The sequence below is a fragment of the Kitasatospora sp. NPDC058162 genome, from assembly GCF_042884005.1.
GTDB lineage: Bacteria > Actinomycetota > Actinomycetes > Streptomycetales > Streptomycetaceae > Kitasatospora.
On the sequence record NZ_JBHVUS010000006.1, the window covers coordinates 1 to 54,219 of the forward strand.

The following is a 54,219-nucleotide window of genomic DNA, read 5'->3' on the forward strand; positions in this document are numbered from 1 at the left end:
CCCGCCGCACCGTTCCTACGGTGCGGCGGGCCCTCGGCGTTGCGCGTTCAGCCCCGCAGGGCCGCCGGGACGACGGCGAACAGCGCCGCCGCCAGGGTGACGGAGAGGCAGAGCGCCGCCCAGCGGGTGCAGATCCGGCGGCACTCGGCGCGGTAGCGGGCGGCCAGCCGGCGGCAGCGGTCGACGGCGCGGTCGACGACCTCCTCGGCGTAGCGCAGGCGGTCGGCGGCGTAGGCCTGTTCGAGGCCCTCCCGCTCCGCGTCGGGCAGCCAGGGGAACTGCGCGGCGAAGGCGCGGGCGTCCCGCTCGGCCGCCGCGACCTCCGCCTCCCAGGCCAGGAAGCCCTCGATGCGGGCGATCTCCACCCGGGGGTTCACCCGGCCGCCGCCGGCCGGCCTGCCCTGGCGCGGGGTCCGCGCCCTCGGCGGACGCTGTCTGCCACCCATGACCGCTCCTCAAGTCCTGTCGAGCCGTCCCGCCGGGATTCCTGCGGGGACGGGCTGCCACGTGAAGCCGCTCCGCGACCAGGCAACTACTATCAGCGACGAACCGCAGGTGGCAGGCGGCTCGCCACGACCCCGGAGGCCCGGAAAAACTTGCGCGCCACGCACTATTGCGTGGCACGCAGTTTCTGCGCGACAGTGGTGCCATGACGGACGGACAGCCCGGGCTGCGGGAGAAGAAGAAGGCCGCGACGCGGGACGCACTCAGCTGGGCGGCCCTGAGCCTGGCGGTGGAACGGGGCCTGGAGAACGTCCGGGTCGAGGACATCGCGGCCGCGGCCGGGGTCTCCCCGCGCACCTACAACAACTACTTCTCCAGCAAGGCCGAGGCGATCGTCCACCGGCACCGCGACCGGATCCTGCGGGCCGCCGAGGCCCTGCGGGCCCGCCCGGCGGAGGAGCCGCTGTGGGAGGCGCTGACCCAGGCCCTGGTCGAGCCCTTCGACGGCGCGGAGGAGGAGCCCGCCCCGGGGTGGATCGCCGCCGTGCGGCAGCTGCTGCGCGAGCCCTCGCTCCAGGCCGAACTGGTCCGCGGCGGCGCGCGGACCCGGGCCGAGCTCACCGCCGCGATCGCCGCCCGCACCGGCACCGACGCCGACCGGGACCTCTACCCGAAGCTGGTGGCCGCGGCCGCCCTCTCCGCCATGCAGGTCGCCAACGAGCACTACCTGGTCGCCGATCCGGTGGTGGCCTTCAAGCCGCTGTTCGCCGAGACCCTGCGACAGCTGGCAGCCGGGCTGCCCGATCCGTCCCACCGGTGAACCCACCCGGTGAACCCACCACTTCCGAGGGGGAATTGAGATGACCAACGAGGTCGTCATCGTCGGCGCCGGCCCGGTCGGGCTGTTCCTGGCCGCCGAACTGGCACTGAACGGAGTCCGGCCGGTGGTCCTGGACCGGCTGCCCGGGCGCTCCGGCGAGCAGAAGGCCAACGGGCTGGTCGGGCAGGTGATCCGGCTGCTCGACCACCGCGGCCTCCACCAGCCGCTCCGCGGCACCCCGGGTGCACCGAAGCCCGTACCCCGGTTCGTCTTCGGCGCCTTCCCGCTGGAGCTGCACCGGCTCGCCGCCAACCCGCTGCACGCCATGCCCGTGCCGCAGCACCGGATCGAGGAGGTGCTGGAGGCGCGCGCCCTCGAACTGGGCGTCACGGTCCTGCGCCGCTGCGAGGTCACCGGCTTCACCCAGGACCCGGACGGGGTGACCGTCGACCTCCAGGGCCCGGACGGTGCACGGCAGTTGCGCACCCGCTACCTGGTCGGCGCGGACGGCGGCCGCAGCACCGTCCGCAAGCTCGCCGGGATCGGCTTCCCCGGCGTCACCTCGCCCGACCCGGTCTCGCGGATCGCCCACGTACTGCCGCCCGAGGGCCTGCGCAGCACCGACGACGGCGAGATCCTGCTGCCCGGCTGCCCGACCCCGTTCCGCCCGTACACCCACACCCGCACCGAACACGGCGTGTTCGTCATCGCCCCCTTCAACCCGGAGGCCGTCATGATCGCCACCATGGAGTGGGGCGGCCCGCCGGTGGACGAGGCGGACCCGCTCACCCTGGACGAGCTGCGCGCCAGCATCCGCCGGGTCACCGGCGCCGACCTGCCGCTCACCCCCGCCCGTACGGCGGGACCGTTCACCCCGCGCCGCACCGTCGGCCACAACACCCGGCTCGCCGAGCGCTACCGGGAGGGCCGCGTCCTGCTGGTCGGCGACGCCGCCCACGTGCACGCCGCGACCGGCGGCCCCGGCCTCAACCTCGGCCTCCAGGACGCCGCCAACCTCGGCTGGAAGCTCGCCGCCGACCTCCGGGGCTGGGCCCCGCCCGGCCTGCTGGACAGCTACCAGAGCGAGCGCCGGCCGGTCGGCGAGCGGGTCTTCATGCACTCCCAGGCCCAGACCGCCCTGATGGCCCCCGGCCCCGCCACCACCGCGCTGCGCGCCCTGGTCGGCGAACTGATCGCCCACGACGACAACCTCGCCCGGATCGCCGCCCTGATGGCGGGCAGCGACGTCCGCTACGCCACCGGCTGCTCGCACCCGCTCGCCGGGGGCTTCGCCCCGGAGCTCGCCCTCGACACCCCGGACGGGAGCACCCGACTGGCCGAACTCGCCCACAGCGGACGGCCGTTGCTGCTCGACCTGACCGGCGGCACACTCGGCCTCGCGGACCGGGCGGCCGGCTGGAAGGACCGGGTCGACGTCCTCGCCGCCGACTGCGCACCGGCCCAGCCGCCCGCCGGAGCACTGCTGCTGCGCCCGGACGGCTACGTCGCCTGGGCCTGCGCCCCCGGCGAGGCCGACCGGGAGGGGCTGGACCGGGCGCTGCGCGACTGGTTCGGCGAGCCGCGGATCTGAGTACCCGCACCCGGGCGGACTGAGTACTCCACCGTTCCTTTGGACTGATCAGGAGTGAATCCCGATGAGCCGCACGCCCCGAACGGTCTTGGGCGCACTGGTCCCCGGCGTACTCAACCCCGATGGGCGACACGCATCCTGTGCGTGGTCCGTCCCGGGAGGCCGGTTCCCTCACGACCTGGCCAAGTGGGCACAGCCAGAGGCGACGGGGAGGTCCCGAACCATCACTCCGGTGGAGAGGGAGCCCCGAACGCTGGCGCCGTTCCCGGCGTCCCAGATCGCGAGCTCGACGCTACCGCAGTGACCGGACCGAACCCAATCCAGAGGGCGTGAGCGTGCAACGTGTGCGCCCTCATGTGCACTCCCGCTCACTCGCGGCCGAACAGCTCACAACCCCGGAGCTGTTCGCCCTCATGAGCATCGGCCCCGGCGCGTGACCCCGGGAATCGCCCCCGCCCGACGCCCCGTCAACTAGGGTCGTCGCGGCCGCTCCTCGACGGGCGGCGGGATCCGGACGAACGGGGACGCTGTGCGCATCGGAATCATCGGCACCGGCATGGTCGGCCAGACCCTGGCGAACAAGCTGGTGTCACTCGGCCACCAGGTGACGCTGGGCTCCCGGACCAAGGACAACGAGAAGGGGCTGGCCTGGGCCGGGCAGGCCGGCCCCGCCGGCAGCTGCGGGACCTTCGCCGAGGCGGCCGCCTTCGGCGAGGTGGTGCTCAACGCCACCGGCGGGACGGTCTCGCTGGCGGCGCTGCGCGCGGCCGGGGCCGAGCACCTCGCCGGGAAGCTGCTGATCGACGTGTCCAACCCGCTGGTGTTCGGCCCCGAGGGCGTCACCCTCGCCCCGGTGAACACCGACAGCGTCGGCGAGCAGATCCAGCGCGAGTTCCCCGAGGCCCGGGTGGTGAAGGCGCTCAACACGCTGAACTGCGAGCTGATGGTCGCCCCGGGGAAGCTGGCGGGCGAGCACAACCTGTTCATCGCCGGGAACGACGCCGACGCCAAGGCCGAGACGGTCGCCCTGCTGGGCGAGTTCGGCTGGCCGGCCGACTGGATCGTCGACCTCGGGGACATCACCGGCGCCCGGGCGACCGAGATGATGATGCCGTTCTGGCTCCGGATGATGGGCCACTTCGGCAGCGCCGAGTTCAACTACTCCTTCCGGCGGCCCGCGTAGCGCCCCGGGCCCGTCCCTCCCGGTGGAGGGGCGGGCCCGGCGTGCGCCGACCGGCCGTGGGGGACAATGGTCGGCATGTCCCGACGTCGTTCCGCGCCCCGCCCCGCCGCTCCCCGGCTGCTGCCGTCCTCCCCGTGCCCGTGCGGCCTGCCCGCCGCCTACGGCGACTGCTGCGGCCGGCTGCACCGCGGCCAGGCGAAGGCCACCACCGCCGAGTCGCTGATGCGCTCCCGGTTCAGCGCCTTCGCCGCCCAGGACGAGGCCTACCTGCTGCGCACCTGGCACCCGGACACCCGGCCCGACGAGGTCGACTTCGACCCGGCGCTGCGCTGGACCCGGCTGGAGGTGCTCTCCACCAGCGAGGGCGGCGCCTTCCACGCCGAGGGCACCGTCGCCTTCCGCGCGCACTGGACCGAGGGCGGCGAGGAGGGCGTGCTCAGCGAGCACAGCCGCTTCGTCCGGCACGAGGGCGCCTGGGTGTACCTCGACGCCCTCGCGCTCGGCTGAGCGGGACCACGACGGGCCTAGAGGTAGTCGTCCAGGCGGCCCAGTGAGAAGCCGGCCGCGGTGACGTCGTTGACCACCTTGCGCAGCAGGTCCGGCATGGTGGCCTTCCAGTCGGAGGTGCCGCGGAAGTGGGTGAGGATGATGTCGCCCGGGTGGAGCTTGCGGTCGTCGTAGCGCCACTCCATGTGGTCCGGGAAGGCCTCCTCGTTCCACAGCGGCACCGCCTGCACCCCGCAGGAGGCGGCGGCGCGCAGGGTGTCGTCGTTGTACTCGCCGTACGGGGGCCGGAAGAGCCGGGGGCGCACGCCGATCTGCTGCTCCAGCTGGTCCTGCTGGTCGCAGATCTCCCGGCGCTGGGTCTCGTAGTCGAGGACCTTGAGGTTGCGGTGGTTGATCGTGTGGTTGTTGATCTCCACGCCCTGCTTGTGCAGGTCCCGGAAGTAGCCGTAGTTGTCGCGGACGAGGTAGTCGGAGAGGAAGGCGCTGAGCGGGACCCCCAGCTCGGCCGCCATCCGGGCGAACTCCGGGTCCTTGTCGTAGCCGTCGTCGACGGTGAGGAAGACCACCTTCTCCTCGGTCGGCACCCGGAACACCACGGGCGGACGGCCGTCCTTCAGCTTGACGCCCTGCACCGGGGTGAGGACCGCCCTGGTCGCCGGGCGGGCCGGCGGCTTCAGCGGCGGGTGGTCGAGGCCCCAGCGCTGCGCCGTCTCCAGGACGGCGCGGGCGGCGTCGGCCTGGCGGGCCACCGCCTCGCTGCTGCTCTCCTCCTGCTCCCGGGCCAGGCCGGGGAGCTGCGGCGGAGCGGGCTGGGCGGCCCCGGGCGTCGCCGAGGCTCCGTCGGCCCCGGAAGCTCCGGATGCTGCGGGTGCTGCGACGGCCCCGGCGGCGGGTGCTCCGGCGGCGGGTGCCCCGGCGGCCGGGGCGGACTTCGGCTGGGCGGCGGGACCGGCGCAGCCGGTGACCACGGCGGTGAGGCAGACGGCGGCCAGCAGGCCGGTGCGCGCACTGCGCAGCTTCTGACCTCTCCTCAGATCCCCACTAATGCGACAAACTGATGGTCCGTTCATAGCTGCTACTGCTCCCCCGCCGCGCGCCCCCGCCAACCTCCCGTCACCCACCCGGGGCAACGGCACGCCGCCCGCCTTGCCGATCCTTTGCCGAATCCCCGCAACCGGCACGAAAACCCTTTGCGGCCGCGGCAGCCGGAAACGGATCATGCGCGTATGACCGACCGCTGGACCATCACCACCGCCGACGTGACCACCCCCGAGGCCACGCAGCTGCTGCGCGAGTACTACTACGACGTGGCCAACCGCTACTACCGCCTCCACCTGGACCGGGAGGGCACCCCGGAGGAGCTGGAGACCGGCCTCGCCGACTCCCCCAGCGACGACCTGGCCGCCCCCACCGGCCTCTTCCTGCTCGGCCGTTACGACGGCGCGCCCCAGTCCTGCGCCGGACTGCGCCGCCACGACGCCACCACCGTCGAACTCACCCGGGTCTTCGTCCGCCCCGGCCTGCGCGGCACGGGCGGCGGCGCCCGGCTGCTCGCCGCCGTCGACCACGCCGCCCGCACCCTGGGCGCCGAGCGGATCGTCCTCGACACCCGCCTCGACCTGGTCGAGGCCCGCGCCCTCTACCTGCGCAACGGCTACCGGGAGATACCGGCCTACGGCGACACCGGCCCCTACTCCGAGGTCTGGTACGGCAAGGACCTCACCGAGAGCCGCCCGTAGGGGAGCCGGGTCCTCAGGCGGGTTGGACGGCGATCGTGCAGAGACGCTTGGTGGCCCTGGTCAGGGCCACGTACAAGTCCCTGTCCCCGCCGGGGCGGGCCGCGATGATCTCCTCGGGGTCGATCACGACGACCCCGTCGAATTCCAGGCCGCGTGCTTCGGAGGCCGGCACGATGCGTGCGTGGCGGGCGATGCCCCGGGCCGTCAGCTCGCCGACCCTGGTGTCCGCGCAGACCACTCCCAGCAGCTCGCCCGGGTGTGCGGCGCTCTGGGCGCGGAGTTCCCGGGCGACGGCGTCGACCAGCCCGTCCGCGGGTGCGGTCACGGTGCGGGGGCTCTCACCGCTGCGCAGCGACCGGGTGGGCTTCTGGTCCGGGGCGATCCGCGCGAGCAGGCCGCGGACGCTCTCCAGGATCTCCTGCGTGGTGCGGTAGCTGACGGTCAGGTCGTGTAGCTTGAACCGCGGTCCGACGTGCGGGCTCAGGGCCTCCTTCCAGTCGCGTGCCGTCGCGACCGGGCCCGCCTGGGCGAAGTCGCCCACCAGCGTCATCCCCCGCGCCGGGCAGCGGCGCACGATCATCCGCCACTGCATCGCGGTCAGTTCCTGCGCCTCGTCGACGACCACGTGCCCGTACGTCCGCTCGGGCGGGCCGTCGACCAGGCTCGCCGCCTCGTCCAGCAACGGCACGTCGGCCTCGGTCCACGGGGCGTCCGGACCGCGCAGCAGCAGGGACCGCTCCTGCGCGCTCAGGCGGGGCAGGTGCTCGGCGAGGGCGTCGGCGTCCGTCAGGAGCGCCGTCACGAGGTCACCGGGTGCCAGCCGCGGCCACAGCGCCTCGACCGCCCGGTCGACGCCGGCGTCGTCGAGGAGGTCGGCCCGGACGGCGTCCAGGTCCAGCTCGTGGGCCGGACCCGGGTCGGCCGCGCCTTCGGCACGGCGCTGGGCGGCTCCGGTGAACCGGTCGAGGTCCAGGCCCGTCATCGCGGCGGCATCGGCGTCGATCTGCTCCAGGAGGTCGCCCATGTCCCGTTGCATCGCGTCGGTGACGGCGTCGACCAGGAGCTCCTTGAACACCTGGCGCGCGGGGTGGTGCCCCGCCACGGCCGCCACGGCGGCGGCGCGTGCCGTGGCGACCTCCGCGCCGGACAGCCGGACCGCTTCCCGCCCCACTCGCACGGTGAAGTCACCGGCGGGGGCCTGGTGGGCGCGCAGCAGGCCGGCCAGGGCCTCGGCGAGCTCGGAGGTGCCCTTGAGCCGCGCCGTGTCGAACGGGTCCACCGCGTCCGTGGACACTCCGGCCAGTTCCCGGCAGGTCGCCAGGACGACGTCGTTCTCCCCGAGCGAGGGCAGGACCTGGGAGATGTAGTCGAGGAACCGGGCGTTCGGGCCCACCACCAGGACGCCCTCCTCCGCGGCGCGCGGGAACGCGTACAGGACGTAGGCCGCCCGGTGCAGGGCGACCACCGTCTTGCCGGTGCCCGGCCCGCCCTGCACCACGGTCACGCCGCGGTGGGCGGAGCGGACGATCTCGTCCTGCTCGGCCTGGAGCGTCGCGACGGCCGCGTGCATCCTGCCCGTACGCCGTGCCGACAGGGCCTCCGTCAACGGGCCGTCCCCCACCACGTCCTCGTCGGTCGGGGCGCTCCCGTCCAGCAGTTCGTCGCTGACCGAGACGACCGTGCGCTCCTCGAGGCACAGGTGCCGGCGCCGCCGCAGGCCCATCGGGTGGACCGGTGTCGCCTCGTAGAAGGGCCGCGCCGCGTTCGCCCGCCAGTCCACCAACAGCGGCAGGTCGTCGTCCTGCGAATGCAGTCCGATCCGACCGATGCGCAGGGCCGTGCCGTCCGTCCAGTCGACGCGGCCGAAGACCAGCCCCTTTTCGGCGCCCGCCAGCCGACCGATTTCCCTGGCCAGCCGATCGGCGGCGATTTCCCGCTCGTACGCCTCACCAGCGCTTTCCGCCGGGGAATTCAACACGCTCGCCCGCTGTGCCCTCGCCTCGGAAAGCCGCTCGGTGAGCACCTCGTACAACGAGGACACATATTCCCGCTCCGAGTCAACCGCGGGCACAACAGGATCATTCGTCTTCGACAACAGCAGGCTCCTTCGAATCGAGCCATACCATACGGTCAAAATTCTCGGAAGGTAAGTCTTGACTTACCTGTTGAATCCATGTCCCGGCGACTGAATCCCTGACGGCCGACCGTGCGGCGCATCAAGAATTCCGCTTTTCCGCATATCGCCGATCGCTTGCCGCACTCAGGAAATGAAAAGGGGAAGATCCGGTGACACCGGTCTACGCTTTCGGGCTCACTCCGGCGCCCTCGCCCAGGGCCACGGCCAGTTCGGCGGCCGAGGGCGGGTTGGCCCCGGGGCGGGAGACGGTCAGCGCGGCGGCGGTGACGGCCGCGGTGAGACAGCCGGCGAGGTCGGTGCCGGCGGCGCGGGCGTGCAGGAAGGCGGCCATGAAGGAGTCGCCGGCGCCGACGGTGTCCGCGACCGTGACCGGGACGGCCGCGGCCCGCTCCCGGCGGCCGTCCGCGGTGAGCGCGAAGGCGCCCTCCGCGCCGAGGGTGACGGCGACCACGGCGGGGCCGAGGGTGAGCCAGCGCTCGGCCACCGCCTCGACCGGCTCGCCCGGGTAGAGCCAGGCGAGGTCCTCGTCGCTGGCCTTGACCAGGTCGCTCAGCGCCACGCAGCGCTCCACCCGGCGGACGGCCTCCACCCGTTCGCCCATCAGCGCGGGGCGCACGTTCGGGTCGTAGCTGACCTGCGCGCGGTCGCGCCAGCGCTCCACCAGGGCGAGCACCGCGGCGGCGCCCGGCTCGGTGACCGCGCCGATCGAGCCGAGGTGGATCGCGGCGGGGGCGGCGGTGAGTTCGGTGGGCGGCAGGGTCCAGCCGATGTCGAAGGTGTACTCGGGCCGCCCCTGCCCGTCCAGCCGCACCACCGCCGAGGGCGTGCGCGCCACCTCGGCGGCCCGGACCTCCACTCCGGCCGACTCCAGGTGGCTCCGGATCAGCTTCCCGTTGGCGTCCGGCCCCAGCTCGGTGAGCAGCACCGCCGGGCGGCCCAGCCGGGCCAGGCCGTACGCGAGGTTGGCGGGGCTGCCGCCGGGGTGGACGCGGTCGGGGGCGCCGTCGGTGCGGACGATGTCGGCGACGCACTCGCCGATCACCAGGAGGGGCGAGGCGGGGGTGGTCACGGCGGCTCCTGGCTCCGGTTCGCGGGCGACGGGTTCGCGGGCGACGTCCGGGGGCAGCCTACGCGGTGCGGCCGCGGAGCCGTCCGGGCACAGGAGTACGGCCGCCGGACCTGGCCAGGTTCTCCGACGGCCGTGGCCCCGTCCGTCAGGGGACGAAGCACTACGAACGCTAGCCCCGGGCCGGGGGCGCCGCCAGCAGCGTGCGCCGTCCGGGGGACGTCCGCGTGTCGCCATGGTTCCGATCGGTTCCGGCCGGATCCGGTCGGCTCCGGGCGGATCCCGATGGGCGGACCTGACGGTCCACTAGCATCCGTGCCCGGTGCCTCGCGCCCGCACCGCCGACCCACCGGCCCCGACCTCCGAAGTGTGGTGATCGCCCTGTCCAGGCCCCGTGTCGGTCTCGCCCTGGCGCTCGTGCTGAGTGCGGCGCTGCTGTCCACGAGCGTCCCGCCGGCCACGGCCGTGGACGGGTTGGGCGATCCGGTCTTCCCGACGCTCGGCAACACCGGGTACCGGGCGCTCGCCTACGACCTGTCCTTCGAGTACCGGGCCGACACCCGGACCGTGGACGCCACCGCGGTGATCACCGCCCGGCCCTCCCGCACCCTGGCCGCCCTCTCCCTGGACGCGCTCGGCCTGGACGTGCACGCCGTACGGGTCGACGGGCGGGCGGCCCGGTTCGCCACCCACGACGAGAAGCTGACCGTCACCCCCGCGGAGCCACTGCGCCGCGGCAGCACGGCGCGACTGACCGTCGAGTACACCGCCGACCCGCGCGCCGCCCTGCCGCACACCGGCTGGGTGCCGACCCGCAACGGCTTCGCGGTGGCCGGCCAGCCCGCCAGCGCCCACACCGTCTTCCCGTGCAACGACCACCCGAGCGACAAGGCCCGCTTCACCATCGCGGTGACCGCGCCGGACCCGCTGCTGGGCGTCGCCAACGGGCAGTTGACGCAGACCGTGCCGCTCGGCGACGGCCGCACCACCCGGCGGTACACCTCCCGCGAGCCGATGGCCACCGAACTCGTCCAGGTGTCCGTCGGCGACTACACCGTCCGCGAGCGCACCGGACCGCGCGGGCTGCCGCTGCGCGACGTCGTGCCGACCGCCCGGGTCGCCGAGCTGGCCCCGGCGTTGGACCTCACGGCCGACCAACTCGTCTGGGCCGAGCGGCACTTGGGGCCGTTCCCGTTCGAGACCTACGGCATCCTGCCGGCCGACACCGACGACCCGGCGGCCTTCGGCTTCACCGGACTGGAGACCCAGACCCTCACCCTCTACAAGCCCGGCTTCCTGCGCCAGGCCGAGCCAGCGATCGGCTCGCACATGATGCACGAGCTGGTGCACTCCTGGTTCGGCGACAGCGTCTCCCCCGCCACCTGGGCCGACCTGTGGCTCAACGAGGGCCACGCCGACTACTACGGCCTCGGCTACCGCTACGAGCGCGGCTGGCCCGACGCCTGGGGCGACACCACCCTGACCGACCGGATGCGCCGGGTCTACGGCCTCGGCGACCAGTGGCGGCACGACTCCGGCCCGGTCGCCTCGCCCACCGCCGCCACGCTCTTCGACGACCAGCGGTACACCGGCGGCGCCCTGGTGCTGTTCGCCCTGCGCGAGAAGGTCGGGGAGGCGACCTTCGACCGGATCGAGCGGACCTTCCTGCGCGAGCACCGCTACGGCACCGCCACCACCCGGGACTACGTGCGCACCGCCTCGGAGGTCTCCGGGCAGGACCTCGGCGGCTTCCTGGACGACTGGCTGTACGGGCGGCGCACCCCGCCGATGCCGGGGCACCCGGACTGGACGGTGGCGCCGGTGTCCACCGCTCCGGCCGCCGGCGCACGACCGGTCGGACCCGGGTCGCCGGAGCACTCGGGGACGGTCTGACGCCCTTCGCGGACTCTGCTCCGCTTTCGAACGCTCTGCCGCGATTCGCCCGCCCGGTCGCGCCTCCGCGCACGTCCGGGCGCCCCCGTGCGCCCCTGTCCGTCCGGGGCCGACCGAGCCATGGTTGTCCCCACGGCCCGCCTGCCGCCCGGCCTAGCCCCGGCCGGCACGCGGGCCGTCCAACGTCCGCCGCCGGGCCCCGGGCAGCCGCGGGCGCGGCCCTGGGCGCGGCCCGGAGTTCGGCCCTGGGCGCGGGCCTGGGCGCGGCCCTGGGCGCGGGCCTGGGCGCGGCCCTGGGCGCGGCCCGCGAAAAATACCCGCGACCGGCAGGCAACCCCCCGCGTCGCCCATCGCGTTCAGCAGCCGTGAGAATGACACCTTCGAGAACGCGGCCCGCCGGGCCGCCACGGCTGACGGGAACGGTACGGACACCATGGCAGGGGCAGGGGCGGCAGCAGGATGAGGGACGCGACACCGGACTTCACGGAGTTCGTCGCCGCCTGCGGCCCCAAGATGCTGCGCACGGCCTGGCTGCTCACCGGGGACCCGCACCAGGCCGAGGACCTGCTGCAGACCGCACTCGCCAAGATCTGGCCCCGCTGGGAGCTGATCGCCCGCGAGCGGCCCGAGGCGTACCTGCGGAAGGTCATGGTCAACTGCCACGTCTCCTGGTGGCGGCGGCGCTGGACCGGGGAACTGCCGCACGGCGAGCTGCCGGAACCGGTGGCCTCCCGGGCCGACCCCTTCGACGACGTGGTGCTCGGCCAGGTGGTCGCCGAGGCGGTCCGGGCACTGCCCCCGCGTCAGCGGGCCGTGGTGGTGCTGCGCTTCTTCGAGGACCTCAGCGTGGAGGAGACGGCCGAGGTGCTGCGCTGCAGCACCGGCACGGTCAAGAGCCAGTCGCACCGGGCGCTGGCCACCCTGCGCGGCCGGCTCCCGGCCCGGGAACTGCTGCTGGACGGGGGAAGCCGTGAACTGGTCTGAACCGCGGGACGGCGCCGGGGGGACCGAGGACGAGCTGCGCGTCCTGCTGCACGAGGCCGTCCCGGCCCTGGCCGCACCGGACGACCGGATGGAGCGGGTGTTCGCCCGGGCCGCCCGGACCAGGCGGCGACGGCGGAACGCCGGGCTCGGAGTCGGGCTGACCGGCGGACTGGTCGCCGCCGCGCTGGCCGCCGCCCCGGCGATCGCGCCGGCGCCGGCCCCGGAGCAGCGGGCCGCGGCCCAGCCGACGGTCACGGCGGCCCCGTCCACCCCGCCCTCCGCCACGGGGACGGGCGGCCCGATCCGCTTCCCCGACGTCGACGGCCTCACCGCCACCCTGCCGCAGGGCTGGTTCGCGTTGCCCGTCTCCGGTGCCCCGCACCAGGCCATCGGCTACCTGGCCAACCGGCCGTTCGACCCGAAGGCGGCCTGCGCCGGATCGGCCACCCCTTGCGGCGCACCGGCCGCGCAGGCGGCCCCGGACCGGGTCCTGCTCACCCTGCGGCTGGTGAACGCGCCGGACGCGGGCGGCCGGCCGAACGGGGCGACCATCGGCATGGCGGACACCCCCGTCGGCAAGGACTGCGCGGACCGCAACGGCGACCGGGAACTCGTCGGCCAGCGGAGCCTCGACCTCAACGGCCCCGTCCTGGTCGAGCTGACGGCCTGTGCCCGGGAGGTCTCGGAGCCGACGCTGCGGCAGGTGCAGCAGGTGCTCGAATCGATCCGGGCGGACGGCCACTGATCCCCCGCCCGCTCCGCTGAGCGTCCTTCGACGCTCTCGACATCCCTCGGCTCGCTCGACTTCTCCCGGCCCTTCGGCCGCTCATCGAAACGGAACGCCATGTCCCTACCCCGTCGCGCCCTCGTGGGGTTGGCGCTGCTCCTGGTGGGCTGCGCACCCGACGGCTCCTCGCCCTCCGCCGCCGTCAGCCCCGCGCTCGGTGCCACCTCCGCACCCGCCGTCTCCGCGCCGGACGTCCCGGCTCCGGACGTCCCCGCCGGGCAACCGGTCGCCGTCGCCGCCGCGCGGCCCGCCCCACCGGAGTTGCCGCGCCAACTCCCCGGCGTCGGAGCGCAGTTGCGCAGCGCGATACCGGCCGGGGCACGGCAGGCGCTGGTGGTCACCGGCGACGGTCCCGACGCCTCGACCGGGCACGCCGTGCTCTACCGCGACGACGGCGACGGCTGGCTCGCCGGGCCGACCTGGCCGACCCGCAACGCCAGGAAGGGCTGGACCACCGACCACCGCCAGGGCGATCTGCGCTCCCCCGTCGGGGTGTTCACGCTCAGCGACGCGGGCGGCCGGCTGCCCGACCCGGGAAGCCGGCTGCCGTACGACCGGTCCGATGACTTCGTGATCTCGGGCACCGGGTTCGACGGCGAGCCGCTGGCCGGGGCCTTCGACTACGTGGTCGCGATCGACTACAACCGCGTCCCCGGCTCGACCCCGCTCGACCGGCGCCGCCCGCGCGGCAGCGGCTACGGCGGCGGCATCTGGCTGCACGTCGACCACGGCGGGCCGACCCACGGTTGCGTCAGCATGACCGCCGACCGGATGCGCGAGCTCCTGACGGCGCTCGATCCGGCGCTCCACCCGGTGGTGGTGATGGGGGACGCCGCGGCGCTGGCCCGCTGACCGTGAACCCGGCCGCCGGCCGGGTCAGTTCGGTGGATCGGCTGCCCGGTCTCCGTCGAACCGGTAACTGGTCTGACCGAAACCGCCCTTGGCGAAAGCGAGGACCTTGGCGGGCCGCACCGAGAAGACCAAGGAGTCGCCCCCGGACTCGTGGGCGAAGCCCTCGTCCGTCACCCGGAACCGCCACTCGCCCTTCCACTTGGTCGTCCAGGCGGCGGCGAGACGTTCCAGCGCGGGGTGTTCGGTGACGCGCACGGCCACGCCCTCGACCACCACATCGAGCCCCCGGTCCCACTGGTTGCAGCCCATGGCCAGCACCACATGGTGGTTGCCGGCCAGGTTCACGGCCTTCTGCTCCTCGGGGCCGGTGGTGAAGTGGAGCTGCCCGTCGAGCCACACGGCCACCAGGGGCGTGAGGTGGGGGCGCCCGTCGGACCGCACCGTCGTGATCCAGAACAGCTGCGCCGACTCCAGCACCTGACGGGCGGCCGCCCAGGGAGTCGCACTGACCCCCGGGTCGCTGAACCGTTCGTCGAGCCGGACTTCCGGATCGTTCATCGTCGTTCGTCACTCCCGTCGTGGAGAGGTCGCGGAACACTGTCGCGGAACACCACGGCCAGTATCCGACCGGTCGCCGCTCGCGGCATCCCCGCCGGGGCCCGCCCGTAACCCTTGCGGCGCAGCGTCGTTGGACCGGCCATGAAGAAGCGCAGCATGCTCGCCGTCGCCTCGATCGCCGTCGGCGTGGTGGCCTCCCTGACCGCCCCGAGTGCGCACGCCAGTGCGGTCGGCGGTCAGGAGGGGCTGCCCGGTCCGCTGACCAGCGTGCCGGACGCGGTGCCCGGGCAGGTCGGGGACGCGGGCGGGGTGGTCGGGCAGGCCACCGGGTACGTGACCGGCTCGGCCGACGGCCTGGTGCCGGTCACGCCAGCGTAGGTCCTCCCTCCCCTGACCGGGGCCCGGGGAGGGGTGGGTGCGGCCGTCGTACGGCTCCCCTCCCCGGGCCCCGGTCGGTTCAGGCGCGGAGGAGGTACCAGCCGCCCAGGCCGCTGCAGCCGTTGTTGACGTAGGAACCGAGGCGGAAGCCGGCCGGAACGGGCTGGTACGGGCAGACCACCTGTCCGGCGCGGGCCACCACCTGGAACCAGGAGCCGATGCCGCCGCAACCGGGCACCTGGTGGCCGGTGTTGACGTAGCCCGGCGGGATCGGCGAACCCGCGCAGGTCCAGATGCCGTCCCTGGCGAGCTGCATGAACCAGGCGTCGATGTTGGTGCAGCCGTTGCCGTTCGCGACGTGGGCGGTCAGCACGTAGCCGGGCGGGATGGGCGAGGTGCCGCAGGTCCACAGGCCGTCCACGGGCAGCCGCATGTACCAGGAGTCGTAGCCGTCGCAGCCGGTGGGGTTGTGCCCGGAGAGCACGTAGCCGGCCGGGATCGGCGAGGTGGCGCAGGTCCAGATGCCGTCGCGGACGGGCTGCTGGTACCACATGCCGGCCCCGTTGCAGCCGTTGTTGGTGTGGTTGGTGAGGACGTAGCCCGGGGTCACGGGCGCGCCCCGGCAGATCCAACCGGGCCCGGCGGCGGCGGTCTTGGCGGCGGTGGCAGTGGCAGTGGCAGCCGCACTGGCGGCGGCGTTGGCGGTGGCCGGTGCGGCGGAGGCGGGGGCCGCGCCCGCTCCGACCAGGACGGCCACCAGCAGGGCGAGCGCCCCGGCCAGGGCGGCGAGTCGGCTCCGGAGGGCGGCGGTCGACGAACGGTCCAGCAGTCGGTCACGCAGTCTTGTCACTTCACACCAGTCCAATCGGCAGGTCCGTAGGGCCCCGCACGGCGGCCGTGCGGGCGCCGGGGTGGTGGAACTGGTGTGACAGTAGCAAGAATTGGAACGCTCCAAGGCGGTTCCAGTACGGCCAGCATGGTCACGTCAGAACTTGGCCGGAAACGCCCGCCGGATCGGCTCGGACCCGGACCGATCCGCGTCGGACCGATCCACGTCGGGTCAGGTCGGGTCGGATGGGGCCGGTCGGGTCAGGACATCGGCGCGCCCAGGTCCTGCGTCCACAGGGTGCCGGCGGGGCTGGTGGCGATGCCGACGCCGATGTCCTTGAAACCGCAGTCGAGCATGTTGGACTGGTGGATCCCGCCGTCCATCCAGCGGGCGAAGACGCTCGCCGCCGTGGTCGGGCCGCGGTCGAGGTTCTCGCCCCACTGGGACCAGCGGTAGCCGACCGCGGTGATCCGGGCGTCCGGGCGGACGCCGTCGGGGTTCACGTGGTCGAAGAAGCCGCGGGCGGCCATGTCGTCGGAGTGCTTCTGGGCCGAGGTGTGCAGCCGGGGGTCCATCCGCAGCGGGGCACAACCCGCCTTGGCGCGTTCGGCGTTGACCAGGTCCACCAGCTGCCGCTCCGGGTTGGGCTGCGGTGCGGCCGGGGTCGGCCGGGTGGCGGTCGGCGAGGGCGTGGGCGTCGGGGTCCCGGTGGGGGTCGGCGTCTCGGTGGGAGTGGGGGTGGGGGTCGGGCTGGCGGGCGCGGTCACCAGGAGGGCCGCCGGGGTGTCCACGGCGGCGGCCGGGACGGTGGGTTCGGGTGCCGCCGCGCTCGGCGGCTCGCTGGGGTTCGACCAGACCAGGGCCAGGGTGGTGACCGCCACCGCCGCGGCCGCGCCGCCCGCCAGGACGGCCTTGCGGGCGGCGAAGCCGGCCCAACCGCCGTGCGCGCCACCGCCGGTGGCCGCGCCGGTCCCCGTACCGGCTCCCGCCCCCGCGCCCGCCCCGGAGCCCGCGCCGGCGGCGGCCGAGTGGGCGGCTGTCGCGGCGGTCGCGGCCGTGTGCTGGAGGTGCAGCAGGGCGGGCGAGGCCGACGGGATCGGGACCAGCGCCAGACCGGCCAGCAGCCCCTCGGCCGGGAAGAGGTCGCGGCCCAGGCCGTCGCAGCCCGCGCAGCCGCGGATGTGCCGGGCGATCCGCTTGCGCCAGACCGAGTTCGGGGTGCCGTCGAACCCGGCGGTGACCTCGGCGAGTCCGGGGCATTGCGGGTAGGCGCCGAGGGCGCGGACCACGACCCGGCCGGCCTCCAGCTGCTTCTTCATCCGCTGGACCCGGACGGCGGCGTGCGGCAGGGTCAGGTCGAGGGCCTCGGCGAGTTCGCCGCGGGTGAGTTCGCCGGCGGCCTCCAGCCACCACAGGGCGAGCAGCTCGCGGTCGTCCGGGTCCAGCCAGCGGGTGGCCTCGGCCACTTCGCGGCGCTGGCCGGACAGGCCCAGGCGCAGGATGGTGAGGTCGGTGAAGTCGGCCCGGGGGTCGTGGACCTCCCAGGTCTCGTCCAGGCCGCCGACGGTGGGCTGCTGCTGCCCGGCGGCGTGGCGGCGGCGGACCTGGTTCATGGTGATGGCGACCAGCCAGGACCGGAAGGACTCCGGGTCGCGGAGCCCGTCCAGGCCGTCCAGGGCGCGGATCATGGTCTCCTGGGCGACGTCGTCCACGTCGGCGTGGCCGCGCAGGGCGCGGCCGGCCACGTTGTAGACGAGCGGCAGCCAGGCGGCGACCAAGGCCTCCTGGGCCTGCCGGTCACCTGCCTGCGCCGCGCGTACCAGGGTCGTCCCGGTCCTGTTCTGCACATCAGCGTTCATGGTCCGCACTCCGTCTTGCCGTGTTTCCGTCCGCCGCTGCCTCCTCGGAGACCTGTGGGGAGTGATCAGATAACAACAATGTGCGCGGAATCGGAAAATCGGACTGCCCTGGGGCCGGAGGTACCGGCCACAGGCGGAGGGCGGGGACGACGCGGGGCGGGCCCGGTCAGGCCGGGGCGGCGAACACCTGGGTCCACCACGGACCGTTGGCACCGGTCCGCACACCCACGCCGAGCTGCTTGAAGTCGCAGTTCAGGATGTTGGCGCGGTGGCCGGGGCTGTTCATCCAGGAATCCATCACGGCCGCCGGGTCGCTCTGCCCCCGGGCGATGTTCTCGCCCCAGGTGCTCCAGCGGTAGCCGACCGCCTCGATCCGGTGGTCGGCGTGGTAGCCCTCCGGGCTGGCGTGGTCGAAGTAGTTGCGGTTGGCCATGTCGTCGCTGTGCGACTGGGCCGCGCTGGCCAGCTTGGAGTCCGCGGTGACCGGGCCGCACCCGGCCTTGGCGCGCTCGGTGTTGACCAGGTCGAGGACCTGCTGCGCGAAGGCGGGGGACGACCCGCCGCCCGCCGACCCGCCGCCCGCCGGTGCGGCGGCGGCCCGCTGGGCGGTGCCCGCGGCGGCGTTCGTACTCGGGCGGGTCGACGCCGGGCCCGCCTTGGCCGTCGCGGTGGCCGTCGCGGTCGGCGTCGCCGTGGGCTGGGCCGTCGGGGAGGCGGTGGCGGTCGCGGTGGCCGTCGGGCTCGGGGTGGCCGTCGGACCCGACGCCGTCGCACCGCCCGACGGCGGCACGGCGGCCGCGGGGCCCGCTGCCCCGGCGCCCGGCACCTGGATGCCCTCGTGCGTCCCCAGCTCGGCGGCGACCAGCGTGTCGGCCGCGGCGGCCTGCCCGGCGAGGTCCCGGTCGGCCTGCCGGCCGCCGTACGCCGCGTACCCGGCGCCCGCCAGCGCGGCGATCAGGCCCGTCCCCGCCACGGCGGCGACCACCGCGGTCACCGGCACGAACCCGCCACGCCTGCGCCCCCGGCGGCCGCGGCCGGCGTGCCGTTCGGCGGCCCTCCGCGCGGCCCGGCCACCCGGGCGGCCGTGGCCACCGCTCCCGCTGCCGCCGCCGCTGCTGCCGCCGCCGCTCACCGGGATGATGGTCGTCCTGTCGTCGCTGTTCACGTGGCCACTGCTTTCTGTCCAGGTCGGCTGGTCGGGTGCCGACACCTGGGAGACCCCCTGCTGGAAGGCCGATAACAGAAAGTCCGAACGAATGTCCGGCGACTTGGTCACACGAACCGGTCACCCGCCCCGATCGGCTGCCCCCGTCGGCTGCCGGGCGGGCCCGGCGGGCTCAGCGAGCCTGGTCCGCCGGGGCCATGTCGTAGGTGACGAACATCGTCCGGGTGGCCACCTGGTCGTACTTGCTGCGGGCCCGGTGGTTGTCGTCCGCCGTGATCCAGCGCACCGTGCTCCAGCCGCGCTCGGCGGCGATCTCCCGCAACCGGGCCAGCAGTTCGTCCACCGCGCCGCCGCCGCGCACCTCGGGCGCGACGAACAGGTCGTCCAGGAAGCCGCCCACCGCACCGTGCAGCGGCCGCGCGAACGGCCGGAAGTGCGCGAACCCGACCGGCGTCCCGTCGCCGTCCCGGACCAGCAGCCCCTCCACCTCGTGCGCCGGGTCGTTGAGCCAGGACCACACCAGCGCGGCCTTCTCCTCCGGCATCGGCACCCGGTAGAACTCGCAGTACCCGCGGAAGAGTTCACGCCACTGCGGGTACTCGCCCTGCTCCGGGGCGCTGATCTTCCAACGGTTCACGGCGGCGGTGCTCAACTCGGTCTCCTCGCTCGGTCGGAAAGGCTCGGGCCAGCATGACGCCCCGTCGGCCGCCCGCCGATCTCCACCCCGGCCAACACCGCCCGCCCCGCACTCCACTCCGGCAGTTACCCTCGGGCCGCACCCGACCCCACCCGGGAGCAGCAGCGCTTCGCCCTGCCGGAGCCCATCGCCTACGGTGGGTCATTCCGACAGCACGGAACGGAGGTTCCGACGGTGGACGAACCGACGGAGCAGTACCAGAGCTACAGCTGGCAGGACGAGGACGACGGGGCCCGGTACATCGTCCTCTACCCGGGCAGCGAGGAGGCCGACGAAGCCGGCAAGGCGCGGCTGCGCGCCATGGCTGCCGCCCGCGAGCCGGAGGGCGTCCGGTCCGTCACCGTCGACCTCGGGAACCCCACCCCGCTGCCCGGTCCGCAGCTCGACCCGCAGTGGCTGCGGACCTGGTGCGAGGAGACCGCTGCGGCCCTCACCGGGTTCACCCGCTCCTTCGCCGCCAGGTACGGCTTCCCACCCGGCGAGAACTCCCTGGCCCACGCGACGGACGCCGGTCGGCGGGCGGCGGACGCGCTCGGCGAACTGCTGCCGGTGCCCCCGGACCTGGCGACGCTCTACGGGGTGCTCGACCGGGCGTCCCTGCCCGATCTCGACAACGGCTACTTCATCCACCCACCGGGGGCGGTCACGGCACACGTCCGCGAGTACGGCGTCCCCGTCATCGAGGGCGAGCGTCTGGCGCTGGTCTTCGGCAGTGACGGCGGAGGCCGCCTGTTCGCGACCGGACACTCCGGCCGGGTCTGGAAGTCGGCCACGGCCTCCTTCGACGGCGTCTTCGAGCTCGCCGCCGACACCCTGGAGGAGTTCCTCGACGGAATCGGCCGACTGATCACGGGCCGCTGAGCTCCCCCCTGAACAACCCCGGGCGGCCGGGCTGAAGCGCCCGGCCGCCCGGAAACGGACTCAGAGGCGCTCGGGGACGGGGTTGCCCACCGCCTCGATGGCGCGGCGGACCGGGACCTTCACCAGCACCGCGAAGCCGATCACGAAGAAGATCAGCAGCGAGATGATCGCCGAGCGGTAGCTGCCGGTGACCTCGTAGGCGAGGCCGAAGACCAGCGGGCCCATCCAGCTGGTGCCGCGGTCGCTGACCTTGTAGAGGCTGAAGTACTCGGCCTCCCGGCCGGCCGGGATCAGGTGCGAGAACAGCGAGCGGGAGAGCGCCTGGCTGCCGCCGAGCACCAGGCCGATCATGCAGGCCAGGGTGTAGAACCAGGCCGGCTGGTGGGCCGGCATGAAGTAGCCGAGGGCCAGCGTGACCACCCAGCCGACCAGCGAGCCCAGGATCGTCTTCTTGGCGCCGTAGCGCTGGGCGATCCGGCCGAGCAGCAGCGCGCCGCCGATCGCCACGATCTGGACGATCAGCACGGCGATGACCAGCGTGCCCTGCTCCATGCCGAGTTCCTCGCTGCCGTACAGCGAGGCCTGCGAGACGACGGTCTGGATGCCGTCGTTGTAGCAGAGGAAGGCCGCCAGGTAGAGCAGCGTCAGCGGGTGCTTGCGCATGCCCTTGAGGGTGCGGCCGAGTTCGCGCAGGCTGCCGGCGGCCGGCTGGTCCGGCGCGGCCGCGGCGCGCGCCCGGACGACGCCGGCCCGGGACGGCAGCCGCAGCATCGGGACGATGGTGAACAGCGCCCACCACAGGCCGGCCGAGGCCAGGCAGATCCGCACGGCGGTGCCGGAGGAGAGGCCGAGCGCGTCGTGGCCCTGGAACAGCGCCAGGTTGGCGATCAGCAGCAGTCCGCCGCCCGCGTAGCCGTAGGCCCAGCCCTTGGAGGAGACGGCGTCGCGCTCGTCGGGGGCGGCCAGGCCCGGGAGGTAGGCGTAGGAGAGCGCCACGGACACCGCGTACGAGATGTTGGCGACCACCAGCAGCGCCCCGCCGAGCAGGTAGCGGTCGCCGTCGAGGAAGAACATCCCCATGGTGGCGAGCGCGCCCAGGTACGCGAAGCCGCCCATCAGCTCCTTGTGCCGCCCGGTGCGGTCGGCGACCGTGCCGGTCAGCAGCATCACCGCGACCGAGATCAGCACGGAGAAGGAGACCGTGTACGGGAAGAACGATCCGGCGCGGATCGTCAGGCCGAGCGGGTGCACGTCGCCGGACGCGTCGGCGGCCTTCTTCGCCACCTCGGTCAGGTACGGCCCGAGGAAGACCGTCAGGACGGTGGCCGAGAAGGCGGCGTTGGCCCAGTCGTTGATGTACCAGCCGAACTGCATCCGGCGCAGGGCACGGCCGTCGTCGGCGGCCGCCGGAGGCGACGAGACGTCGTCCGGCAGGTGGTCCGTGGTGCTCATGGGCTCCTATTTCACTGTGCTGGAGCCGGTGCTGCCGTCCGTCCAGCAGCCGCGCTCGCCGAGGACGCCCTTCAGGACGTCGATGCGATCCGCCATGATGCCATCCACACCCAGGTCGAGGAGAGACCGGATCCGTGTGGGATCGTCCACAGTCCACACGTGGACCTGCAGGCCGAGGCGGTGCGCGGCCCGGACGAAGGCCCGGTCGACCACCCTGATCCCCCGGTGCCGCTCCGGCACCTGGGCGCACACCCCGGCGAACGGCGCCCCGCCCCGCGCCAGCGGGCCCGCCAGCGAGCGCAGCCGCAGCCGGGCGACCTCGCGCGGGCCCAGCGAGGTGGCCAGCCGGGGACCGGCGGCGGCGCGCACGGCGGCGATCCGGCTGTCGGAGAAGCCGCCGACGCAGACCCGGTCCCAGGCGTTGGTCCGGCGGATCGCCTCGACCAGCGGCCCGACGGCGGGCGCCGCCTTCACGTCCACGTTGAACCGGGCCGTGGGGAACGCCCCGAGCAGGTCCTCCAGCAGCGGCACCGGCTCGGTGCCGCCGATCCGGGCCCGCCGGACGGTGTCCCAGGGCAGTTCGGCCACCGCCCCGGCGCGGTCGGTCACCCGGTCGAGCCGGGAGTCGTGGAAGGCCACCAGCACCCCGTCCGCCGTGGCGTGCACGTCCGTCTCCAGGTACCGGTAGCCCAGCGCCACGGCGGCCTCGAACGCGGCCAGCGAGTTCTCCGGGTGCCCGAGCTCACCGCCCCGGTGCGCGAAGGCCAGCGGCCCCGGGTGGTCGAGGAAGGGGTGCATGCGGTGCTCCGAGCTGCTGGGAAGGGACGCCGCGCGGCCCGCTCCGACGGCGCCTCGGACCGCGCGCGTTACAGTATTACGCACCCTGTCAAGGAGTAACGCCGCTGGCCGCCCGACGGCCGGCCGGTGAACTCGCCGTCCTGGCGGTAGCGGTGGACCAGGCCGTCCGCCCGGCGCACGAACTCGATCGACACGGCCGCTCCCCCTCACCGGTCAACTGCTGGACGGGAAAGGCTACGTGCCCGGCGGCTCCGGGTGCGGGGCCGGGGGGCCGCGCGGATGCTGGGTGGGTGGAGGTGGCGGCGGATGGGGTTGTGGCGGCTGGCGGAGGTGTCGCGGGAGGTGGCGGCGGAACCCGGGCGGCGGGCGAAGGTGGGGTTGTTGGCGGGGTGTCTGCGGGATCTGGGGGCCGAGGAGGGGGCGGCGGCGGTGGTGCTGCTGTCGGGTGAGGCGCAGCGGTTGCGGACCGGGGTGGGGTGGGCGGCCCTGCGGGACCTGCCGGCGCCGGCCGCGGAGGCCTCGCTGGGGGTGCGGGAGGTGGAGCGGGAGCTGGAGCGGATCGCCGGGGTGCACGGGGCGGGGGCGCAGGCCGAGCGGCGGCGGTTGCTGGCGGGGTTGTTCGGGCGGGCGACGGAGGTGGAGCAGGGGTTCCTGCGGGCGGTGCTGGTCGGGGATCTGCGGCAGGGGGCGCTGGACGCGCTGGTCGGGGACGCGGTGGCACAGGCGGCCGGGGTGCCGGTGGCGGCGGTGCGGCGGGCGTTGATGTTCCGGGGGTCGGCCCGGGCGGTGGCGGAGGCGGCGCTGGGCGGTGGGGCCGGGGCCCTGGCGGCGTTCCGTCTGGAGGTGGGCCGGGCGGTGCGGCCGATGCTGGCGGCGTCGGCGCCGGACGTGGCTTCGGCGCTGGAGCGCACCGGTGCGGCGGCGGTGGAGTGGAAGCTGGACGGGATCCGGGTGCAGGTGCACCGGGACGGCGGGGAGGTCGCGGTGTTCACCCGCGGTCTGGAGGACATCGCGGCGCGGGTCCCCGAGGTGGTGGAGGCGGCGCTGGCGCTGCCGCTGCGGTCGGCGGTGCTGGACGGGGAGGCGATCGCGCTGGGTGCGGACGGGCGGCCGCGCCCGTTCCAGGAGACCGCGGCGCGCACCGCCACCCGGCGGGATCCGGACCGGCTGCGGGCCGAAGTCCCGCTCAGCGTCCGCTTCTTCGACCTGTTGCACCGGGACGGCGAGGACCTGGTGGACCGGCCGGGCCGGGATCGCTGGGCGGCGCTGGCCGAGGTGGCGCCGGAGGGTCTGCGGGTGGGCCGGATCGAGACCGGGGACCGGGCGGAGGCGCTGGCGTTCTTCCGCGGTGCCCTGGCGCTCGGCCACGAGGGCGTCCTGGTGAAGGATCCGGCGGCCGGGTACGCGGCCGGGCGGCGCGGGGCGGGGTGGATCAAGGTGAAGCCCCGGCACACCCTGGACCTGGTGGTGCTGGCCGCGGAGTGGGGCAGCGGCCGACGGCAGGGGTTCCTGAGCAATCTGCACCTGGGGGCCCGGGCGGCGGGCGAGCCGGGGCTCGGCCCGTGGGTGATGCTCGGCAAGACCTTCAAGGGGCTGACCGACGCGACACTCGCCTGGCAGACCGCCGAGTTGCTCGCCCGGGAGGTCGACCGGGACGCCCGGACGGTGCGGGTGCGGCCGGAACTGGTCGTCGAGATCGCCTTCGACGGCCTCCAGCGCAGCCCCCGCTACCCCGCCGGGCTGGCACTGCGGTTCGCCCGGGTGGTGCGCTACCGGCCGGACAAGAGCGCCGCCGAGGCCGACACCGTCGCCTCCGTACGGGAGTTGGCCGCCGCCGAGGGCTTGTGAGGCCGTCCGCACCGCCCGTCCGGCAGCCTGCCGCCGGTTGAAACGCGTTGCGTGGCAAGGGCGTTCACGCAGGAGCCGAATCAGCCATTCTCGACGATCCGTCCGCCGTACCCCTCCGTAGGCGGACCAGCGGCGGCTAGGTTGACCGTGACAACGAGAGGCGGCCGCCGGGCAGCCGGCGGCGCCCTGGCGAGAGGTGCCCGACATGCAGGTGAGCGTCGACCGGGACCGTTGCTGCAGCTCCGGGATGTGCGTGATGAACGCCCCCGCGGTCTTCGACCAGGACGACCGGGACAGTCTGGTGAGACTCCGTCAGACCACTGTTCTGCCCGAGCAGTTCGACGACGTCAGACTCGCCGCCGAGCTCTGCCCGGGCCGGGCGATCACCGTCACCGAGGACGGGCCCGCACAGCCCGGGGCCTGACGGCCCCCGCCGCCGGCCTCGCACGCCGCGCGGCCACGTCCCCGACTCCCTGCACCCCACGAGGACACCCGCGACACGAGGAGACCCCCGCCTTGACCGCCATACCCACCGCCCCCGTCGTCCCGCTGCTGCCGGCCCCGCACTCCGGCGGCTGCCCGTTCGGCCCCCCGCCCGCGTACACCGAGGCCGCCGCCACCGCGCCGATGACCAGGGCCGAACTGCCCGACGGCGACCCCTGCTGGCTGGCCACCGGCTACGCCGAGGTCCGCACCGTGCTGTCCGACCGCCGGTTCAGCGCCGACGTGCGCCACCCGGCCTTCCCGCTGCTGGTCGCCGGCGCCCGCGAGCGGCTGGTCACCGACAACCCGACCTTCCTGCGCCTCGACGACCCCGAGCACGCCCGCCAGCGCCGCATGGTCACCGGGGACTTCCTGGTCAAGCGGGTGGAGGCGCTGCGCCCGGAGATCCAGCGGATCGTGGATGCGGCACTGGACCGGATGACCGCAGGCCGGACCACGGCCGACCTGGTCACCGACTTCGCGCTGCCGGTGCCCTCGCTGGTGATCTGCGAGCTGCTCGGCGTGCCGTACGAGGACCGCGACCGCTTCCAGGGCCTGAGCCGCACGCTGCTCAGCCGGGAGAGCACCGTGGAGCAGCTCCGGGAGGCCCAGGAGGAGGTTCTGGACTACCTGCGCGACCTGACGGCCCGCAAGCGCGCACAACCGGAGGACGACGTCCTGAGCCGGCTCGCGGTGCGGGACGACCTGAGCCCGGACGACGTGGCCAGCACGGGCGTGCTGCTGCTGATCGCCGGGCACGAGACGACCGCGAACATGATCTCGCTGTCCACCGCCCTGCTGCTGGAGCAGCCGGAGCAGATCGCCAGGCTGGCCGACCCGGCCGCGCTGCCCGGCGCGGTGGAGGAGCTGCTGCGCCTGCTGACCATCGTGCACACCGGGCTGCCCCGGGTGGCGCTGGAGGACGTGGAGCTGGGCGGGGTGACGGTCAGGGCCGGGGAGGGCGTGATCGCGATGCTGTCCACCGCCAACCGGGACGAGGAGGTGTTCGGCGGCGCCGACCACCGGCCGCCGGACGAGCTGGACCTGGCGCGGGACGCCCGGCGGCACGTGGCCTTCGGCTTCGGCGTGCACCAGTGCCTGGGCCAGCCGCTGGCCCGCGCCGAGCTCCAGATCGCCTTGGAGACCCTGTTCCGGCGGCTGCCGGGGCTGCGGCTGACGGGCGAGCGCGAGTTCCGTACCGAGTCGTTCATCTACGGGATGCGGTCGCTGCCCGTGACCTGGTGATCCGGCGGCCGGGCGGCCTCGGGTGACCTGGCGGTCCGGTGACCGGGGCGGGCCCCGGTCACCGGGCGCGCGGGTCACCCGGCTGGCCCCGGCGCCGGGGCGGGGGCAGGCTGGAGGGGTGAGGGACAGACCCGGCCCGACCGCGCCCGCGTCCGGGCGCTCCGGGGCCGGCCGAGGATACGGAGCCCGCGATGACCGACATGAGCGAACGCTCCGGAGTGAGCACCGACCGTGAGGAGGACGTCCGCGCCGCCGATCCGGAGGAGGGCGTCACCTCGATGCAGAACCTGCACGCACAGGACACCTCCCAGGCGGAGGGCGACCCCATCCTGGACGAACCCGGCGCGAGCGGCTGACCCGTCCGCCACACCGATCCGATCCGACCGCCCGGCGGAAACCGGGCGGTCCTTGCGACCGCAGGTGTCGCTGCCCGGGCGGCGGCTCACCGGCGGGGGAGGATAGGCGCATGACCGAACACGATCAAACCGACCGGCAGACCCGGCCGCCCGCGGACCCGCGCACCGCGTGGGCGACCTGGACCACCCAGTCGATCATCAGCGGCCCCGGCGGGGTCACCACCACCGAGGTCGGGCCGATCTCCGGCGACCTCACCGTGCACACCACGTGGGTGGACGGCGAGGCGCGGCTGACCGTCCAGTACACCGGCGCGCTGGACTGGTACACGGTGTCCGGCAGTCCGGTGGCCGCCGCGGACGAGGCCACCGCGCGGGCCGTCCACCAGGCGATGGTGAACGGCGTCAAAGCGGGGCACGGGGCGGTCGCCCCGCCCGCGGCCCTCGGCGGCTGACCGCGCCGGGCCCCGGGACTGCCCCTGACCGCCTGCACGGCCCCCGCCCGGCGGACGGGCGGGGGCCGTACGGCGCTGCTCGGCGTGGGCTGTTCAGCGCTACTCGGTGATCTCCACACCACGCCAGAAGGCCACCCGGTCCCGGACGTGCTCCGCCTCCGGCTTCGGGTCGGCGTAGTACCAGGCGGCGTCCGGGTTGGCCTGCCCGGACACCTCCACGGTGTAGTAGTTGGCCGTGCCCTTCCAGCCGCACACCGTGGTGGTGTCGGAGGGCCGCAGGAACTCGGCCCGCACCGACTCCACCGGAAAGTAGTGGTTGCCCTCGACGACGACGGTGTCCGCGCTCTCGGCGACGACGGTGCCCTGCCAACTCGCTGTGGTCATGAGCCGATTGTGCCGCACGGACGCGGCCGCGACCGGCGCTTCGGGCGGATTCCGGGGCTCAGGGCAGCGGGTGGGCGTGCACCGGCAGGTGCGGGGACTGGTGACCGCCGCTGGCGAGCATCCGGACCTCGCCGGCGTCGCTGATCTCGGCCCGGACGATCCCGCTGGCGTCCTCGTAGACGGGGTGCCCGCCCGGGCCCTTGGCGCTGGTCCGGGTGACCACGACCACGTCCTGCGGGGCCTGGGTGCCGGGCGTGCCGGGGAAGGTGAGGGCGTAACGGTTGGCGGGGTTCATCAGCGGATCCTGCTCCCTGCGTCTCGGGCGGTGGCTCCGGGCGTCTCAAGCGGTGGTCCCGGGCGTCTCAGGCAGTGGCCTCGGCGGCCCGGGCGTGCGAGCCGCGCACCTCCAGCTCGTCGAGCAGCTGGGCGGTGGCCTCGGCGACCGCGTCCACGGCCCGGTCGAAGGCCTCGCGGTTGTGGGCCGCCGGCGCGCGGAAGCCGGACACCTTGCGGACGTACTGCAGCGCGGCGGCGTGGAAGTCCTCCTCACCGGCGTCGGGCGTCACGGGCGGGCGCAGCGTCTTGATGTTGCGGCACATGCCACCAGTCTCGCGCGCCCGGGCCGCCGAGGCGAACCCCCTTCCACCCCAGGGCACCCATTCCGCCCCACGGCCCCGTTTCGTCACACGGGCCTTACGGGGGCGCCATCCGGCCGGATTAGGATTTCGGACGAACGAATCACCCGTCGCGCGCCCCTGCCGGTTGCGGGCATCACCCCGGAGTCACTCCTTGCCTCTCGCGCTGTTCGCGCTGGCCGTCACCGCTTTCGCCATCGGGACCACCGAATTCGCCGCCATGGGGCTGCTCCCCCAGGTCGCCGACAGTCTGCACGTCTCCATCCCGCAGGCGGGCTGGCTGATCTCCGCGTACGCGCTGGGGGTGGTGGTCGGCGCGCCGCTGCTCACCGCACTGGCCGCCGGGAAGCCCCGCAAGGCGGTGCTGGTGGCGCTGGCCGGGCTGTTCGCGACCGGCAACCTGCTGTGCGCGCTGGCCCCCGACTTCTGGACGCTGGCCGCGGCGCGGCTGATCACCGGGCTGCCGCACGGCGCCTTCTTCGGCGCGGGGGCGGTGGCCGCCGCCGAGCTGGTGGCGCCGGACCGGCGGGCCCGGGCGGTCGCGGTGATGTTCTCCGGCCTGACCGTGGCCAACATCGTCGGCGTCCCGGCCGCGACCCTGCTCGGCCAGCACCTCGGGTGGCGGGCGACCATGCTGGTGGTGGTGCTGATCGCCGCCGCCGGGACGCTCGCCATCGCCCGGCTGGTGCCGGCCCTCCCCTCCCCCGGCCAGTCCGGGCTCCGGCACGAGCTGCGGGCCTTCCGCAGCGGGCAGCTGTGGCTGGCCCTGGCCACCGTGGTGGTCGGCTGCGGCGGGATGTTCGCCTGCTACAGCTACATCGCACCGCTGCTCACCGAGGTCTCCGGGTACGCGACCGGCTCGGTGACCGGGGTGCTGGCGCTGTTCGGGGTCGGGATGACGATCGGCAACGTGATCGGCGGGTTCGCCGCGGACCGGGCGCTGCGCCCGACCGTCTGCGTCTCCTTCCTGCTGCTCTCGGCGACGCTCGCGCTGTTCGCGGTGACCGCGCACGCCCGCTGGTCGGCGGCCGTCACGGTGGTGCTGATCGGGCTGTTCGGCTTCGCGATCGTCCCGGCGGTGCAGACCCTGGTGCTGCAGAAGGCGCGCAGCGCGCCGACCCTGGCCTCGGCGACCGTGCAGGGCGCCTTCAACCTGGCCAACGCCCAGGGGGCCTACTTCGGCGGGCTGGCCCTGGCCGCCGGGCTGGGCTGGACCTCGCCGACCCTGGTGGGCGCCGGCCTGGCCGCGGCCGGCGCCGCCGTCGCGGTGCTGGCCTGGGCGGCCGACCGGCGCCCGCCCGCCCCGGTGCCGGTGGAGCAGGCGGCGGAGCAGACGGGCGTGGGCCTGTCGGCTGCGGAGCCGGCGGGCGCGAGCCCGTCAGCGGCGTCCCAGAGGCTCTAGCCCCGGCGCAGCGCGGTGAGTGCCGCCGGGGCGGCGCCGAGCCACCAGGTCGGGTCGGCGGTGCCGTCGGTGGTGCGCCCGTCACGGTGGACGTAGTGGCGCACGTCGCGGCCCGGGTCGGCGAACTCGCCGGCCAGGGCGCGCTCCAGCCACTCCGCGGCGAAGCGGAAGGCCTCGGCGGCCACCCCGCCGAGCGGGTGGAACTCGTCCTCGTAGACCCGCAGCTCCTTCGGGGCCCGGATGCGCTCGAAGCTCGCCAGGGCCTGGCCGAGGTCGGTGAGCTCGTCGAACTCGCCGATCCCGTACAGCACCGGGCAGGTGATGTCGGCCACCAGGTCGCCGAGCGGCATGCGCTGGGCCAGGTCGCGGTCGAAGGCCTCCTCGTCGGTGTACCCGGCCATGAACATGTAGTTGTTCTTGAAGGTCGGCTGGGCGCGCTCGAAGATCGTCGCGAAGTCGCCGGTGACGGCCTCGAAGGCGGCCAGGGCGGCCAGCCGGCGGTCGGTGGCGGCGGCCCGGGAGCCCCAGTAGCCGCTCATCGAGATGCCGAACATGCCGATCCGGTCGGCGTCGACCTCCGGGAGCGCGGCCAGGTGGTCGAGGTAGCGGCCGATCGCCCGCTCGTAGTTGCCGAGGTCGACGGTCAGTCCGCCGGCCCGGCTCTCGCCCTGGCCGGGGCCCTCGATGGACAGCGCGACCATGCCGCGGGAGGTGTAGTAGCGCTCGGCCGCCCAGATGTAGTCCTCCTTGATCATGTCCATCCCGGGGCCGAGGATGACGGCGGGCGCGTTCTCCACCGGCCCTTCGGGCAGGTGCAGCAGGGCGTAGATCTTCGAGCCCTCGAAGTCCAGCACCACCCGCCGGACCCGGCCGTCGCGCAGTGCGCCCAGGCGCTCCACGCAGTGGTCGGCGTGGGCGCGCAGGGCCGCCTTGCGCGGGTCGGCGGCGTCGAAGATCGAGTACTGGGCCCGGCCCCACATCACGGCGGCCCGCAGGTAGAGGTCGGCGGCGGTGCGGGCGAAGCCCGCGCGCTCGTGGTGGGCGGCGCGCTCCTCGGCCTGGCCGGCCACCGTCGCCCACGCCTTGGGCAGCATGGCACCGCTCCTGACCAGGGCGAAGACCTTGGCGAAGTCGGTGTGGTCGTGGCCGAGCTGCTCCATGGTCCCGACGGCCTCGGGGTGCAGCGCGTCGAAGCCGCCCTGGGCGAGGGCGATGTCCAGGGCCCAGTTCTGGCCGGTCGAACGGATGGTCATGACGGTCTCCTCCTGCTCCTCCTGGAGCGAGATAGATAAGTACTTAGTGGCTAAGTACTTATCTATTAAGTACTGAGGCTAGGCTGTTGTCAACCGCCGAGGAGGAGCCCCGCCATGACCGAACAGCCGCCCGCCCCCGGGCGGGCCCAGGCCCTCGACCGCCTGGCCCGCGCCGCCTACCGGCTCAGCGCCGCGGACTCCCGGCTGCGCGGACGCGCCACCCGCACCCCGGGCGCCCTCTCCCTCACCCACGCCCGGGCCCTGCGCACCCTGGCCGACCAGGGACCGCTCACCATCACCCAGCTCGCCGCCGGCACCGAGACCACCGGCGCCGCCACCACCCAGCTGGTGAACGGCCTGGTCACCGCGGGCTACGTCACCCGCACCCGCCCGCCCGAGGACAAGCGGTCCGTCCTGGTCACCCTCACCGAGGACGGCCGCGCCCGGCACGAGCAGCGCCAGGCGGCCCTCGCCGAGGCCCTGCACGCCGACCTCGACGACTACGACGAGGAGGCCCTGGACCGGGCCGCCGAGGTGCTGCGCCGGCTGTCCGCCGTCTACGACCGGCTGTAGTGCCCGCCCTGCGGTACCTGCCCTGCGCTAGATCTGCCGGTGCGCCTCGGCGAGGAGCAGGTAGCCCTCGCCGTTGGCCTTGATGCCGGCCCGCTCCTCCTCCGTCAGCTCCCGGCGCACCTTGGCCGGGACGCCCGCGACCAGCGAGCCGGGCGGGACGTCCATGCCCTGGGTCACCACCGCGCCCGCCGCGACCAGCGAACCGGAGCCGATCCGAGCGCCGTTGAGGACGGTGGCGTTCATCCCGACCAGGACGTCGTCCGCCACGGTGCAGCCGTGCAGCACCGCGTTGTGGCCGACCGAGACCCGCTCGCCGACCACCAGCGGGAAGCCGGGGTCGGCGTGCAGGGTGCAGTTGTCCTGGATGTTGCTGCCCGCGCCGACGGCGATCGACTCGGCGTCGCCGCGCAGCACCGCCCCGTACCAGACGCTCGCCCCGGCGGCGACCGTGACGTCCCCGACCACGACGGCGTTCGGGGCGAGGAAGGCCCCCGGGTCGACGGCGGGCACCTTGCCCCCGACGGTGGCGATCAGCGGTTCTGCCATGACTGGTCCTCCTGGTGGTGATCGGCTGCACTGTCGCCGGTCAGCGTAGGGGGACGGTCAGGGCGCGAGGCGGGCGAGGTCGTCAGCCGCGGGGAGGGCGTGACCCCGACCGGGCTCCGGGGCCGGACCCCGAGAGGTCTCGGGGTCCGACTGCGGTCCGGGGGCGGCGGTGGTTCAGGCCACCGGGGCCTTGGTGCGCAGGACCTCGATGAAGGCGCGCAGCCAGGCCGGGTGGTCGGGCCAGGCCCGGGCCGAGACGACCACGCCGTCCACCACCGCCTCGGCGTCCACGAACTCGGCGCCCGCCGCCTTGATGTCCGGCGCCAGCGCGGGGTAGGCGGAGGTGCGGCGGCCGTCGAGCACCCCGGCGGCGGCGGTGATCAGCGGTCCGTGGCAGATCTGCGCGACGGGCTTGTCCCCGGCGAAGAAGTGCCGGGCGATCCGCTGCACGTCCGGGTCGTTGCGCAGGTACTCGGGGGCGCGGCCGCCGGGGATGACCAGGGCGACGTAGTCGGCCGGGTCGACGTCGGCCAGGGCGATGTCGGCGGGCCAGGTGTACCCGGGCTTCTCGGTGTAGGTGTCGTAGCCGTCGACGAAGTCGTGCACCACGAACTGCAGGCGCTTCTTGGTGGGGGCGGCGATGTCGACCTGGTAGCCCTCCTCGCGCAGCCGCTGGTACGGGTAGAACACCTCCAGCGACTCGGCGGCGTCCCCGGTGACGAGCAGGATCTTCGATGTCATCCCCGACATCCCTCCACGTGATCGAACGGCAGACCTGGCGCGGGTCCGGGCGCGGTGGCCGCCGTGCCCGGGCCCGGTCCAACCTCCCGTACCGGGCGCTGCGTTGGCAACAGGGCGCACCGGGCGTACGGCGGCGCACCATCCGGCTCGCGCGCCGGTCGCGAGCCGTGCGCGCCGGGGGTGGGAGCGGGTACGGCGGCGGGTGCGGCGCCCGGCTGCGGGGCCGTCCGGCGCGCGGCCTAGACTCTCGTGCTGCCCGTGCACCGGCCGTCCAGCGGCCGCGGCCCGAACCGCCCCGGAGGAGCCCATGTCCGACCGTACGACCTACCTCGTCCTCCCCGGGTACCAGGACTCGGGCCCCGCGCACTGGCAGAGCCGCTGGGAGGCCGCCGAGCCGGACGCCTTCCGCCGGGTCGAGCAGGCGGACTGGGACCGCCCGGAGCGGCCGGACTGGGTGGCCCGGGTGGACGCGGCAGTGGCCGCGGCCTCCGCCGAGGGGCCGGTGGTGCTGGTCGCGCACAGCCTGGGCTGCGTCACGGCGGCCCACTGGGCGGCCGGTGCGTCCGCCGAGCGGACCGCCGCCGTCCGGGGCGCGCTGCTGGTCGCGCCTGCGGACGTGGACACCGCCGAGGTGCCGGAGCTGCTGGGCTTCCGGCCGGTGGCGCTGGAGCGCTTCCCGTTCCCGGCCGTGGTGGTCTCCTCCACCGACGACCCGTGGGTGACCCCCGCGCGGGCCCGCGAGTTCGCCCGGGCCTGGGGCGCCCGGTACGTCGAGCCGGGCGCGTACGGGCACCTCAACGCGGACTCCGGGCTGGGTGACTGGCCGGAGGGCCGGGAACTCCTCGCGGGGCTGTGAGCGGATGACCGGGGGGACGATGGACGAGTGGACCGACGGGCGCCGGAGCAACCGGACGCCGCGGAGCCGGCGCCTCCTGGTCCGGCTGCTGCTGGCCGGCGGGGCGGCCGCCGTCCTGCTGTACACCGAGGGGCAGTGGGAGAGCCGCTCGGGCGGCCTGATGCTGGTCGCCGACCTGCTGAACCAGCCGGAGCTGCTGCTCGGCGGCGCGCTGGGCGCGCTGATCGCGGCCGCCTGGCTGAGCGACCGCCGCACCGCCGTCCGGGCCGCCACCCGGGCGGTGACGGTGACCGCCGGGGTGGTGTTCGTGCTCGGCGTGCTGGCTGCGCACAAGGTGTCGGCGGCCGAGACCCGCAGCCGGGAGGTGGCCCCGGCCGGGGCGGAGAGCTCCCTGGTGGTGGTGCACCGCTCGTACGACTCCGGGCCGCAGGCCGGTGAGCACTGGCAGGTGCTGCTGGAGAGCGGCGAGGGCTGGTCGGCCCGGCGCTGGCTGCTCGCGGACGTCGGCGGCGCCCCGGAGGACGCCCGGCTGGTGGAGGCGAGTTGGACGGGGCGGACCCAGATCACCGTGGTCACCGACTCCTACCGGCGGGTGTTCAACCTCGACCAGGACACCGGCGAGCCGCTCGAGGCGCGGTAGGCCGCGCCACGACTCTCACGGCAGGCCGAGGGCGTGGGCGGCGAGCGCCAGCAGGGCGGCGTTGCCCGCCGCACCGAGCGCGGTGGCGGACAGGAAGCGGGCCGACGTGCCGTCCGGGAACGGGTTGACGGCCATCGCGAGCAGGAAGCCCGGCATCGTCCACACCACCGCCGTCCACTGCCGGACGGCGTTGGCCGCGCTCACCCCCGTGCGCAGTTCGCGGGCGGCGGCGACGGCGATCACCAGGTAGCCGGCCAGGTAGCCGGTGGAGGGCCAGAAAACGGCGGGGACGCCGAGGAAGCTGTGCGGCATGGCGACCATCGTCCGCCGAGCGGGCGCGGCCCCGCATGAGTACGGGTACTCATGCGGGGCCGCGGTCGTCAGTCCGTGGGTGTCACAGCAGCAGGACGTCAGGACGTCATGCCGTCACTGGTCCGAGGGGTCCGACGGGTCCGTGGCGCCCGGCGGGCTGGTGGGGGCCGAGCGGCCGGTCGAACTGCCGCCCGAGGAAGGGGAGTTGCCGCGCGGGTGGCCGGTCGAGCCCGGGCTGGGCGCCCCGGTGCAGGTCGCCGAGGACGGCGAGCCGGTGGGGGTGCCGCACCCGGGGGTCTGCCGGACCGGGTCCGGGATGTAGACGGTGCTGAACTCCTTCTCCGGCATGGTCCGCACGGCGTCGCTCATGGCCTTCTGCCAGATCGGCCCCGGGCCGGTCGCCCCGAACACCTCGGACTGGAACTCGCCGCCGATCCGGATGTTGCGCATCGGCACCTTGACGCCCGGGCTGCCCAGCCAGACCGAGCCGGCCAGGTTGCCGGTGTAGCCGGTGAACCAGGCCGACTTCTTCTCGTCCGTGGTGCCGGTCTTGCCCGCGATCTGGCGGTCGTCGTCCAGCCGGAGGTCCCGCGCGGTGCCGCCCTTCTCGGTCACCCCGAGCAGCACGCTGTTGATCACGTCGGCGGTGTCCGTGGACATCACCTGGTCGCAGTGGGCCGGGGTCACCGGGACGTCCTTGCCGTCCACCGTGGTGATCCGGTTGATCGCCAGCGGCGCGCAGTAGTCGCCCCGGGCGGCGAAGGTCGCGTAGACGTTGGCCATGGTCAGCGGGCTGACCTCCTGGGTGCCCAGGCCGAGGGCGGGCACCTCCTGCAGCGGGTCGCCGCTCGCCTTTCCGGTCACCCCCAGCTTGTTGGCCATCTGCTTGACGGCGCAGAGCCCGATCTCCTGCTCCATCTGCACGAAGTAGGTGTTGACCGAGAGCGCCATGGCCTGCTTGAGCTGGTACGGCCCCTTCTCGCTCGGGCTCTCGTTGGGGATCGTCCCCTCCTTCCTGCCCTTGCTGAGGTTCTTCCAGGTGCCGTCGCAGGTCTTCATCGTCGGCCAGTCCATCCGGTTCGGCGCGTCGTACTGCTGGGTGGGCGACAGGCCCGCCTCCAGGGCGGCGGCGGCCACGATCGGCTTGAAGTTGGAGCCGGGCTGGAAGCCGATGCCCCCGCCCATCGCCGCGTCCACGTTGAAGTTGACGACGGTCTGGTTCTTCTCCTTCGCCAGGCCGTACGGGCGGGTCTGGGCCATCGCCAGGATCTTGCCGGTGCCGGGCTCGACCATCGTCATCGCCGCCGAGACCGGGTCGGTGACGTACACCTTGGTGGAGACGGCGTTCTGGGCGGCGGCCTGCTTCTCCGGGTCGAGGGTGGTGTAGATGTTCAACCCGCCGGTGTCCCACAGCTTCTTGCGCTCGGCGGCGCTCTTGCCGAAGGTCGGGTCCTGCTTGACCACGTGGCGCACGTAGTCGCAGAAGAAGCCCGTGCCGGCCTGGGCGGTGATGCAACCGTTCTGCGGGTCCTTGTAGTTGAGGCCGAGCGGGGCGGCCTTGGCCTCGGCCGCCTGCTGCGCGGTGATGTGCTTGTTCTCCACCATCTTGTCGATGACGGTGTCCCGGCGCTTCTGGGCGGCCACCGGGTGCAGCTTCGGGTCGTACTGGGACGGGTTCTGCACCAGCCCGGCGAGCATCGCCGCCTCGGGGAGGGTGAGGTCCTTGGCGTCCTTGCTGAAGTAGCGCTGGGAGGCGGCCTGGATGCCGTACGCCTGGTGGCCGTAGAAGGTGATGTTCAGGTAGTTGGTGAGGATCTGCTCCTTGCTCAGGTCCTCCTCCAGCTTGATGGCGTAGCGCAGTTCCTGGATCTTGCGGCCGAGGGTCTTGCGCTGCGCCTCGCGCACCGCCACCGGATCGTCCCCGGCCATCTCGACGTTGACGTTCTTCACGTACTGCTGGGTCAGGGTGGAGGCGCCCTGGACGGCGGAGCCGCTCTCCGCGTTCTTGGTGATCGCCCGCAGCACGCCCTTGAGGTCGACGGCGCCGTGCTCGTAGAAGCGCGCGTCCTCGATGTCCACCTGGGCCTTGCGGATCAGCGGCGACATCTGCTCGGCGGTCAGCACCGTGCGGTCGCGCTCGTAGACCTTGGCGATCAGGCCGCCCTTGGCGTCGAAGATCTGGGTCGCCTGGGTGAGCGGCGGGGTCTTGAAGTCGTCGGGGATGCTCTCGAAGCCCTCGGCGCCGCTCTTGGCGCCCAGTCCGACCGCGCCCGCCCCCGGGAGGATCAGGCCCGCCAGCAGGACGCCGCCCAGCACGCTGGAGCCGAGGAAGGTGGCCGCATGGCGCAGGAATCCGAGCGGGGTCACACGGCGCCTCGGGCGCGGGACCCAGGTGTCGCCCGGGTCCGGGGCAGGTATGCGGCTCTTCTTTGACATAGTTCGAACATTACGGCCGTGAATCCCCACCGTGGGGGGCCTGTTGGCGAACTATTGTCACAAAATCGCGACAGGTTCGACTCATGTGTGAGCGTCGAACGTGGGTACACGCAGGGACAAGGGCCGTTCGTTCACGGCCCGTTGCCCCCTTGCCCTGCCCCGGCCCGTTGCCCCCCTGCCCCGGTCCGGCGTCAGCCGGCCGCCGGGCAGGACACGTCCTCGGCCGGGCGGCGGCCCGTCACCAGGAAGTCCGTCACCGCGGCGTCGCCGCAGGCGTTCCCGTTCGCCAGGTAGACGTCGTGGCCGCCGGAGTCGACCGTCACCATCCGGGCCCGGTCGCCGAAGGCGGCCCGGAGCTTGAGCGCGCCCCCGTACGGGGTGGCCGGGTCCCGCAGGTTCTGCGCCAGCAGGACGTTCGCCGGGCCCCGGCCGGTCACCCGCACCGGCGGCTCGGCCGGCGCGAACGGCCAGAAGGCGCAGGGCATCACGTTCACCGGCATGCCCGCGGTGAGCGGGCGGGCGGCCCGGTCGGCGGCCGCCTCCTTGGCGTAGGCGGCCGGGTCGGCGGGCCAGCTGACGTCGTTGCAGAGGGTGCCGACGGAGACCGCGATGGTGTTCTGCACCACCTGGTCGGGCGGCACGACCGGCGCGGGCAGCGGGCGGCGGCCGAGGCCCGCCAGCATCTGCCGGGCCAGGTCGGGGAACTTGGCGTCCGCGTACAGGCTTTCCAGCATGGTCTCGCGCAGCACGTTGCCGTTCAGCTCGGCCGGGTTGGCGCCCGGCCAGGGCAGCGGGGCCCGGTCGAGCCGGGCGGCCAGGTCGAGGAAGAGCGGGCGCACCTCCTCGGGGGTGTCCGCGACCCGGTCCGGGTTGTCCGGCGCCGAGGCCCACCGGGCGAAGTCGGGGAACCGGTCCTCGGCGCCCTGGCCGAAGGCGGCCAGCCAGCCGCGGCCGACCCGCGACGGGTCCGGGTCGTCGTTGCTGTCCAGCACGATCCGGTCGGTGTGCCCGGGGAACATCGTGGCGTAGACGGCGCCCGCGTAGGTGCCGTACGAGGTGCCCCAGGCGGAGAGCTTGCGCTCGCCGAGGGCGCGGCGGATCCGGTCGATGTCGCGGGCCTCGTTGGCGGTGGAGATGCTGCGCAGCACCGGGCCCCCGTTGCGCGCACAGGTCTCGGCGACCCGGCGGGCGGTGGCCAGGTTGGCGTCGATCGAGCCGTCGGCGGCCGGCCAGGGGCGCAGGTTGACCATCGCCAGGTCGGAGTGGTCCAGGCCGCAGCTGACCGGGGTGGAGGCGCCGACGCCGCGCGGGTCGAAGCCGACCAGGTCGTAGCGGTCCAGGACGGACTGCGGGAGGCGCTGCGCGGCGCTCGCGGGCAGGCTCAGTCCGGAACCGCCCGGCCCGCCGGGGACGGTCAGCAGCACGCCGCGGCGCAGGCCGGGCTTGGCGGTGGCGATCCGGGAGACGGCGAGCGTGATCTGTCGGCCGTCCGGGTCGTTGTAGTCCAGGGGGACGGTGACGGTGGCGCATTGCCGGCGGGCGTCGCTCTGGCCCTGGCAGGTGGACCAGTTGAGGCCGCCGGCGCCGTCGCGCTCGGGGGCGGCTGCGGCGGGCAGGGCGGTGAGCGCGGTGACGGCCAGGGTGGCGAGGGCGGTGGCGGTGAGCTTCGAGGCGTGCTTCACGTTCTTCGTGTTCTTCGTGTTCTTCGGCATGCCCAAGAGTCTGCTGCGGCAGTGGACTTGGGCCCATGCTGCCAGCCGGTCCGTCGGCGGTGGGGTAATCCCCCGGACGGCGGCGCGCCCATGGTTCGCCGCCTGCGGGACGGCGGAGCACCGGACGTCGATGATTTCGCTTGCTGTGCCGAAGAGCTGAGGAGGCGTGAGATGGACACGGGGACACCGGAGGACGGAGGCGGGCATGAGCACGGGCACTCGTCCGGACCCGGCCACAGCCACGCCCACGGGCCCGCCGCGCCGGTCTCCGCCCACCTGCGCAAGGTGATCGCGGCCGTGCTGGTGCCGTTCGCGGTGGCCGTCGCGGTCGGCCTTGCGGTGCTCTGGCCGGGCGGGGTCCCCGCCCACCAGCACACCGGGGTCGGCTTCGACCAGCAGATCCGGCACGGCCGGGTCACCCAGCTCCGGGAGCTGCCCTGCGCCGACCTCAACCCCGCCGACCAGGGCACCTGCCAGCAGGACACCGTCGAGGTCACCGACGGCCCGGACCGGGGCCGCACCTTCACCGTGGTCGTCCACCCGTCCGAGCCCCGGCGCTACGACGTCGGCGAGCAGGTCGTGCTGGCGTACGCGCCGGACGCGCCGGCGGACCTCCAGTACAGCGTCGTCGACGTGGACCGGAACCTGCCGATGGGCGTGCTCGCCGGGCTGTTCGCCGTCGTCGTGGTGGTGATCGGGCGCTGGCGCGGGGTCGCCGCGCTGATCGCGCTGGCGATCAGCTTCGCCGTGCTGTCGCTGTTCATCCTGCCCGCCATCCTGCACGGCTCCGACCCGCTGCTGGTGGCGATCGTCGGCGCCAGCGCGATCATGCTGATCGCCCTCTACCTGTGCCACGGGCTGTCCGCCCGCACCTCGGTGGCGGTGCTCGGAACGCTGGTGTCCCTGGTGCTGATCGGGGTGCTCAGCCTGGTCTTCGCCTCCTGGGCGCACCTGACCGGCAACACCTCGGAGGAGACCGGGCTGGTCCACGACCTCTACCCCGGCATCGAGATCCGCGGCCTGCTGCTGGCCGGGTTCGTGATCGGCTCGCTCGGCGTGCTGTTCGACGTGACGGTCACCCAGACCTCGGCGATCTGGGAACTGCACGAGGCCGACCCGACGATGGGCGCCGGCCGGCTGTACCGGACCGGCATGCGGATCGGCCGCGACCACATCGCCTCGACCGTCAACACCCTGGTGCTCGCCTACGCGGGCGCCGCGCTGCCGCTGCTCCTGCTGTTCTCCATCGCGCACCGGACGGTGGTCTCGGTGGCCACCAGCGAACTGGTCGCCGAGGAGATCGCCCGCACCCTGGTCGGCAGCATCGGGCTGGTCGCCGCCGTCCCGGTCACCACCGGGCTGGCCGCCCTGATCGCCGCCGCCGACCACCCCCGGACAGCGGCGGCCACCGCCGGGCGGCACCGCCACGCCTGACCCGGGGGGGCGGACGGACGGTCAGAGGCCGAGCAACCCCGGGTCCGAGGCCAGCGCGCGCAGCGGCTCGCGCGGGTCGTCGACCAACCGGCGCGCCGCCAGGTCGAGGATGCCGCCCACCCCGGTGATCTCCGCGGCCAGCACGCCGTCCTCCCGGGTCAGCCGCTGCACCACCCGGAAGGTCTTGCCCTCCCGCCAGGCGAACGCGCAGCTGATCTCCACCGTGTCACCGGCGCGCAGCTCCCGCAGGTACTTCACCGTGGTCTCCAGCACGACCGGCCCCACGCCCTTGGCGACCAGCTCGGCCTGGCGGATCCCGGCCGCCTGGAGGTACTCCCAGCGCGCGTGTTCGGCGTACTGCAGGTAGACGGCCTGGTTCAGGTGGCCCTGGGTGTCGGTCTCGTACCCGCGTACGGTGACCCGCGTGGTGAAGTCCTGATCGGTCATGCCCCGCACGCTACTCCGGCGGGACGGACGGGGCGGCGTAACGTCCGTCACCCTAGGGGAGGGTGAGGATCCGCGGGCCGTCCTCGGTGACGGCGACGGTGTGCTCGATGTGGGCGGCCCGGCTGCCGTCGGTGGTGCGCAGGGTCCAGCCGTCCGGGTCGGTGTCGTAGTCGTCGCGGCCGCCGGCCGTCAGCATCGGCTCGATGGCCAGCACCAGGCCCGGGCGCAGCGGGTAACCCCGGCCGGGGCGGCCCTCGTTGGGCACGTGCGGGTCCTCGTGCATCCGGCGGCCGATGCCGTGCCCACCGTAGCCCTCGGGCAGCCCGTAGCGTCCGGCGCGGGCCACCTTCCCGACGGCGTGGGCGATGTCGCCGATCCGGTTGCCGACCACGGCGGCGGCGATCCCGGCCTCCAGGGCGCGCCGGGTCGCGGCGATCAGCTCGGCGTCCTCGGGGCGGGCGGGGCCGACGGTGAAGCTGACGGCGGAGTCGCCGCACCAGCCGTCCAGGACGGCGCCGCAGTCGATGCTCACCAGGTCGCCGTCGCGCAGTCGGTAGCCGTTCGGGATGCCGTGCACGACCGCGTCGTTCACGGAGGCGCAGATGACGGCGGGGAAGGGCACCGGCGCGAAGGCCGGACGGTAGCCGAGGAACGGCGAGGTCGCCCCAGCGGCCGTGAGCACGCCCCGCGCCACCTCGTCCAGCTCCAGCAGGCTCACGCCCGGCGCGGCCTCCCGCTGCACGGCCGCCAACGCGTTGGCGACGACCCGCCCGGCCTCGCGCATCGCGTCGAGGGCGGCGTCCGACTTGAGTTCGACCATGGTGAACCTCTCCCCTGGATCCAATTCTTATACCGGTATTTGTATCACGGTCGACGGACGTCGGGCGCCGCCCGGCGACCGGTGCGCAAACGGCTGCCGAAATTGCCACGACCGCCCGGTAGCCGTGGTCGCACCAGGGAGTGTCCGGCGGGGCCTGCCGGACAGGCCCTAGACTCGACGGCATGGTGAGGACTCCGCTGACCCCGTGGGAGCGCGAGCGCGGTGAGCGCTTCGGGGCGCTGCTGCGCGAGGCGCGTGGCGAGCGCAGCATGGTCGAGGTGGCGGCGGTGGCCGGTGTCTCGGCGGAGACGCTGCGGAAGATCGAGACGGGGCGGGCGCCGACGCCGTCCTTCTTCACCATCGCGGCGCTGGCCTTCGCACTCGACCTCTCCCTGGACGAGCTGGCGGGCGCGTGCGCGCTGCCCGAGGACGACACCGCGCTCTCCGCGTAGCACAGGCCTGGAACGGGGGACGGCCCGCCGGGCGCGTGCTGCGCCGGGCGGGCCGTCGTTCGCGGAGGGTGGTCAGCCGACCGAGCTGTTGTAGCTCTCGATCGCCGGCTGGAGCTCCTTGGCCGCGTCGGCGAGCGCCTGCTGGGCGGTCTTGCTGCCGGAGACGGTCTGCTCGATGGCGGTCTCCACGCCCTTGCGGGCCTGCGGCATCACGCCGAGCAGGCAGCCGGCCGTGGCCGGGGTGGGCTTGGTGGCCTTCAGCTGGTCGATGGCCGTCTGGAACTGCGGGTACTTGCCGACCCACTCCTTGTCCTTGGGGTCGTCCAGGGACTTCGTGTTGACCGGGAAGTAGCCGGTGCCGGTGTGCCAGACGGCCTGCTGCTCGGGACCGACCAGGAACTTCTCGAACTCCCAGGCCGCCCGCTTCTCGGCGTCCGAGTGGCCCGGGCCGCTGATCCACAGCGAGGCGCCGCCGATCACCGGGCCGCCCTGGTCGGCGGCCGTCACCTTGGGGAAGGCCGCGGTGCCGACGCCGAACTTGGCGGCCTCGGTGTAGCCGCGCAGCACGCCGGTCGACTCCAGGTGCATGGCGACCGTGCCGGCCTTGAAAGCGGCCTGGGCGTCGTCGGTGACCCGGCCGGTGTTGGCCGCGTAGCCGCCCTTGACCAGGTCGGCCCACCACTGGACGATCTGCGCGCCCTGGGCGGAGTCGAACACGACCTTGCCGGCCTTGCTGCTGCGGCCGTTGTCGTTGTCGCAGTACATGGTGCCGGACTCGGCGAGCAGCTCCTCGACGAACCAGCCGTAGATGGCGGCGCCGAAGCCGTAGCGGACGGTCTTGCCGTCGGCGTCCTTCTTGGTCAGCTTCTTGGCCATGTCGGCCAGCTCGTTGAGGTCCTTCGGCGGCTGCGCCGGGTCGAGGCCGGCCTCCTTGAAGGCGTCGGTGTTCAGGTAGAGCAGCGGCATCGAGGAGTTGAACGGCATCGACACCAGCTTGCCGTTGGCCGAGTAGTAGTTGCGGATGTTGGGGTCGAGGTCGCCCAGCGGGTAGCCGTCCTTGTCGGCGAAGGCCTGGGCGGGGACGGTCTGCTTGGAGTCGATCATGAAGCGGGTGCCGATGTCGTAGACCTGCACCAGCGCCGGGGTGCCCTTCTGCTGCACCGCAGCCTTGTACTTGGTGACCAGCTCGTCGTACTTGCCCTGGAACTGCGCCTTGACCTCGATCTTGCCCTGGTGGGCCGCGTTGAAGTCCTTGACCAGGCCGTTCAGCACGTCGGCGTTCTTGCCGGTCATCGAGTGCCAGAACTCGACGGTGGTGACGCCGGAGGCCTGGTCGAGCGCCTGGGCGCCGGGCGCTCCGGCGTCGGCGGAACCGCCCGAGCCGGCGTCGGAGCCGCTGGAGCTGCAGGCGGTCAGGGACAGGCCGGCCACCAGCAGGGCAGCGAGCGCGCGTGCACTCTTCTTCACGAGGCTTCTCTTTCTTGGAGTTTTCCGGTTGACGAGCGGGGTGTACGGGCGGAGCGGGAGGTACGGGCGGAGCCGGGTGTACGGGCTCAGCGGACGGCGCCCGCGGTGAGGCCGCGGACGATGAAGCGCTGGCCGAAGACCACCAGGGCGAGGGTGGGCAGCAGCGAGAGCACCACGCCGGCCAGGATCAGGCCGGGGTCGGCCATCTCGGCGTCGCGCAGCGAGGTGAGCCCGATCTGCAGGGTCTGCATGTCGGCGGTGCGGGTGATGATGAGCGGCCAGAAGTACTGGTTCCAGGCCGACAGGAAGACGTAGATCGACAGCGCCGCCAGGGCCGGCTTGTTGAGCGGGACGACGATCCGCCACAGGAAGCGCCAGTGGCCCGCGCCGTCGATCCGGGCCGCGTCGCGCAGTTCGCCGGGGAGTTGGCGGAAGGCCTGGCGCAGCATGAAGGTGCCGAAGCCGGAGGCGAGGAACGGCAGCACCAGGCCGAAGTAGGTGTTGCCGAGGCCCCAGCCCGACAGCGTCAGGTAGTTGGGGATGATGATGGCCTCCCAGGGGACCATCAGCGTGGCCAGGAACACCCCGAACACCACGGCCCGGGCCTTCAGCGGCAGGAAAACAAAGGCGTACGCGGCCAGGATCGAGGTGAACAGCTGGGCGAGGGTGATGAGGGTGGCGGTGATCGCGGAGTTGGCGTACTGCCGGAACAGCGGGATGGTGTCGACGGCGCCGGAGAAGTTCCGTCCGGTGACCGAGTGGGGCACCAGCGCGGGCGGGTAGGAGGCCAGTTCGGAGGGGTCCATGAAGGCGCCGACGATCGCGTAGTACACCGGGAAGGCCACCGTGACCAGGGCGACGGCGAGCAGCAGGTAGACGACGGCGCGGCCGAGCAGGTCGCGCGGGGAGCGCCCGGCGAAGGGCTTGCGGCGCGGGCGGGCCGCCTCGGCCCCGGGTGCGGCGTCGACGGTGGTGGTGGTCGTGCTCATGCGTAGTGCACCTTCCGCTCCAGGACGCCGAACTGGACGGCCGTGCAGGCGAGGACGACCACCAGCAGCACGACGGCCTGGGCGCTCGCCGTGCCGAAGTCGCTGGAGCCGTAGGCGAAGGCCTTCTCGTAGACCGAGTAGACGAGGGTCCGGGTGGAGCCGTCCGGCCCGCCCTTGGTGAGGATGTGGATCTGGCCGAAACTCTGCAGTGCGTGGACGGTGGAGACCACGGTCAGGAAGAACAGGTTCGGGCCGAGCATCGGGACGGTGATCGACCGGGCCAGCCGCAGGCCGGAGGCGCCGTCGATGCGGGCCGCCTCGACGACCTCGCCGGGGATCGAGCCGATGCCCGCCGAGAGCACCAGCACGTTGTAGCCGAGGTTCATCCACACGGTCGTCAGCGCGACCGAGAGCAGCGCGTACCGGGAGTCGGTGAGCCAGCCGACCGGGCCGAGGCCGACGTGCGACAGCAGGCCGTTGAGCACCCCGCTGGCGGGGTTGAAGAACACCGCGAAGACCACCGAGGCGCTGGCCACCGAGAAGGCGAAGGGCAGCGCGAAGGCGGAGCGCAGCAGCCGTACGCCCCGGATCCGGTTCTCCAGGAGCAGCACCAGCACCAGCGCGCCGAGCACCCCCGGAACCACGGTGAGCAGGGTGAACAGCGCCGTGGTGCCCAGTGTCCGGCCGAAGTCGGCCGAGCCGAACAGGTCGGTGTAGTGCTTGAACCCGACGTAGCGGGAGGGCGCGCCGAAGAGGTCGTTGGCGTGCCCGCTCAGGTAGATCGTCCGCCCCAGCGGGTAGCCGATGAACAGGACGAAGACCACCAGGGAGGGCAGCAGGAAGGCCCAGGCGAGCCCGTGCTCGCCCCAGCGCCCTCCCCGCCGCGGTCGTGGGCGGCGGCCCGGGTGGGGCTCGGTGTGCGGTGCGGTCGGCATCTGTGGCGCGTCCGCCTTTCGTGTGTCGGTTCCGGCCGAAACCGTGTCTTGCCCGAACGACGGCGCGGAAACCCCACGGTGATCAACCGGTGTCCTCGGGATTACGCGTTCGCGTCAGATTTCGGCCGGTCGTGCCCGCAACAGCCGCTCCCACCTCGGCGGGCGCTCGGCGGCGCGCGGCCCGCGGCGCGCGCTCGGCCGACGGCGCGCGGTCGGCACCGGGCTGTCAGCGGGGTGTCGTACGGTGCGCGGGTGAACGACAAGGATTTCGACATGCGGGCCGCGATGGCCGCGGCGCGGGGCGGCCGTGAGGGCGCCTGGGCGCTGGTCCGGGGCTTCGCCGCGCACTGGGGCGAGCCGCTGGGGTCGCAGGACGGCTTCACCGGGGCCGAGCTGGACGCCGCCGAACAGCGGCTGGGGTTGCGGCTGCCGGTGGCACTGCGCGAGGCGTACCGGCTGTTCGGGCGCCGGGCCGACCTCACCAGCTGCCAGGACGTGCTGCTGACGCCGGACGAACTGTACGTGCTGGACGGCGCGTTGGTGTACCGGGCGGAGAACCAGGGCTGCGCGCACTGGGGCGTGCTGCTGGACGACCTGGCGCAGGAGGACCCGCCGACGGTGGGCCGGCCGGACCTCGCGGACAAGTCGCAGGAGCGCTGGGAGCCCTGGGAGGAGCGCTTCTCCACGGCGGCGGCGGTGATGGCGATGAGCGAGAAGCTGCTGGAGGACGGCGAGTTGACCGACTTCCTCGAATCCGAGGCCGAACTCCCGGACAGTTTCCGCGAGTTGCCCGCCCTGGGTCGGGACTGCCGCTGGTACGAGGGCCCGGACGTCCTGGTCGTCGCGGTCGAGGACGCCTGGATCGCCGCCCGGGCACGGACCCCGGAGGCGCTCGAAGCGCTCTACGGGGCCGTGCCCGGAGACTGGTTGAACGGCTGAGCCGCGCCGGTCAGGCGGTGACGCCGCCGTCCAGCACCAGGTCGGCGCCGACGGTGTAGCCCGCCTCGTCCGAGGCCAGGTACAGCACGGCGGCGGCGATCTCCGCGACCGCGCCGACCCGACCGACCGGCACCTCGGCCTTCATCCGCTCGCGCTTGTCGGCGTCGCTCTCGCCGGGCCGGGACGACATCGGGGTGTCCACCGGGCCGGGGCTGACGGTGTTGATCCGCACGCCCTCGCCGATGTGGTCGCGGGCGGCGGAGCGGGTCAGCGCGGTGACGGCGGCCTTGCTGGCGTTGTAGGCGCCGACCCCGTCGGCCCGCTTGTGGGCGCCCAGGTTGGAGGAGACGTTGACGATGACGCCGCCGCCGTGGGCCCGCATGTGGCCGATCTGGTGCTTCATCGCCAGCAGGGTGCCGGTCACGTTGACGTCGAAGACCCAGCGGAACTGGTCCTCGTCGATCTCGGCGACCGGACCGGCCGCGCCGAACACCCCGGCATTGTTGACCGCGACGTCCAGTCCGCCGAACTGCTCGACGACCTCCCGGACCAGCCGGGCGGCATCCTCGCTGTTCGTCACGTCGCCGGTCAGCGCGACGGCCTTGCCGCCGGCCCGCTCGATCAGCTCGACGGTCTCGGCCAGCGGGCCGAGGCTGCGCCCGGCGACCGCGACCCGGGCGCCCTCCTCGGCGAAGGCGAGCGCGATGCCCCGCCCGATGCCGCTGCCGCCGCCGGTGACCAGGACGGACTTGTCGGCGAAACGCTTGCTCATGGGGTGAACTCCTTGATCCGGGTGGTGCGTTCAGGTGCGGTGGTGATGGTTGCGGTGCTGGTGGTCTCAGGGACGCTCTTCCCGGGCAGGACCGCGACCGCGACGGCGATCAGGGCCAGCCCGGCGGCGGCCGCGGCGAAGGCCGCCGCGTAGCCGCCGACTACGGTCGGGCGGGTGGCGGCGAGGGCCATCAGGGCGGCCAGCCCGGCGGTGGGGCCGAGCTCCATGGCGGTGTTGAAGACGCCGGCCGCCAGCCCGGTGCGTTCGGGCGCCACCCCGCCGGTGGCGAGCACGGCCGCCCCGGCGAAGGACGCGGCGGCGCCGACGGGCAGCAGGAGCAGTCCGGGCAACAGCCCGGTGGGGTACGGGCTGCCGGGGTCGAGCCCGGCCAGCAGGCCGAGTCCGGCGCCCTCCAGGGCGAGGCCGGCGGCGGTGACCGGCACCGGTCCGTACCGGGCGATCAGCGGTCCGGCCAGCCGTCCGGACAGCAGCAGCGCCACGGCGTACGGCAGGAAGGCGGCGGAGGTGTCGGCCGCGCTCCAGCCGCGCAGTTGCTGGAGGTAGAGCGAGAGCAGCACGAAGACCAGGGCGGTGCCCGCGGAGGTCGCCATCACGGTGACCAGCGCGGTGGCCCGGCGGCGGTCCGCGAGGAAGCCGGGCGGCAGCAGCGGGTCGGCGGTGCGGTGTTCGGCGGCGGCGAAGGCGAGCAGCAGGAGCAGTCCGGCGGCCAGCGGCGCGAGCACGCCGGGACTGCTCCAGCCGTGCTCGGTGGACGCCACCAGGGCGTAACTCACCGCGCAGAGACCGGTGGTGGCGAGCAGCGCGCCGCGCAGGTCGAGCGCCGGGTGGCGGCTCACGGAGGCAGGGTCGGGAGCGGGCTCCGGCAGCGCGCCGGAGCGAAGCAGCCCGGCCAGGGCGACCAGGACGGGCACCGCGAACAGCCAGCGCCAGGAGACCACGGCGGTGACCGGACCCGACACCACGCTGCCGGCCGTCGCGCCGATCACCGAGAGTCCGCCCCAGGTGGCCATCGCCCGCCGGTAGGCGGCGGGCTCGGGGTACAGCCGGCGGACCACGGCGACCGCCGCCGGGGCGGCGAGGGCCGCGCCCGCGCCCTGGACGAAGCGGCTCGCCAGCAGGACGGGGTAGTCGGGCGCGAGGGCGCAGGCGACCGAGGCGACGGCGAGCAGCGCCAGGCCCCACCGGATCATCCGGCGGCCGCCGTGGCGGTCGGTCAGTCGCCCGCCGAGCAGCAGCAGGGCGGCGAAGGAGAGGCCGTACGCGGCGCTGAGCAGCAGGACGTCGGACGGGCCGAGGCCGAGTTCCCGGGCGACCAGGGGCAGCGGCACGGTGAGGATCATGATCGTGAAGATCAGCACTGCCTGGACGACGCCGAGCAGCGCGAAGCTCCCCCGGGTTGTCGTGGTGACACTCATGGACTCCCCCCACAGCAAATATTCGAGAACGTTCGGTCCAGAATAAGAACGGCAAAAGACGACAGGAAGACAGCGGAAGACGCCGAGCCGACCGAGCCGGAGACACCCCCGTGGGCCGCCGGTCCGGGCCGGGCTCAGTCCAGCAGCGTCAGCGCCTGCTCGGCGGCGTCGCGCACCCGGGGCTCACCGTCGGCGGTCTTGCCCACCACCCGGATCCCCTGCAGCAGCACCACCAGCATCCGGGCCAGCGCCCGCGGCTCCCGCCCCTCGGGCAGTTCGCCCTGCGCCTCGGCACGCAGCAGGGCCGCGGTCAGCGCCGTCTCCAAGTGGTCGTAACTGACCTCCACCCGGCGGGCCGCCGCCTCGTCGTGCGGGGCGAGTTCGACGGCGGTGTTGGTGATGAAGCAGCCGCGCCTGCGGTCCTCGCCCCCCATTCCCGCATATCGACGCACCAGGGCGCGGACGGCCGGCAGCACCGGGCCGGGCTGCGACAGCTCGGCCAGCAGGCCGGGGTTGTGCTGTTCGTTGTAGCGCTCCAGTGCGCGCAGGTAGAGCTCGTGCTTGTTGCCGAAGGTCGCGTAGATGCTGGCCCGGCCGATACCCAACCCCTCGACCAGGTCGGCCATCGAGGTGGCCTCGTAGCCGCGCCGCCAGAACAGTTCGAGAGCTGCCTGGAGCGCCGCGTCCGGGTCGAATTCCTTGGTTCGCGCCATGACCGGAACAGTAGCCCTTTCAAGACCGTTCGGTCAAGAAAGATCGGCTAGTGGTCCAGACCGTTATCTGACGGAGCATTGCCAAGTGGACTAGACCAAGCCTAGCCTTACCGCCCCGTCCCTCCTCCCCCCACAGGAGGCGTTCCGGCATGCCCGCACTCATCCCCCCGATCCCCCGTCAGGCCGTCGAGGCCGCCCGCCCGTTCATCCTGACGGTCTTCCGGACCGTCGTCGGCCTGCTCTTCGCCTGCCACGGCGCCGCCGCGCTCTTCGGCGTCCTCGGCGGCGCCAAGGGCGGCGGCAGCATCCCGCCCGGCCAGTGGCCCGGCTGGTGGGCCGCACTGATCCAACTCACCGGCGGCACCCTGGTGCTCGTCGGCATCGGCACCAGGGCGGCCGCCCTGCTCTGCTCCGGCTCGATGGCCTACGCCTACTTCACCGTCCACCAGGCACACGCCCTGCTGCCGCTGCAGAACGGGGGCGAGCCCTCGGTGCTGTTCTGCTGGGCGTTCCTGGCCATCGCGGCACTCGGCCCCGGCCCGTACTCCCTGGACCGGCTGCTCACCAGCCGGCACCCGGCCGCCGAGCCCCGCCCCAACCCGGCCGCCGAGCCCCGCCCCCGAGCCACCTCGACCGGCTGAACCTCAGCCCTCCGCGAGGTGGCGCTCGACCGTGGCGACCTTGGCGGTGAGGCCGTCGGTGACCCCGGCCCGGTCGTCGATCTTGATGACCGTGCTGACCCGGGGTCCGTACGCCTTCACCGCCTCGATCGCCGCCTTGATCACCGGCATCACCTCGTCCCACTCCCCCTCGATGCTGGTGAACATCGCGTCCGTACGGTTCGGCAGCCCGCTCGCCCGCACCACCCGCACGGCCGCGGCCACCGCCTCCCCCACGTCCTCGCCGATCCCCAGCGGGGTCACCGAAAAAGCTGCGATCACGGTCTGCACTCCTAGCCGTCCGACGACACCCGGTCGCGACCCGGACCACTCCGGGCCGCGACCAGGGTAGGTCCGAACCCCCGAAGCCGCGTCAGACCACCGTCGGCAGCGGCGGCTCGACGGCGAGCGGGGCGCTGGCCCGGGCCCGGTGCTGGTCGGCCCAGGAGGCGAGGGCCAGGGCGCAGGCGTGGTCCAGGTGACGCAGGCCGGACCAGTCGAGTTCCACCGGGCGGTCGCCGGGCAGCCGCTCCAGGGCGTCCAGCAGTCGGGGCAGCCGCAGGAAGGTGGCGTTGCCGCTGAGGCGGACCCGCTGCAGGGACCGACCGTCCGTCAGCACGACCTCCTCGACCGCGATCTGCAGGTGCGAGGTCTGCCAGGCGGACTTGACCACGGCCAGTCCGACGCCGATCAGCACCCCCTCGAACAGGTCGGTGGCGACGACGGCGACCGCCGTCGTGACCAGCACCAGCGCCTCGCCCCGATGGCCCCGGCACAGCGCGACGATCCGGCGCAGCGGCACCAGCTTCGCCCCGGCGTGCACCAGGACGGCGGCCAGCGCGGTCAGCGGGACCAACCCGAGCACCCCGGGGAGCAGGGCGGTGAACAGCAGCAGCCACAGCCCGTGCAGGAAGCGCGCGGCCCTGGTGCGGGCGCCCGCCTGGACGTTGGCCGCGCTGCGCACGATCACCGCGGTCATCGGCAGGGCGCCGAGCAGTCCGCAGACGGTGTTGCCGAGGCCCTGGGCGGTGAGTTCGCGGTCGTAGTCGGTGCGCGGGCCGTGGTGCATCCGGTCGACGGCGGCGGCGCTGAACAGGGTCTCGGCGGAGGCGATCAGGGTGAAGGCGACGACGGTGCCGATGCCCGCGGTGCCGGCCAGGCCGCCGAGTGCGCCCGCGTCGGGCAGGTGGACGACGTCGAGCAGCCCGGCGACCCGCACCCGGGCCACCGGCAGGTCGGCCGCGGCGGTGACGGCGGCGGCCAGGCCGACCGCGGCCAGCGGCGCGGGGACGGTACGGGCGGCGCGGCCCGGCAGGTGCTTCCAGCCGACGAGCACCAGCAGGGTGCCCAGCCCCAGGGCGACCGCGGCGGGACGGGCGGCGGCGGTGGCCGCGTCGGCGACCAGGGCGGGCAGTCCGGCGAGCTTCTGCGGGCCGGTACCGGGAGCGGGGCGGTCGGCGAGCGCGTACAGCTGGCCGGACACCAGGGTCAGCCCGATGCCGGCCAGCATGCCGTGCACCACCGAGGCGGACATCGCCCGGAACCAGCGGCCGAGCCGCAGCGCGCCCATCGCGAGCTGGAGCAGGCCGGTGCCGAGCACCAGCGGGCCGAGGGCGCCGAGGCCGAAGCGCTGGACGGCGTCGGCGACCAGCACGGTCAGCCCGGCGGCGGGCCCGCTGACCTGGAGGCTGCTGCCCGGCAGCAGGCCGACGACCAGGCCGCCGACGATGCCGGTGACCAGCCCCAGCTCGGCCGGGACTCCGGAGGCGACGGCGACCCCGACGCAGAGCGGGAGGGCGACCAGGAACACCACCAGCGAGGCGGGCAGGTCGTGCCGCCAGGGGACGGCCCGCAGCGCGGCGAGCGGGGGACGGCGGCGGGGCGGAGGGTTCACCCGGTCACCGCCGGGGGTCGGGCAGGGGTGCGGCGCATGGCTGCGCTCCTTCCGCGCACCCCCGCTGCGGGGGCGCGCCGTCGCGGACCGGGGAGGGTGGAAGGGATTGCCGACGGTACCCAGCCCGACCGGGTGGGCCCACACCCGGCACCGTCCCTTCACCGGCACTGCACGCCGGCTCCGCCATCCGGCGCGGAGCCTCCGCTTCCCCAGGAACACCAGCGCGAGAGCTGTGCACTTGTCCGAACGGCACCCCCGCAACGACTTCCACATTCTGTTGAAGTCCCCTTGACGCCCCGCCGGGCCCGACCCTACCGTGTTTCCACATACAGAAACCGTTCTTCCGTATGGTGGAATTCAGGAGATGAGCCCTCCGAGCCACTGCGGGCCGACGCAGGAGAGACCCGATGCCTCGTATGACAGCCGCCCGCGCGGCCGTGGAGATCCTCAAGCTCGAAGGCGTCGATGTCGCCTTCGGTGTCCCGGGTGCCGCCATCAACCCCTTCTACGCCGCCCTCAAGGCCTCCGGCGGGATCAGGCACACCCTGGCCCGGCACGTCGAGGGCGCCTCGCACATGGCCGAGGGCTACACCCGTGCCAAGGCCGGCAACATCGGCGTGTGCATCGGCACCTCGGGCCCGGCCGGCACCGACATGATCACCGGCCTGTACTCGGCGATCGCCGACTCCATCCCGATCCTGTGCATCACCGGCCAGGCCCCGGTCGCCCGCCTCCACAAGGAGGACTTCCAGGCCGTCGACATCGCCTCGATCGCCAAGCCGGTCACCAAGGCCGCCACCACCGTCCTGGAGGCCGCCCAGGTCCCCGGCGTGTTCCAGCAGGCCTTCCACCTGATGCGCTCCGGCCGCCCCGGCCCGGTCCTGATCGACCTGCCGATCGACGTCCAGCTGACCGAGATCGAGTTCGACCCGGAGGCCTACCAGCCGCTGCCGGTCTACAAGCCGACCGCCAACCGGATCCAGATCCAGAAGGCCATCGCGCTGCTCCAGGAGTCCGAGCGCCCGCTGATCGTGGCCGGCGGCGGCGTCATCAACGCCGACGCGGCCGAGCTGCTGCTCGAGTTCGCCGAGCTGACCGGCGTCCCGGTCGTCCCGACCCTGATGGGCTGGGGCATCGTCCCGGACGACCACGAGCTGAACGCCGGCATGGTCGGCCTGCAGACCTCGCACCGCTACGGCAACGAGAACTTCCTCGCCTCCGACTTCGTCCTCGGCATCGGCAACCGCTGGGCCAACCGCCACACCGGCGGCCTGGACGTCTACACCGCGGGCCGCAAGTTCGTCCACGTCGACGTCGAGCCCACCCAGATCGGCAAGATCTTCGCCCCCGACCTCGGCATCGCCTCCGACGCCAAGGCCGCGCTGGAGCTCTTCGTCGAGGTCGCCCGCGAGCTCAAGGCCGCCGGCACCCTCAAGGACCGCAGCGCCTGGGCCGCCTCCACCCAGGAGCGCAAGGCCCAGCTGCAGCGCCGCACCCACTTCGACAACGTGCCGCTCAAGCCGCAGCGCGTCTACGAGGAGATGAACCGCGCCTTCGGCCCGGAGACCCGGTACGTCACCACCATCGGCCTCTCCCAGATCGCCGGCGCGCAGATGCTGCACGTCTACCGGCCGCGGCACTGGATCAACTGCGGCCAGGCCGGCCCGCTGGGCTGGACCATCCCGGCCGCGCTGGGCGTCGCCACCGCCGACCCCGAGGGCCAGGTCGTCGCGCTCTCCGGCGACTACGACTTCCAGTTCATGATCGAGGAGCTGGCGGTCGGCGCCCAGCACCGGATCCCGTACGTCCACGTGCTGGTCAACAACGCCTACCTGGGCCTGATCCGCCAGGCGCAGCGGGGCTTCGACATCGACTTCCAGGTCAAGCTGGAGTTCGAGAACATCAACGCCCCCGAGCTGGGCGTCTACGGCGTCGACCACGTCAAGGTCGCCGAGGGCCTGGGCTGCAAGGCGATCCGGGTCACCGAGCCGGAGGGCCTGCTGCCGGCCTTCGAGGAGGCCAAGAAGCTGGCCGCCGAGTTCCGCGTCCCGGTCGTGGTCGAGGCGATCCTGGAGCGGGTCACCAACATCTCGATGTCCGCCGCCGACATCGACAAGGTCAACGAGTTCGAGGAGCTGGCCACCCTCCCCGAGCACGCGCCGACCGCGATCAAGCCGCTGGCGCTGTGAGGCGTGTCTGACCCCGCAGGTGCGGGGGCGTACGAGCCGCTCCGTACGCCCCCGCACCCGCGGAACACCGGCGGCGCCGGACGGAACACCGGCGACGCCGGCACGGTTGAGCTGTCCGGGGCCGCTACGGTGTGCCCGGGCGAGACCCCCGCTGCCAACCTGCCGAAAGGACCACCACCGTGAGCCTGTACGACATCCCGCTGCGCACCCTGACCGGCGAGCCCGCCTCGCTGGGCGACCACAAGGGCAAGGCGCTGCTGATCGTCAACGTCGCGTCCAAGTGCGGCCTGACCCCGCAGTACACCGGCCTGGAGAACCTCCAGAAGCGGTACGCCGAGCGCGGGTTCACCGTGCTGGGCTTCCCGTGCAACCAGTTCGCCGGGCAGGAGCCGGGCAGCGCCGAGGAGATCCAGAGCTTCTGCTCCACCACCTACGGCGTGACCTTCCCGCTGTTCGAGAAGATCGACGTCAACGGCGACGACCGGCACCCGCTGTACCAGCAGCTGACCGCGGTCGCCGACGCCGAGGGCGAGGCCGGTGACGTCAGCTGGAACTTCGAGAAGTTCCTGATCTCCCCGGACGGCACGGTGGCCGCCCGG

General features: G+C 73.8%; 56 protein-coding genes (1 of these 56 only partly in view). 26 read left to right on the top strand and 30 right to left on the bottom strand.

Features of this window, described 5'->3' with window-relative positions; all coding sequences use genetic code 11:
- Positions 1-47 precede the first annotated feature (47 nt).
- Positions 48-446 carry a cytochrome C oxidase subunit I gene (locus tag ACFVXG_RS13715; RefSeq protein WP_387927166.1) on the bottom strand — a complete coding sequence of 133 codons (399 nt, stop codon included), beginning with the start codon at positions 444-446 and terminating at the stop codon, positions 48-50.
- Between the two features lie 203 nt (positions 447-649).
- Here ACFVXG_RS13715 and ACFVXG_RS13720 point away from each other — a divergent pair, with 203 nt between their 5' ends.
- The 4 genes from ACFVXG_RS13720 (at position 650) to ACFVXG_RS13735 (ending at position 4,545) form a co-directional block, all read left to right on the top strand.
- The gene (locus tag ACFVXG_RS13720) at positions 650-1,264 is read left to right on the top strand and encodes a TetR family transcriptional regulator (RefSeq protein ID WP_387927168.1); all 615 of its coding nucleotides are present in this window, start codon (positions 650-652) and stop codon (positions 1,262-1,264) included.
- Between the two features lie 40 nt (positions 1,265-1,304).
- Positions 1,305-2,855, top strand: coding sequence for an FAD-dependent monooxygenase (locus ACFVXG_RS13725; protein WP_387927169.1), 1,551 nt, complete (start codon positions 1,305-1,307; stop codon positions 2,853-2,855).
- A gap of 529 nt (positions 2,856-3,384) precedes the next feature.
- Entirely contained in the window at positions 3,385-4,038 is a 654-nt protein-coding gene (locus ACFVXG_RS13730) for an NADPH-dependent F420 reductase (protein ID WP_387927171.1), read from the top strand.
- A 75-nt stretch (positions 4,039-4,113) separates the two neighbouring features.
- Complete coding sequence (locus ACFVXG_RS13735) at positions 4,114-4,545, top strand: YchJ family protein (RefSeq protein ID WP_387927173.1); 432 nt, start codon at positions 4,114-4,116, stop codon at positions 4,543-4,545.
- A 17-nt stretch (positions 4,546-4,562) separates the two neighbouring features.
- On the opposite strand, the gene ACFVXG_RS13740 is transcribed toward ACFVXG_RS13735, so the two are convergent.
- Entirely contained in the window at positions 4,563-5,615 is a 1,053-nt protein-coding gene (locus ACFVXG_RS13740) for a polysaccharide deacetylase family protein (protein ID WP_387927174.1), read from the bottom strand.
- Positions 5,616-5,771: 156 nt separating this feature from the next.
- Here ACFVXG_RS13740 and ACFVXG_RS13745 point away from each other — a divergent pair, with 156 nt between their 5' ends.
- Positions 5,772-6,284 carry a GNAT family N-acetyltransferase gene (locus tag ACFVXG_RS13745; RefSeq protein WP_387927176.1) on the top strand — a complete coding sequence of 171 codons (513 nt, stop codon included), beginning with the start codon at positions 5,772-5,774 and terminating at the stop codon, positions 6,282-6,284.
- A gap of 13 nt (positions 6,285-6,297) precedes the next feature.
- Here the strand turns inward: ACFVXG_RS13745 and ACFVXG_RS13750 are convergent, their stop codons facing one another.
- Positions 6,298-8,325 carry a HelD family protein gene (locus ACFVXG_RS13750; protein ID WP_387927178.1) on the bottom strand — a complete coding sequence of 676 codons (2,028 nt, stop codon included), beginning with the start codon at positions 8,323-8,325 and terminating at the stop codon, positions 6,298-6,300.
- A 256-nt stretch (positions 8,326-8,581) separates the two neighbouring features.
- Positions 8,582-9,490, bottom strand: coding sequence for a carbohydrate kinase (locus tag ACFVXG_RS13755; protein ID WP_387927180.1), 909 nt, complete (start codon positions 9,488-9,490; stop codon positions 8,582-8,584).
- A gap of 312 nt (positions 9,491-9,802) precedes the next feature.
- On the opposite strand from ACFVXG_RS13755, the gene ACFVXG_RS13760 reads away from it, so the two are divergent.
- The 4 genes from ACFVXG_RS13760 (at position 9,803) to ACFVXG_RS13775 (ending at position 14,003) form a co-directional block, all read left to right on the top strand.
- Complete coding sequence (locus ACFVXG_RS13760; protein WP_387927182.1) at positions 9,803-11,380, top strand: M1 family metallopeptidase; 1,578 nt, start codon at positions 9,803-9,805, stop codon at positions 11,378-11,380.
- A 459-nt stretch (positions 11,381-11,839) separates the two neighbouring features.
- Positions 11,840-12,364 carry a SigE family RNA polymerase sigma factor gene (locus ACFVXG_RS13765; protein WP_387927183.1) on the top strand — a complete coding sequence of 175 codons (525 nt, stop codon included), beginning with the start codon at positions 11,840-11,842 and terminating at the stop codon, positions 12,362-12,364.
- The gene (locus ACFVXG_RS13770) at positions 12,351-13,109 is read left to right on the top strand and encodes a hypothetical protein (RefSeq protein WP_387927185.1); all 759 of its coding nucleotides are present in this window, start codon (positions 12,351-12,353) and stop codon (positions 13,107-13,109) included. The genes ACFVXG_RS13765 and ACFVXG_RS13770 overlap by 14 nt, the downstream gene beginning before the upstream one ends.
- Positions 13,110-13,208: 99 nt before the next feature.
- Complete coding sequence (locus ACFVXG_RS13775) at positions 13,209-14,003, top strand: L,D-transpeptidase family protein (protein ID WP_387927187.1); 795 nt, start codon at positions 13,209-13,211, stop codon at positions 14,001-14,003.
- 24 nt (positions 14,004-14,027) lie between these two features.
- Here the strand turns inward: ACFVXG_RS13775 and ACFVXG_RS13780 are convergent, their stop codons facing one another.
- Positions 14,028-14,561 (bottom strand): pyridoxamine 5'-phosphate oxidase family protein, encoded by a 534-nt coding sequence (locus ACFVXG_RS13780; protein ID WP_387927189.1) that lies wholly within the window; start codon positions 14,559-14,561, stop codon positions 14,028-14,030.
- A gap of 141 nt (positions 14,562-14,702) precedes the next feature.
- Here ACFVXG_RS13780 and ACFVXG_RS13785 point away from each other — a divergent pair, with 141 nt between their 5' ends.
- Entirely contained in the window at positions 14,703-14,939 is a 237-nt protein-coding gene (locus tag ACFVXG_RS13785; RefSeq protein WP_387927191.1) for a hypothetical protein, read from the top strand.
- Positions 14,940-15,018: 79 nt separating this feature from the next.
- Here ACFVXG_RS13785 and ACFVXG_RS13790 read toward each other — a convergent pair whose 3' ends face one another.
- The 4 genes from ACFVXG_RS13790 to ACFVXG_RS13805 all read right to left on the bottom strand — a co-directional run bounded on the left by ACFVXG_RS13790 (position 15,019) and on the right by ACFVXG_RS13805 (position 19,444).
- On the bottom strand, positions 15,019-15,789 hold the full coding sequence (locus ACFVXG_RS13790) for a hypothetical protein (protein WP_387927192.1): 771 nt from the start codon (positions 15,787-15,789) through the stop codon (positions 15,019-15,021).
- Positions 15,790-16,028: 239 nt separating this feature from the next.
- Positions 16,029-17,627 carry a sigma-70 family RNA polymerase sigma factor gene (locus ACFVXG_RS13795; protein ID WP_387927194.1) on the bottom strand — a complete coding sequence of 533 codons (1,599 nt, stop codon included), beginning with the start codon at positions 17,625-17,627 and terminating at the stop codon, positions 16,029-16,031.
- Between the two features lie 166 nt (positions 17,628-17,793).
- Positions 17,794-18,792 (bottom strand): CAP domain-containing protein, encoded by a 999-nt coding sequence (locus ACFVXG_RS13800; protein ID WP_387927196.1) that lies wholly within the window; start codon positions 18,790-18,792, stop codon positions 17,794-17,796.
- A 172-nt stretch (positions 18,793-18,964) separates the two neighbouring features.
- Positions 18,965-19,444, bottom strand: coding sequence for a GNAT family N-acetyltransferase (locus tag ACFVXG_RS13805; RefSeq protein WP_387927198.1), 480 nt, complete (start codon positions 19,442-19,444; stop codon positions 18,965-18,967).
- Positions 19,445-19,663: 219 nt separating this feature from the next.
- Here ACFVXG_RS13805 and ACFVXG_RS13810 point away from each other — a divergent pair, with 219 nt between their 5' ends.
- Complete coding sequence (locus ACFVXG_RS13810) at positions 19,664-20,350, top strand: hypothetical protein (protein WP_387927200.1); 687 nt, start codon at positions 19,664-19,666, stop codon at positions 20,348-20,350.
- Between the two features lie 60 nt (positions 20,351-20,410).
- Here ACFVXG_RS13810 and ACFVXG_RS13815 read toward each other — a convergent pair whose 3' ends face one another.
- Both ACFVXG_RS13815 and ACFVXG_RS13820 read right to left on the bottom strand, forming a co-directional pair.
- Positions 20,411-21,802, bottom strand: a complete 1,392-nt coding sequence (locus ACFVXG_RS13815; protein ID WP_387927202.1) for an MFS transporter — start codon at positions 21,800-21,802, stop codon at positions 20,411-20,413.
- Between the two features lie 6 nt (positions 21,803-21,808).
- The gene (locus ACFVXG_RS13820; RefSeq protein WP_387927204.1) at positions 21,809-22,600 is read right to left on the bottom strand and encodes a glycerophosphodiester phosphodiesterase; all 792 of its coding nucleotides are present in this window, start codon (positions 22,598-22,600) and stop codon (positions 21,809-21,811) included.
- Positions 22,601-22,906: 306 nt separating this feature from the next.
- Here ACFVXG_RS13820 and ACFVXG_RS13825 point away from each other — a divergent pair, with 306 nt between their 5' ends.
- The 5 genes from ACFVXG_RS13825 (at position 22,907) to ACFVXG_RS13845 (ending at position 26,984) form a co-directional block, all read left to right on the top strand.
- Complete coding sequence (locus ACFVXG_RS13825) at positions 22,907-24,448, top strand: ATP-dependent DNA ligase (RefSeq protein WP_387927206.1); 1,542 nt, start codon at positions 22,907-22,909, stop codon at positions 24,446-24,448.
- A 205-nt stretch (positions 24,449-24,653) separates the two neighbouring features.
- Entirely contained in the window at positions 24,654-24,872 is a 219-nt protein-coding gene (locus ACFVXG_RS13830) for a ferredoxin (protein ID WP_387927208.1), read from the top strand.
- Positions 24,873-24,964: 92 nt separating this feature from the next.
- Positions 24,965-26,176 (top strand): cytochrome P450, encoded by a 1,212-nt coding sequence (locus tag ACFVXG_RS13835; RefSeq protein WP_387927210.1) that lies wholly within the window; start codon positions 24,965-24,967, stop codon positions 26,174-26,176.
- Between the two features lie 191 nt (positions 26,177-26,367).
- Complete coding sequence (locus ACFVXG_RS13840) at positions 26,368-26,532, top strand: hypothetical protein (protein ID WP_387927212.1); 165 nt, start codon at positions 26,368-26,370, stop codon at positions 26,530-26,532.
- Positions 26,533-26,642: 110 nt separating this feature from the next.
- Positions 26,643-26,984: a hypothetical protein gene (locus ACFVXG_RS13845; protein ID WP_387927214.1), complete on the top strand. Its 342-nt coding sequence runs from the start codon at positions 26,643-26,645 to the stop codon at positions 26,982-26,984.
- A 99-nt stretch (positions 26,985-27,083) separates the two neighbouring features.
- Here ACFVXG_RS13845 and ACFVXG_RS13850 read toward each other — a convergent pair whose 3' ends face one another.
- From ACFVXG_RS13850 to ACFVXG_RS13860, 3 genes are all read right to left on the bottom strand, one after another.
- Entirely contained in the window at positions 27,084-27,368 is a 285-nt protein-coding gene (locus ACFVXG_RS13850; protein ID WP_387927216.1) for a DUF427 domain-containing protein, read from the bottom strand.
- A 58-nt stretch (positions 27,369-27,426) separates the two neighbouring features.
- Positions 27,427-27,663 carry a DUF6296 family protein gene (locus ACFVXG_RS13855; protein WP_188304540.1) on the bottom strand — a complete coding sequence of 79 codons (237 nt, stop codon included), beginning with the start codon at positions 27,661-27,663 and terminating at the stop codon, positions 27,427-27,429.
- Positions 27,664-27,730: 67 nt separating this feature from the next.
- Entirely contained in the window at positions 27,731-27,967 is a 237-nt protein-coding gene (locus ACFVXG_RS13860) for a DUF2277 domain-containing protein (protein ID WP_387927217.1), read from the bottom strand.
- Positions 27,968-28,157: 190 nt separating this feature from the next.
- Between ACFVXG_RS13860 and ACFVXG_RS13865 the strand changes: the two genes are divergently transcribed.
- A complete protein-coding gene (locus ACFVXG_RS13865) occupies positions 28,158-29,405 on the top strand; it encodes an MFS transporter (RefSeq protein ID WP_387927219.1) in 1,248 nt (415 codons plus the stop codon).
- Here the strand turns inward: ACFVXG_RS13865 and ACFVXG_RS13870 are convergent.
- Positions 29,402-30,658, bottom strand: coding sequence for an alpha/beta hydrolase (locus ACFVXG_RS13870; protein ID WP_387927221.1), 1,257 nt, complete (start codon positions 30,656-30,658; stop codon positions 29,402-29,404). The two genes, ACFVXG_RS13865 and ACFVXG_RS13870, sit on opposite strands and share 4 nt — an antisense overlap.
- 114 nt (positions 30,659-30,772) lie before the next feature.
- On the opposite strand from ACFVXG_RS13870, the gene ACFVXG_RS13875 reads away from it, so the two are divergent.
- Positions 30,773-31,231 carry a MarR family transcriptional regulator gene (locus ACFVXG_RS13875; protein ID WP_350507207.1) on the top strand — a complete coding sequence of 153 codons (459 nt, stop codon included), beginning with the start codon at positions 30,773-30,775 and terminating at the stop codon, positions 31,229-31,231.
- A 27-nt stretch (positions 31,232-31,258) separates the two neighbouring features.
- Here the strand turns inward: ACFVXG_RS13875 and ACFVXG_RS13880 are convergent, their stop codons facing one another.
- Together ACFVXG_RS13880 and ACFVXG_RS13885 are read right to left on the bottom strand one after the other, a co-directional pair.
- Entirely contained in the window at positions 31,259-31,777 is a 519-nt protein-coding gene (locus tag ACFVXG_RS13880; RefSeq protein WP_387927224.1) for a gamma carbonic anhydrase family protein, read from the bottom strand.
- 174 nt (positions 31,778-31,951) lie between these two features.
- On the bottom strand, positions 31,952-32,518 hold the full coding sequence (locus ACFVXG_RS13885) for a DJ-1/PfpI family protein (protein ID WP_387927225.1): 567 nt from the start codon (positions 32,516-32,518) through the stop codon (positions 31,952-31,954).
- 307 nt (positions 32,519-32,825) lie between these two features.
- On the opposite strand from ACFVXG_RS13885, the gene ACFVXG_RS13890 reads away from it, so the two are divergent.
- Complete coding sequence (locus tag ACFVXG_RS13890) at positions 32,826-33,374, top strand: RBBP9/YdeN family alpha/beta hydrolase (RefSeq protein ID WP_387927227.1); 549 nt, start codon at positions 32,826-32,828, stop codon at positions 33,372-33,374.
- Between the two features lie 19 nt (positions 33,375-33,393).
- The gene (locus ACFVXG_RS13895; RefSeq protein WP_387927229.1) at positions 33,394-34,014 is read left to right on the top strand and encodes a hypothetical protein; all 621 of its coding nucleotides are present in this window, start codon (positions 33,394-33,396) and stop codon (positions 34,012-34,014) included.
- Positions 34,015-34,029: 15 nt separating this feature from the next.
- Here the strand turns inward: ACFVXG_RS13895 and ACFVXG_RS13900 are convergent, their stop codons facing one another.
- The 3 genes from ACFVXG_RS13900 to ACFVXG_RS13910 form a co-directional block, all read right to left on the bottom strand.
- Positions 34,030-34,326 carry a hypothetical protein gene (locus tag ACFVXG_RS13900; RefSeq protein ID WP_387927231.1) on the bottom strand — a complete coding sequence of 99 codons (297 nt, stop codon included), beginning with the start codon at positions 34,324-34,326 and terminating at the stop codon, positions 34,030-34,032.
- 114 nt (positions 34,327-34,440) lie between these two features.
- Positions 34,441-36,693 carry a transglycosylase domain-containing protein gene (locus tag ACFVXG_RS13905; RefSeq protein WP_387927233.1) on the bottom strand — a complete coding sequence of 751 codons (2,253 nt, stop codon included), beginning with the start codon at positions 36,691-36,693 and terminating at the stop codon, positions 34,441-34,443.
- Between the two features lie 260 nt (positions 36,694-36,953).
- Positions 36,954-38,474 (bottom strand): alpha/beta hydrolase, encoded by a 1,521-nt coding sequence (locus ACFVXG_RS13910; RefSeq protein WP_387927235.1) that lies wholly within the window; start codon positions 38,472-38,474, stop codon positions 36,954-36,956.
- Positions 38,475-38,645: 171 nt separating this feature from the next.
- Between ACFVXG_RS13910 and ACFVXG_RS13915 the strand changes: the two genes are divergently transcribed.
- Entirely contained in the window at positions 38,646-39,908 is a 1,263-nt protein-coding gene (locus tag ACFVXG_RS13915) for a YibE/F family protein (protein ID WP_387927237.1), read from the top strand.
- A gap of 21 nt (positions 39,909-39,929) precedes the next feature.
- On the opposite strand, the gene ACFVXG_RS13920 is transcribed toward ACFVXG_RS13915, so the two are convergent.
- Positions 39,930-40,355 carry an acyl-CoA thioesterase gene (locus ACFVXG_RS13920; protein ID WP_387927239.1) on the bottom strand — a complete coding sequence of 142 codons (426 nt, stop codon included), beginning with the start codon at positions 40,353-40,355 and terminating at the stop codon, positions 39,930-39,932.
- 52 nt (positions 40,356-40,407) lie between these two features.
- Positions 40,408-41,175 carry a type I methionyl aminopeptidase gene (gene map / locus ACFVXG_RS13925; RefSeq protein ID WP_387927241.1) on the bottom strand — a complete coding sequence of 256 codons (768 nt, stop codon included), beginning with the start codon at positions 41,173-41,175 and terminating at the stop codon, positions 40,408-40,410.
- A gap of 182 nt (positions 41,176-41,357) precedes the next feature.
- Here map and ACFVXG_RS13930 point away from each other — a divergent pair, with 182 nt between their 5' ends.
- The gene (locus tag ACFVXG_RS13930) at positions 41,358-41,627 is read left to right on the top strand and encodes a helix-turn-helix domain-containing protein (protein ID WP_380408291.1); all 270 of its coding nucleotides are present in this window, start codon (positions 41,358-41,360) and stop codon (positions 41,625-41,627) included.
- Positions 41,628-41,699: 72 nt separating this feature from the next.
- Here the strand turns inward: ACFVXG_RS13930 and ACFVXG_RS13935 are convergent, their stop codons facing one another.
- The 3 genes from ACFVXG_RS13935 to ACFVXG_RS13945 form a co-directional block, all read right to left on the bottom strand.
- Entirely contained in the window at positions 41,700-43,094 is a 1,395-nt protein-coding gene (locus ACFVXG_RS13935) for an ABC transporter substrate-binding protein (RefSeq protein ID WP_387927242.1), read from the bottom strand.
- A gap of 86 nt (positions 43,095-43,180) precedes the next feature.
- Positions 43,181-44,083: a carbohydrate ABC transporter permease gene (locus ACFVXG_RS13940; RefSeq protein WP_387927244.1), complete on the bottom strand. Its 903-nt coding sequence runs from the start codon at positions 44,081-44,083 to the stop codon at positions 43,181-43,183.
- Positions 44,080-45,018, bottom strand: coding sequence for a carbohydrate ABC transporter permease (locus ACFVXG_RS13945; RefSeq protein ID WP_387927246.1), 939 nt, complete (start codon positions 45,016-45,018; stop codon positions 44,080-44,082). The genes ACFVXG_RS13940 and ACFVXG_RS13945 overlap by 4 nt, the downstream gene beginning before the upstream one ends.
- 252 nt (positions 45,019-45,270) lie before the next feature.
- Here ACFVXG_RS13945 and ACFVXG_RS13950 point away from each other — a divergent pair, with 252 nt between their 5' ends.
- A complete protein-coding gene (locus ACFVXG_RS13950) occupies positions 45,271-45,957 on the top strand; it encodes an SMI1/KNR4 family protein (RefSeq protein ID WP_387927248.1) in 687 nt (228 codons plus the stop codon).
- Positions 45,958-45,967: 10 nt separating this feature from the next.
- Here ACFVXG_RS13950 and ACFVXG_RS13955 read toward each other — a convergent pair whose 3' ends face one another.
- From ACFVXG_RS13955 to ACFVXG_RS13965, 3 genes are all read right to left on the bottom strand, one after another.
- Complete coding sequence (locus tag ACFVXG_RS13955) at positions 45,968-46,729, bottom strand: SDR family NAD(P)-dependent oxidoreductase (protein ID WP_387927250.1); 762 nt, start codon at positions 46,727-46,729, stop codon at positions 45,968-45,970.
- Positions 46,726-48,165, bottom strand: a complete 1,440-nt coding sequence (locus ACFVXG_RS13960; protein WP_387927252.1) for an MFS transporter — start codon at positions 48,163-48,165, stop codon at positions 46,726-46,728. Before ACFVXG_RS13960 ends, ACFVXG_RS13955 begins: the two co-directional genes overlap by 4 nt.
- 134 nt (positions 48,166-48,299) lie before the next feature.
- A complete protein-coding gene (locus tag ACFVXG_RS13965; RefSeq protein WP_387927253.1) occupies positions 48,300-48,878 on the bottom strand; it encodes a TetR/AcrR family transcriptional regulator in 579 nt (192 codons plus the stop codon).
- A 149-nt stretch (positions 48,879-49,027) separates the two neighbouring features.
- On the opposite strand from ACFVXG_RS13965, the gene ACFVXG_RS13970 reads away from it, so the two are divergent.
- Positions 49,028-49,519, top strand: a complete 492-nt coding sequence (locus ACFVXG_RS13970) for a DoxX family protein (protein ID WP_387927255.1) — start codon at positions 49,028-49,030, stop codon at positions 49,517-49,519.
- A gap of 3 nt (positions 49,520-49,522) precedes the next feature.
- Here the strand turns inward: ACFVXG_RS13970 and ACFVXG_RS13975 are convergent, their stop codons facing one another.
- Together ACFVXG_RS13975 and ACFVXG_RS13980 are read right to left on the bottom strand one after the other, a co-directional pair.
- A complete protein-coding gene (locus tag ACFVXG_RS13975; protein ID WP_387927257.1) occupies positions 49,523-49,819 on the bottom strand; it encodes an MTH1187 family thiamine-binding protein in 297 nt (98 codons plus the stop codon).
- A 91-nt stretch (positions 49,820-49,910) separates the two neighbouring features.
- Positions 49,911-51,431, bottom strand: a complete 1,521-nt coding sequence (locus tag ACFVXG_RS13980; RefSeq protein WP_387927259.1) for a SulP family inorganic anion transporter — start codon at positions 51,429-51,431, stop codon at positions 49,911-49,913.
- Between the two features lie 407 nt (positions 51,432-51,838).
- Between ACFVXG_RS13980 and gcl the strand changes: the two genes are divergently transcribed.
- Both gcl and ACFVXG_RS13990 read left to right on the top strand, forming a co-directional pair.
- Positions 51,839-53,620 carry a glyoxylate carboligase gene (gene gcl / locus ACFVXG_RS13985; RefSeq protein ID WP_387927261.1) on the top strand — a complete coding sequence of 594 codons (1,782 nt, stop codon included), beginning with the start codon at positions 51,839-51,841 and terminating at the stop codon, positions 53,618-53,620.
- Between the two features lie 179 nt (positions 53,621-53,799).
- A protein-coding gene (locus ACFVXG_RS13990; RefSeq protein ID WP_387927262.1) for a glutathione peroxidase crosses the window boundary here: on the top strand, positions 53,800-54,219 show its 5' portion. It continues 69 nt past the right edge of the window; the window shows 420 of its 489 coding nt (coding positions 1-420); the start codon lies at positions 53,800-53,802; its stop codon lies off the right edge, out of view.

What these genes read in the sequence shown, in the direction of transcription:
- ACFVXG_RS13715 (WP_387927166.1), bottom strand. Translation starts at nt 446, where the DNA reads ATGGGTGGCAGACAGCGTCCGCCGAGGGCGCGGACCCCGCGCCAGGGC.
- ACFVXG_RS13875 (WP_350507207.1), top strand. Translation starts at nt 30,773, where the DNA reads ATGACCGAACAGCCGCCCGCCCCCGGGCGGGCCCAGGCCCTCGACCGC.
- ACFVXG_RS13915 (WP_387927237.1), top strand. Translation starts at nt 38,646, where the DNA reads ATGGACACGGGGACACCGGAGGACGGAGGCGGGCATGAGCACGGGCAC.
- ACFVXG_RS13830 (WP_387927208.1), top strand. Translation starts at nt 24,654, where the DNA reads ATGCAGGTGAGCGTCGACCGGGACCGTTGCTGCAGCTCCGGGATGTGC.
- ACFVXG_RS13900 (WP_387927231.1), bottom strand. Translation starts at nt 34,326, where the DNA reads ATGCCGCACAGCTTCCTCGGCGTCCCCGCCGTTTTCTGGCCCTCCACC.
- ACFVXG_RS13740 (WP_387927174.1), bottom strand. Translation starts at nt 5,615, where the DNA reads ATGAACGGACCATCAGTTTGTCGCATTAGTGGGGATCTGAGGAGAGGT.
- ACFVXG_RS13910 (WP_387927235.1), bottom strand. Translation starts at nt 38,474, where the DNA reads ATGCCGAAGAACACGAAGAACACGAAGAACGTGAAGCACGCCTCGAAG.
- ACFVXG_RS13940 (WP_387927244.1), bottom strand. Translation starts at nt 44,083, where the DNA reads ATGAGCACGACCACCACCACCGTCGACGCCGCACCCGGGGCCGAGGCG.
- ACFVXG_RS13920 (WP_387927239.1), bottom strand. Translation starts at nt 40,355, where the DNA reads ATGACCGATCAGGACTTCACCACGCGGGTCACCGTACGCGGGTACGAG.
- ACFVXG_RS13860 (WP_387927217.1), bottom strand. Translation starts at nt 27,967, where the DNA reads ATGTGCCGCAACATCAAGACGCTGCGCCCGCCCGTGACGCCCGACGCC.
- ACFVXG_RS13845 (WP_387927214.1), top strand. Translation starts at nt 26,643, where the DNA reads ATGACCGAACACGATCAAACCGACCGGCAGACCCGGCCGCCCGCGGAC.
- ACFVXG_RS13795 (WP_387927194.1), bottom strand. Translation starts at nt 17,627, where the DNA reads ATGAACGCTGATGTGCAGAACAGGACCGGGACGACCCTGGTACGCGCG.
- ACFVXG_RS13885 (WP_387927225.1), bottom strand. Translation starts at nt 32,518, where the DNA reads ATGACATCGAAGATCCTGCTCGTCACCGGGGACGCCGCCGAGTCGCTG.
- ACFVXG_RS13970 (WP_387927255.1), top strand. Translation starts at nt 49,028, where the DNA reads ATGCCCGCACTCATCCCCCCGATCCCCCGTCAGGCCGTCGAGGCCGCC.
- ACFVXG_RS13960 (WP_387927252.1), bottom strand. Translation starts at nt 48,165, where the DNA reads ATGAGTGTCACCACGACAACCCGGGGGAGCTTCGCGCTGCTCGGCGTC.
- ACFVXG_RS13965 (WP_387927253.1), bottom strand. Translation starts at nt 48,878, where the DNA reads ATGGCGCGAACCAAGGAATTCGACCCGGACGCGGCGCTCCAGGCAGCT.
- ACFVXG_RS13780 (WP_387927189.1), bottom strand. Translation starts at nt 14,561, where the DNA reads ATGAACGATCCGGAAGTCCGGCTCGACGAACGGTTCAGCGACCCGGGG.
- ACFVXG_RS13850 (WP_387927216.1), bottom strand. Translation starts at nt 27,368, where the DNA reads ATGACCACAGCGAGTTGGCAGGGCACCGTCGTCGCCGAGAGCGCGGAC.
- ACFVXG_RS13855 (WP_188304540.1), bottom strand. Translation starts at nt 27,663, where the DNA reads ATGAACCCCGCCAACCGTTACGCCCTCACCTTCCCCGGCACGCCCGGC.
- ACFVXG_RS13820 (WP_387927204.1), bottom strand. Translation starts at nt 22,600, where the DNA reads ATGCACCCCTTCCTCGACCACCCGGGGCCGCTGGCCTTCGCGCACCGG.
- ACFVXG_RS13725 (WP_387927169.1), top strand. Translation starts at nt 1,305, where the DNA reads ATGACCAACGAGGTCGTCATCGTCGGCGCCGGCCCGGTCGGGCTGTTC.
- ACFVXG_RS13955 (WP_387927250.1), bottom strand. Translation starts at nt 46,729, where the DNA reads ATGAGCAAGCGTTTCGCCGACAAGTCCGTCCTGGTCACCGGCGGCGGC.
- map (WP_387927241.1), bottom strand. Translation starts at nt 41,175, where the DNA reads ATGGTCGAACTCAAGTCGGACGCCGCCCTCGACGCGATGCGCGAGGCC.
- ACFVXG_RS13895 (WP_387927229.1), top strand. Translation starts at nt 33,394, where the DNA reads ATGGACGAGTGGACCGACGGGCGCCGGAGCAACCGGACGCCGCGGAGC.
- ACFVXG_RS13945 (WP_387927246.1), bottom strand. Translation starts at nt 45,018, where the DNA reads ATGCCGACCGCACCGCACACCGAGCCCCACCCGGGCCGCCGCCCACGA.
- ACFVXG_RS13765 (WP_387927183.1), top strand. Translation starts at nt 11,840, where the DNA reads ATGAGGGACGCGACACCGGACTTCACGGAGTTCGTCGCCGCCTGCGGC.
- ACFVXG_RS13785 (WP_387927191.1), top strand. Translation starts at nt 14,703, where the DNA reads ATGAAGAAGCGCAGCATGCTCGCCGTCGCCTCGATCGCCGTCGGCGTG.
- ACFVXG_RS13735 (WP_387927173.1), top strand. Translation starts at nt 4,114, where the DNA reads ATGTCCCGACGTCGTTCCGCGCCCCGCCCCGCCGCTCCCCGGCTGCTG.
- ACFVXG_RS13930 (WP_380408291.1), top strand. Translation starts at nt 41,358, where the DNA reads ATGGTGAGGACTCCGCTGACCCCGTGGGAGCGCGAGCGCGGTGAGCGC.
- ACFVXG_RS13890 (WP_387927227.1), top strand. Translation starts at nt 32,826, where the DNA reads ATGTCCGACCGTACGACCTACCTCGTCCTCCCCGGGTACCAGGACTCG.
- ACFVXG_RS13720 (WP_387927168.1), top strand. Translation starts at nt 650, where the DNA reads ATGACGGACGGACAGCCCGGGCTGCGGGAGAAGAAGAAGGCCGCGACG.
- ACFVXG_RS13815 (WP_387927202.1), bottom strand. Translation starts at nt 21,802, where the DNA reads ATGAGCACCACGGACCACCTGCCGGACGACGTCTCGTCGCCTCCGGCG.
- ACFVXG_RS13840 (WP_387927212.1), top strand. Translation starts at nt 26,368, where the DNA reads ATGACCGACATGAGCGAACGCTCCGGAGTGAGCACCGACCGTGAGGAG.
- ACFVXG_RS13825 (WP_387927206.1), top strand. Translation starts at nt 22,907, where the DNA reads ATGGGGTTGTGGCGGCTGGCGGAGGTGTCGCGGGAGGTGGCGGCGGAA.
- ACFVXG_RS13880 (WP_387927224.1), bottom strand. Translation starts at nt 31,777, where the DNA reads ATGGCAGAACCGCTGATCGCCACCGTCGGGGGCAAGGTGCCCGCCGTC.
- gcl (WP_387927261.1), top strand. Translation starts at nt 51,839, where the DNA reads ATGCCTCGTATGACAGCCGCCCGCGCGGCCGTGGAGATCCTCAAGCTC.
- ACFVXG_RS13745 (WP_387927176.1), top strand. Translation starts at nt 5,772, where the DNA reads ATGACCGACCGCTGGACCATCACCACCGCCGACGTGACCACCCCCGAG.
- ACFVXG_RS13870 (WP_387927221.1), bottom strand. Translation starts at nt 30,658, where the DNA reads ATGACCATCCGTTCGACCGGCCAGAACTGGGCCCTGGACATCGCCCTC.
- ACFVXG_RS13775 (WP_387927187.1), top strand. Translation starts at nt 13,209, where the DNA reads ATGTCCCTACCCCGTCGCGCCCTCGTGGGGTTGGCGCTGCTCCTGGTG.